The following is a 53,766-nucleotide window of genomic DNA, read 5'->3' on the forward strand; positions in this document are numbered from 1 at the left end:
TTTGTCGGCGGGTACGGCTTTCTCCGCGAAGCAATAGGTGGTCCGGGTTGTTTTGGCCCGGGTCCCTCCCCCCCCCCCCTCCTCCCCCGGGGGGGCGCCGGAACCACCTCCTGGTGTGCCGGGCCGCCGTGTCGTTCCCCCATACGGGTTACCGCGTACCGCGCAGGCGGCGCCACGGGGTGAAGGTGAAGACCGCGCCGCCGAGCAGGATCACCGTGCCGGCGACCAGGGCCAGGGCTTTGATGCCGCCCTCGTCCTCAGCGCCCGTCTCGGCGAGGCCGCCCGAGGCGGAGGTGGAGCCGGTGGTGGACGGCGAGCCGGAGCCGCCCGCCTGGGCGGTGGTGTCGAGCTCCAGCGAGACGCCGCTGCTGGCCGCCTTGCAGGGCACGTTGATCGGGGTGGCCCCCGGGGCCATCGTGACGTCGATCGTCAGCTGGTCCGGGCTCAGCGTGACCTTGCCGGTCTTTCCGGGCTTGTAGGTGCCGGTCATGTCGCTGAGACTGACCGGGGCCTTGTCCGGGATCGGCTCGGCGTTGGCCGGGCCGGAGACCTTGACCATGCCGCTGTCGGCGCCGCCGAGCTTGATGTTCATCGAGGGCTTGAGAGCCCCCGCAGGCAGGGCCATCGGGCTGGCCATCGCGCCCTTGGCGGTCTTGACGGTCAGGTCGTAGCTGCCGCCGTTCTTCTTGGCGTTGATCGTGACGGGCGTCTTGATGCCGCCGGGGACGACCGGCCCGCAGTCGAAGGCGACCTCCACGGGCTTGCCGGGGAAGTCGGTCTGGCCCCCGGCGCCGCCGCTGGTGGCACCGCCGTTCGTTGCGCCGCCGCTGGTGGCACCCCCATTGGTGGCACCGCCGTTCGTGGCACCGCCGTCGGTCGCTCCGCCGTTCGTGGCGCCGCCGTTCGTCGTGCCGCCGCTGGTGCCGGCCGCCACGTCGATGGTGGCCCCGGCTCCCACGTCACCCGTGGGTGCGCACTTGGTCACGAAGGTGCCGAAGGAGAAGGTGACCGCGACGTCGTACTTCCCGGGGGTCAGCGTGATCTTGCCCGCCTTGGTGAGCTTCAGCTTCCCCTTCATCGTGGACATCTGCATGGGGGCCTTCTTGGCGATCGGCGGATTCTTCTTCTCCCCGACGACCTTCAGCTCGCCGCCCCCGCCGCCGACCGTGATCCAGCCGGTGGGCTGGACCGAGTCCTGCGGGATGTCCATCAGGTCCGTGTTGTTCGAGGCCGGCTTCACCGTCTCCCACGACACGTCGACCTCGTCACCGACCTTCGCCGAAGCCGGGGCGCTGACCTTGGCGGTGGTCTCGCCCTGGACCGGGTCGCCGCCGCCCGCCGGCGGTACGCACTTGACGTTGAACTTGGTCTCGGCCGCCTGGGCGGGAGTGGCCCCGATGGCGATGCCGGCGCCGCCGAGCAGCAGCGCGATCACGGCCGCGCTCACCCTCCGTTGGGTCTTCACAAAGGTCCCTTCGTCGTCGGACTGTTCTCAGACGGTGCGGACGCCTGTGGTGCGTGTGGTGATCTCGGCCCCGGCGCGCTGTCCGGGGTGAACCACGGCAGGACCGCCGTGGTGGCTTGGGGGGACGCCGGCGCGGCCGCCGGGCCGGACTCCTGCTCCGGGACCGGCGCCTTCGCGCCCCGGTGGCGGCCGCCGCCCGGCGCCGCCGTACGCGGCCGGACCCTGTCCACGACGGCCATGCCGATACGGAAGACCGCGGCCGGGATCACCAGCAGGAGCAGGCCCCAGAACAGCAGCACCCCGTACGGGCGGTCCACGCCCCAGGGCTGGGTCGCCACGACCGTGTCCCCGTACTTGAGGGAGACGGTGTAGTCCCCGTGCGCCCCCGCCGCGAGGCTGACGTTCAGCCGGACCTCCGCCTTGCCGCCCGGCGGGATCGTGCCCTTCCACCGGACCTCGTCCCACAGCGGCGCGAACACCCCGTGGGCGGTCCCGAGCCGGAAGACCGGATCCTTGACGGGCGCCGAGCCGAGATTGCCGACGGTGACCGTGAACTTCCGGCTGGGCGGGGCGCCGAACCAGGTCAGCACCCCGTCCCCGCCCTCCAGCCGGACCCCGGTGAGCATCGCCAGGCGCGCCGTGCCGGACTCGGCCGGCAGCTCGGCCACCGGATGGTCCGTGATCTTCAGCGGGGCGGCGACGGTGGACTGGTCCCCGTTGACGGAGGTCACGTTGACCACGCAGGGGCAGGGCTTGGGCGGTGCCGCCACGGCCAGCTGCGCGGCGAAGCGCCCGTCGTCGCCGACGGAGACCGCGGCCCCGTCGGCGTTGGCGCAGCTGTTGGTGCCGCCGATCATGTTCTGCCCGCAGACCAGCAGCATCACCAGCGTCTTGGCGCGCCAGCCGGTGCCGGTGACGGTGATCTCGGTGCCCTTCGCGGCCTCCTGGAGCGAGAGCGCCACGGCGGGCCTGCCCTCGGCGGCGACGGCCGCCGGGGCCGGGAACAGGACCAGGGCGCACCACGCCAGCCCCGTCGCGATGCAGGCCATGGCCTTGCCGCCGACCGTCGCGCTCACCTGGATGCTCCCGTCAGCTCGTGTTCCGGTGCCCGGTTCCCCGCGGGTACGGGCTCCTCGTCCGCCGCCGGCGCCGCGCCCCGGGCCCGCCTGCTGCGTACGAGGAGCAGCGCGGCCGAGACGACCCCGCCGAGGCCGAGCAGCCCGGCGCCGAGCCGGGCCGCGGTCCCCCGGGGCACGAACCACGCGGAGGCGGTGGCGGTGGCCGGGGCCGCGCCGGGGGCGGTGACCGTGAGGGTGAGGTCGACTTCGTCGAGGACCGGGGCTCCGGGCCAGGGCTCGGTCAGCGACACCCGCTGGCCGGGGAGCAGCTCCACGGGCAGGGCGCGGGCGGTGCGCCCCGGGACCTCGCCGAAGAGCCCCTCGGCGCGCAGGGCCAGATCGGGGGCGAGGGCCACGTTGCCCCGGTTGACCAGGGTGTACGCGACGATCGCGCGGGCGCCCCGGCCGCGTACGGAGACGTCCTCGACCGTGAGGGCGGCCAGCGTCGGGCCGCCGACGCGCAGGTGGACCCGTACGCCCACCTCGCGGCCGTCCGCGGCGGCGATCACGGCGGCCGGGTGGTCGCCCGGGAGGGAGCCGGGCGGCAGGGTGACGGTGAAGGGGACCACCGCGCGGGTGCGGGGCGGGACCTTCACGGTGGTGGCGGCCCCGAAGCTGAACCAGGAACCGGCGCCCGGGTCCGCGCCGCTCCGGAGGCCTGCGGCCGCGGGGTCGGCCGGGCGTACGGCGAGGGCGCCGGCGGCCGTGTTGTAGGCGTCGGCCCCGCGCAGGGTGACGGTGCGCTCCCGGTCGGAGGTGTTGGTCAGGGCCAGCCGGTCCTCCAGGACGGTTCCGGCGGGGCCCGCGAGGTAGAAGTACGGGCGCGCCGGCGCGGCGCCTGCCGCAGCGGGCTCGGCGGTCCAGCCGGCCTCGTCGGCGGTGGCCGCGGCGGTGGCGGTGGCGCCGCCCGCGGCCCCGAGCAGCAGGGCCGCGGCAAGCAGCACGGTGCACAGGCGTCGGCCGGTGGCGGAGGTGTGGGTGTGGAGCAAGGGGGTGGGGAGCACGGGCATGGCCGGGGGTGCTCCGTTCAGGACCGGGGGGCCCGCTGGCCGCGCCGGGTCAGCCAGAGCACTCCCGCGGCGCCGGTCAGCAGCACGGTGGCGCCGAGGGTGCCGAGGGCGAGGGCGGAGTCGGTGGGGCCGGTCTGCGGGAGGGTGTCCTGCGCGGCGCCCGTCACGTCCAGCTCCAGGGAGGGCTTGGGGCTGTTGCCCGGGGTGCAGGTGGTGGTGGTCCCCAGCGCCTTGATGGTGAGCACGCCCGCGGTGAAGGTGACCTTGCCGCTCTTCTTGGGGGTATAGGTGCCCGAGAGGTCGGTGATCTTGATGGGGGTGTTGGCGGGCACGGCCTCGGGGTTGGACGCTCCCGAGACCGGCACCGACGCCGTCTCGGCGCCGCCGACGAGGACGACCGCGCTCGGGCTCATGGCGCCCTTGCCGAGTTCGACGGGGCTGGACGAGACGCCCTTCTGGAAGGACATCGTCAGCTTGTACCCGTCGCCCTCCTTCACGGCCTTGATGTCGATCGGCGAGACCGCCGACTTGTCCCCGATGGGGGTCTTGCAGTCGTACGCGACGTCGACGACGTCCGCATGGGCTGCGGGGGCGGCCAGCAGGACCGCCGCTACGGCCAGCGCGGAGGCCGGCGCGAGCGCGGTGGAGCGTTTCCGGTCGGACACCTTCGTCTTCCCCTCGTGCCACAAGTTCCTGACGGGACATCAGATTGGTGGCTCAAGGTACGCCCGGGGCCCTACGGAGGGAAGACAAAGGACAGGCCGGGATTGACTGTTCGTCAGTGAGCGCGGACGCCCTTCTGCCAGACCGCCGAAACCAGCGGAACGCCAGGCCGGTAGGCCAGGTGGACGTGGCTCGGGGCTTCCAGGAGGGCCAGGTCGGCGCGGGCCCCGGGCGCGATCCGGCCGATGTCGCCGCGGCGCAGTGCGCGGGCGCCGCCGGCGGTGGCGGACCAGAGCGCCTCGTCCGGGGTCATCCCCATGTCGCGTACGGCGAGCGCGATGCAGAAGGGCATCGAGCTCGTGTACGAGGAGCCCGGGTTGCAGTCCGTGGACAGTGCCACGGTGGCGCCCGCGTCGATCAGGCGGCGGGCATCGGGCCACTGGGCGCGGGTGGAGAACTCGGCGCCCGGGAGGAGGGTGGCGACGGTGGTGTCCGCGGCCTGGACCAGGGCGTCGACGTCGGCGTCGGTGAGGTGGGTGCAGTGGTCGGCGGAGGCGGCCTCCAGCTCCACGGCGAGCTGCACGCCGGGGCCGTAGGAGAGCTGGTTGGCGTGGACGCGCGGGATCAGCCCGGCGGCGGCGCCCGCGGTGAGGATCGCGCGGGCCTGGTCTCCGTCGAAGGCGCCCTTCTCGCAGAACACGTCGACCCAGCGGGCGTACGGGGCGCAGGCCGTCAGCATCTCGCCGGTGACGAGGTCGACGTAGCCGGCCGGGTCCTCGGCGTAGTCGGGCGAGACGATGTGCGCGCCGAGGTAGGTGACCTCCTCGGTGTGCGCGGCGGCGATGCGCAGGGCGCGGGCCTCGTCGGCGACGGTGAGGCCGTAGCCGGACTTGGTCTCGAAGGTGGTGGTGCCCTGGCGGCGGGCCTCGTCGAGGTGGCGGACGAGGCCCGCTTCCAGCTCGGCGTCGGTGGCGGCCCGGGTGGCGGCGACGGTGGTGCGGATGCCGCCGGCGGAGTAGGCGCGGCCGGACATCCGGGCGTTGAACTCCTGGGTTCGGTCGCCGGCGAAGACGAGGTGCGAGTGCGAGTCGACGAAGCCGGGGATCAGGGCCCGACCCTGCGCGTCGAAGCTCTCCTCGGCGGCCGGGGCCTTGTCGGCGGGGCCGACCCACGCGACCTTGTCACCGTCGATGACGACGGCGGCGTTCTCGATCAGGCCGAGGGGGCTGCCGTCGCCGACGGACGGGTCGTTGGTGACGAGGCTGCCGATGTTGGTGACGAGGGTGGTGGTCACGGGTTCCTCTCAGAGCTTGTTTGTCCCCCACCCCGCCCCTCCCCGGAACCGGGCTGGGCGGGGCAGGGACGAGCAACGTCAGGCGCGGAGGGCCGCGATCGCTTGGGACAGGGCGGACGGGACGTCGGCGACGAGGGTGTGGGCGCCGTCGCGGACGATGTGGCGGCCGCCCACCACCGTGTGGCGGACGTCCGAGGCCGTGGCCGCGAAGACCGCCGTCTCGGCGCCGAGCCGCGGCAGCGGACCGGCCGTGCGTACGGAGTCCAGCGCGATCGTGGTGAAGTCCGCGAGCGCGCCCGCCTCCAGGCGGCCCGCGTCCGGCAGTCCCAGGGCGGCGTGGCCGTCCTGGGTGGCGGCCGTGAGCAGGGCGTTCGCCGTCCAGTGGCCCCGGGTGCGGCTGCGCAGGCGCTCGTTCAGCTCCATCGCGCGGGCCTCTTCGAGCAGGTCGATCACCGCGTGGCTGTCGCTGCCCAGGGACAGCGGACTGCCCGCGTGCTGGAGGCGGGGCGCCGGGCCGATGCCGTCCGCGAGGTCGCGTTCGGTGGTGGGGCACATGCAGGTGCCGGTGGAGGTCCCGCCCAGCAGGGCGATGTCCCCGTCCGTCAGGTGCGTGTTGTGGACACCGGTGGTGCGCGGGCCGAGCACCCCGTGGTCGGCCAGCAGCTGCGTCGGCGTGCGCCCGTGCGCGGCCTGGCAGGCCTCGTTCTCGGCGGTCTGCTCCGAGAGGTGCACGTGCAGCGGGGCCCGTCGCTCCTGCGCCCAGCGGGCGACGGTGCCCAGCTGGTTCGCCGGTACGGCGCGCACCGAGTGGATCGCCGCCCCGATCAGCGCGTGCTCGCGCGGCTTCAGGGCCGAGACCCGCTCCGCCCACGCCTCGGCCGTCCCGTCCGAGAACCGCAGCTGGTGGCGGTTGGGGGCCTCGCCGAAGCCCGACGAGAGGTACGCCGTGTCGAGCAGGGTGATCCGGATGCCCGCCGCCGCGGCCGCCTCGATCAGCGCCTCGCCCATCGCGTTGGGGTCGGCGTACGGGGCGCCGCCCGGCGCGTGGTGCACGTAGTGGAACTCGCCGACGTTGGTGATGCCGGCCAGCGCCATCTCCGCGTACACGGCCCGCGCGAGCGCGAAGTACGTGTCGGGGGTGAGGTTCTGGGCGACCTGGTACATGAACTCGCGCCAGGTCCAGAAGGTCCCGGAGCCCACCTGCACCAGCGAGCGCAGCGCCCGGTGGAAGGCGTGGGAGTGCGCGTTGGCCAGCCCGGGAACGGTCAGGCCCCGCAGCACCTCGGCGCCCGGCGGCGGGGTCTCGACCCCGGTCCGCAGGGCGGCGATCCGCCCGTCGGCGCCCCCCGCGGCGGAGCCGCTGATGGACACGGTCAGGGCCACGCCGGGCTCGACGTGCGTGCCGAGCCAGGCGTGTTCCAACCAGTACGTCTTCACCGGCAGGCCAGTCCTTCCAGTACGTCGGCCAGCGCGAGGACACCGGCCACGCAGTCGTCCTCGGGTGCGAACTCCTTCGGCGAGTGGGAGACGCCGGTCGGATTCCGTACGAACAGCATCGCGGTCGGGACGGCCGAGGAGAGAATTCCGGCGTCGTGTCCCGCCCCGGTGCCGAGGACGGGGACCGAGCCGCCGAGGATGCGGTTCATCTCGTCGCGCAGGGCGTGCTCGAACTCGACGACCGGCGTGAAGGACTCCCGTACGACGGCCAGATCGATGCCGTCCTGGTCGGCGCGCTCGCGGGCGGCCTTCTCGATGGCGGTGACCACGGTGTCCAGCGTCGCCTGGTCGGCGGCGCGGGAGTCGAGCCAGCCGCGCACCAGCGAGGGGATGGCGTTGACCCCGTTCGGCTCGACGGAGATCTTGCCGAAGGTCGCGACGGCGCCGGCGAGGGCCGCCTCCGTACGGGCGGCCAGGACGGTCGACGCGTACGTGAGCATCGGGTCGCGGCGGTCCACGAGACGGGTGGTGCCGGCGTGGTTGGCCTCGCCCCGGAAGTCGAACCGCCAGCGGCCGTGCGGCCAGATGGCGGACGCGATGCCGACGGCGTCGCCGGACAGGTCCAGGGCCCGGCCCTGCTCGACGTGGAGCTCGACGAACGCGCCGATACGGGAGAGCCGCTGCGGGTCGGCGCCGATCGCCGAGGGGTCGTACCCGGCGGCCTCCATGGCCTCGGGCAGGCTGATCCCGTCGGCGTCGCGGAGCTCGTACGCCTTCTCCTTGGTCAGCTGCCCGGCGGCGAGCCGGGAGCCGACGCAGGCGAGGCCGAAGCGGGCCCCTTCCTCGTCGCCGAAGTTGGTGATGGCCAGCGGCCTGGCGAACTCAGCGCCCCTCCTGCGGAGCTCGTCCAGGGCCGCGAAGGAGGACACCACGCCGAGGGGGCCGTCGAAGGCGCCGCCGTCGGGCACGGAGTCCAGGTGGGAGCCGGTGACGACGGCGTCACCGGCGAGGGGGTCGCCGAGCCAGGCCCACTGGTTGCCGTTGCGGTCGGTCTCGTACGCGAGACCGCGGGCCTCGGCCTGGGCCTGGAACCAGCTCCGGCAGTCGGCGTCGGCCCCGGTCCACGCGTAGCGGCGGTAGCCGCCGGATTCGGCGTTGCGGCCGATGGGGGCGAGCTCGTTCCACATGCCGTGGAACGAGGCCGCCCCGGCGGGGTTGTCGCTCACGCGTCGTCGCCCTCGCGCATGGGGACGCGGACGCCGCGCTCGTCCGCCACCGTCTCGGCGATGTCGTAGCCCGCGTCGACGTGGCGGATGACGCCCATGCCGGGGTCGTTGGTGAGCACGCGGCGGATCTTCTCGCCCGCGAGCTTGGTGCCGTCGGCGACGGTGACCTGGCCGGCGTGGATGGAGCGGCCCATGCCGACGCCGCCGCCGTGGTGGATCGAGACCCAGGAGGCACCGGAGGCGACGTTGACCATCGCGTTGAGCAGCGGCCAGTCGGCGATCGCGTCGGAGCCGTCGAGCATGGCCTCGGTCTCGCGGTACGGGGAGGCCACCGAACCGCAGTCGAGGTGGTCGCGGCCGATGGCCAGCGGGGCGGCGAGGGTGCCGTCGGCCACCATCTCGTTGAAGCGCTCGCCCGCCTTGTCGCGCTCGCCGTAGCCGAGCCAGCAGATGCGCGCCGGCAGGCCCTGGAAGTGGACTCGCTCGCCCGCCATCTTGATCCAGCGGTGGAGGGACTCGTTCTCGGGGAAGAGCTCCAGCATCGCCTTGTCGGTCTTGTGGATGTCCGAGGCCTCGCCGGACAGGGCCGCCCAGCGGAAGGGGCCCTTGCCCTCGCAGAAGAGGGGGCGGATGTACGCCGGGACGAAGCCGGGGAAGGCGAACGCGCGGTCGTAGCCGGCCAGCTGGGCCTCGCCGCGGATGGAGTTGCCGTAGTCGAAGACCTCGGCGCCCGCGTCCATGAAGCCGACCATGGCCTCGACGTGCTTCGCCATGGACTCGCGGGCGCGGGTGGTGAACCCGGCCGGGTCCTTGGCCGCGTAGGCCGCCATGTCGTCGAAGTCGACGCCGACGGGCAGGTACGCGAGCGGGTCGTGGGCGGAGGTCTGGTCCGTCACGATGTCGATCGGGGCGCCCTCGGCGAGCATCTGCGGGAGCAGCTCGGCGGCGTTGCCGAGGAGGCCGATGGAGAGCGGCTTGCGGGCGTCACGGGCCTCGACCGCCAGCTGGAGGGCGTGGCGCAGGTTGTCGGCCTTGACGTCCAGGTAGCGGTGCTCGATGCGGCGGTCGATGGCGCGCGGGTCGACGTCGATGCAGATCGCGACGCCGTCGTTCATCGTCACGGCCAGCGGCTGGGCGCCGCCCATGCCGCCGAGGCCGGCGGTGAGGGTGATGGTGCCGGCGAGGGTCCCGTCGAACTTCTTGGCGGCGACGGCCGCGAAGGTCTCGTACGTGCCCTGGAGGATGCCCTGGGTGCCGATGTAGATCCAGGAACCGGCGGTCATCTGGCCGTACATGGTCAGACCGAGGGACTCCAGGCGGCGGAACTCCTCCCAGTTGGCCCAGTCGCCGACCAGGTTGGAGTTGGCGAGCAGCACGCGCGGCGCCCACTCGTGGGTCTGCATCACGCCGACCGGGCGGCCGGACTGCACGAGCATCGTCTCGTCCTGCTTGAGGGTGCGCAGGGTGCGGACCATCGCGTCGTACGAGCGCCAGTCGCGGGCGGCCTTGCCGGTGCCTCCGTAGACGACGAGCTTGTCGGGGTGCTCGGCGACCTCGGGGTCGAGGTTGTTCTGCAGCATCCGGAGGGCGGCTTCCTGCTGCCATCCCAGGGTGCTGAGCTCGGTGCCGCGCGCAGCGCGTACGGGGCGGGGTCCTGACATGGCGGTGCCTCCTCCGATGTTGGGCAATCTATTCACATCCTGGCTCCCTGAATAGATTCAGTCAACAGCTGCGGGCCGGGCGACCGGATGATTGGCTGGCGGACATGGCTGCCGAGACGCACGCGATGGACGCTCCGGACGCGACGACACGCCGGGATCTGGCCGTACGGGCTGCGGTGGAGCAGGGCCTGGTGGGCGGGGCGGAGGGCACGCCGCCCCTGGTCTGCCTGCTGGACGTGGCCGGGATCCGCGCCTCCGCCGCCGCCCTGACCGGCGCCTTCGCGGCGGCGGTGGCGCCGGGTACGCCGGTCCTGCACGCCTTCGCGGTGAAGGCCTGCCCGCTCGTACCGGTGCTGCGGCTGCTGGCGGACCGCGGCCTGGGCTGCGAGGTGGCCGGCCCGGGCGAGCTGGCGCTGGCCCGGGCGGCGGGGGTGGTGCCGGAGCGCACGGTTCTGGACTCCCCGGCCAAGACGGTGGCCGAGCTGCGCGAGGCGCTGGCGCTCGGGATCGCGGTGAACGCGGACAACCGCCAGGAGCTGGACCGCCTGGACGCACTGGTCGCGGGCGCTCCCACGCGTTCACCGATCGGGGTCCGGATCAACCCCCAGACGGGCGCGGGCACCATCGACGCCCTGTCCACGGCGACGGCCACGTCGAAGTTCGGCATCGCGCTGCGGGACCCGGGCGCCCGCGAGTGGCTGGTGCGCGCCTACGCCGACCGCCCGTGGCTGACCCGGCTGCACATCCACTCGGGCTCCCAGGGCGTCCCCCTCTCCCTGATCGCGGAGGGGGTCCGGGACCTCCACGCCCTCGCCGAGGAGATCAACGCGGCGGCCGGACGCCGCCAGGTCGACACCCTCGACATCGGCGGGGGCCTGCCGGTGAACTTCGCCTCGGACGCCGAGGCGCCGACGTACGCGCAGTACGTGGCGGCCCTCCGGGAGGCGGTCCCGGCCCTGTTCGACGGCCGCTACGGCCTGGTGACGGAGTTCGGCAGGTCGCTGCTGGCCAAGCACGGGCTGGCACTTTCCCGGGTCGAGTACACGAAGACCACCGGGGGCCGCCGGATCGCGCTGACGCACGCGGGGGTCCAGCTGGCCACCCGTACGGTGTACGCCCCGGCGGCCTGGCCGCTGCGGATCCTGCCGTACGACGCGAAGGGCACCCCGAAGACGGGCCCGCCGGTCCCCCAGGACATCGCGGGCCCGGCCTGCTTCGCCGGCGACCTCCTGGCCACGGCCCGGGACCTCCCGGAACTGGCCCCGGGCGACCTGATCGCGGTCCCGGACACGGGCGCGTACTTCTTCACGGCCCACTACGGCTACAACAGCCTCCCCCGCCCCCCGGTCCACGGCTTCCGCACCACCCCGGCCGGCGAAACCCGCTTCACCCCGATCCGGCCGGTCCAACCCCCCGCCTCCCTGGTGGCGGAGGCGGGCGGCTGCTTCCGGGACGCGCTCCTGTGACGAAGCCCCGCTCCGCGGGCCGCTACTCCACGAACAGGCCGCGGGACGCCGCGCGGGCGTCGAAGGCCTCCAGGCGTGCCTGGGCATCGGGGAGGGCGTCGGCCATGGCCTCCAGGAGGACGCGGCCCAGCAGCATCGGCGCGCACGCCGTGTCGAAGGCCAGACCCGTGCCCACCGGCGCCGGGATCAGGAGGTCCGAGGAGCGGGCCACCGGCGCGAAGGCCGAGTCGGCGACCGTCACCACCTTGAGCCCCGCCTCCCGCGCGTGGTCCAGCGCCTCCGCCACCTCCCGCGGATACCGCGGCAGCGCGAAGCACAGCAGCGCCGAAGCACCCGCCCCCGCCGCCGCGTCGATCCGGTCGGCGAGCATCGAGCCGCCCTCGTCGAGGAGCCGTACGTCCGGATGCACCTTGGCGGCGAAGTACGCGAACCCGCGCGCCTGCGAGGACGCCGCCCGCAGCCCCAGTACGGGCAGCGGGCTGGAGGCGGCCAGCACCCGCCCGGCCTCCTCGACCGGCGAGGGGTCGGCGAGCATCGCCGACAGCTGCCGCAGGTTCTCGATCTCGCCCTGGACGGCCTGCTGGTACTCGTTGTACGCGTCGTCCTGCGCGGCCGCGGCCGCGCGCTCGGCCGGCGCCACCTCGCGCAGGTGCCGGCGCAGCGCCGGATACCCGTCGAAGCCGAGCGCCACCGCGAAACGGGTCACCGAGGGCTGGCTCACCCCGGCCAGCTCCGCGAGCTCCACGCTCGACAGGAACGGCACGTCGGCCGCCCCGCGCACCATGCAGTGGGCGATCCGGCGCTGGGTGGGTGTCAGCCGGTGCCCCTCGAAAAGCTTCTGCAGCCGCGCTGCCGGGCTGTCACTCATCCCGACCCCTCCGTCCCCGTGCCTATTCAGTCACGGAGCACTCTGCATGCGGTTATGCAGCACGGCAAGCCGCGGACCGCTCCGCGAGACGGTCGCGGGCGGGGAGGGCACGGAATACGGGGGCTAACCCCCGTGCCCCGGACCGACGGCCGTTCCTACGCTGGGCGCATGGAGTCCCAGGAGCTGAAGAAGGAACTCGACGCGACGTTGGACGCCCGGCGCGAGCTGGGGCCGGACTACGAGGCCGCGCTCGTGGACTCCTTCGTGGAGAAGGTCGACACCCAGGTCCGGCGCCGGCTGGCCGAGGAGCGGCTCGCGGCCGCCCGCGGCGGCCCCGGCCGCGGGCCGTCCCCGCTGGAGGGCGGCTTCGGCGAGCGCTTCGGCTTCGCCATCGTCACGCTGGTCCTGGCGATCCCGCTGTCTGCGATCGGTGCCGCGCAGGCGGGGCTCAGCGGCCTGCTCGTCGCGTGGGCGGGCGTACTCGGCGTGAACTTCGTCCACGCGACGAAGCGCCTGCGCCCCCGCGACCGGGCCGAGTAACACCGGACCGGAAGGAGTGTGCGCGGGGACCGCCGCACCCTCGCGTGAGCGAGGGGCGGGACGACGGCGGTCCCCGCGAAGGACACGGGCCGGGTCAGGGCCGTCCGCGTCCGTGGCGTTCACGCGGTCCGGGAGCCGCTCCGGAAGTACGCCAACGCCGTTCGGTGGTGCCGGCCGGAACGTTTGCGCTCCTGCCGACAACCACCACTGTGCCGGAGCCGTGTTAAGCCCGTGCTGCCGCCACATGACGGGCCCGTACCTTTTGTGCGACGGGCACTTCGGCCATTCCTTGCGGCAGTTCGGCTACTTCGCGCCCTTGGCGAGGAAAGCCAGCAGGTCCTGACGGCTCACCACACCGGTCGGCTTGCCCTCGACCAGCACGATCGCCGCGTCCGCCTCGCCCAGTACGGACATCAGCTCGGACACCGGCTCGCCCGAACCGACCTGCGGCAGCGGCCGGCTCATGTGCTTCTCCAGCGGGTCCGACAGCGAGGCCTGCTTCGCGAACAGCGCCGCCAGCAGCTCCTTCTCCACGACCGAGCCGATGACCTCGGCGGCCATCACGTCCGGGTGGCCGGCGCCGGGCTTGACGATCGGCATCTGCGAGACGCCGTACTCGCGCAGCACCTCGATGGCCTCGCCCACGGTCTCCTCGGGGTGCATGTGGACCAGGGAGGGGATGCCGCCCTCCTTGTCGTCCAGCACGTCGCCGATACGCGCGGCGGGGCCGGCCTCCTCCAGGAAGCCGTGTCCCGCCATCCACTCGTCGCTGAAGATCTTGCTGAGGTAGCCGCGTCCGCTGTCCGGCAGCAGGACGACGACCACGTCGTCCGGGCCGAGCCCCTCGGCGGCCTTCAGCGCCGCGACGACCGCCATGCCGCAGGAGCCGCCGACGAGCAGGCCCTCCTCTTTGGCGAGGCGGCGGGTCATCTGGAAGGAGTCCTTGTCGGACACCGCGATGATCTCGTCCGTCACGTTCGGGTCGTACGCGGTCGGCCAGAAGTCCTCGCCGACGCCCTCGACCAGGTACGGACGGCCCGAGCCGCCGGAGTAGACCGAGCCCTCGGGGTCGGCGCCGATGACCTTGACCTTGCCGCCGGACACCTCCTTGAGGTAGTTGCCCGTACCCGAAATCGTGCCGCCCGTGCCGACGCCCGCGACGAAGTGGGTGATCTTCCCGTCCGTCTGGTCCCACAGCTCGGGACCGGTGGTCTCGTAGTGCGAACGGGGGTTGTTCGGGTTGCTGTACTGGTCGGGCTTCCAGGCGCCGGGCTCGCGCGCGAGGCGGTCGGAGACGTTGTAGTACGAGTCCGGGTGCTCGGGGTCGACGGCGGTCGGGCAGACCACGACCTCGGCTCCGTACGCGCGCATCACGTTGATCTTGTCCATGGACACCTTGTCAGGGCAGACGAAGATGCACTTGTAGCCCTTCTGCTGGGCCACGATGGCGAGTCCTACACCGGTGTTGCCGCTGGTGGGCTCCACGATGGTGCCGCCGGGCTTGAGGGCACCGCTCTGCTCGGCGGCCTCGATCATCCGGACGGCGATCCGGTCCTTCACGGATCCACCGGGATTGAAGTACTCGACCTTGGCAAGGACGGTGGCCTGCAGGCCTTCGGTCACACGGTTGAGCTTCACCAGCGGGGTGTTGCCGACGAGGCTGATCATCGAGTCGTGGAATTGCACCATGTTCTCCAGGGAGGGGACTCCACGGGTTCTCCGGGAGGTCCCGCCAGACTAAGCGGAAAGGGATTGGCCGACCGGCACTACGGGGCAGGTAGGTCATCGAGACCCGACGGGAAAGGGAGGTGGCTCGAGGGGTGTCCAGAGCGAGGACGGCCCGCCGGATCGCGGCGGGCGCGGCGTACGGCGGAGGCGGGCTCGGGCTGGTCGGAGCCGCCGCCGTGGGGCTGGTGCTGGCGGAGGTGCAGTTCGCGAAGCGGACGGTGGGCACCGGGCTCGGCGATCCGCCGCGGGCGGACGGGCTGTACGGGAGCGAGTTCGCGGCGCTGGCCGCCGCCGGTCCGCAGCCGGGCCAGACCCCCCTGCGGCTCGGCATGATGGGCGACTCCACGGCGGCCGGGCTCGGCGTGCGCCGGGCCAGACAGACCCCGGCCGCGCTGCTGGCCTCGGGGCTGGCGTCGGTGGCCGAGCGGCCGGTGGAACTGCGGAACGTGGCCGTCTCCGGGGCCATGTCCGACGACCTCGACCGGCAGGCGGGGCTGCTCCTGGACGGGGAGCCGCCGCCGCCGGACGTGTGCGTGATCATGATCGGCGCGAACGACGTGACGCGGCGCATGCCGCCGACGCAGTCCGTGCGCCACCTGACCTCGGCCGTCCGGAGACTGCGGCTCGCGGGCTCCGAAGTGGTCGTCGGCACCTGCCCCGACCTGGGCACCATCGAGCCCGTGTACCAGCCGCTGCGGTGGCTGGCCCGGCGGGTCTCGCGCCAGCTGGCGGCCGCCCAGACGATAGGGGTCGTCGCCCTGGGGGCCCGTACGGTCTCCATGGGGGACCTGCTGGGTCCGGAGTTCGCGGCGAACCCGCGCGAGATGTTCGGCCCGGACTCGTACCACCCGTCGGCGGAGGGCTACGCGACGGCGGCCATGGCCGTCCTGCCCACGCTGTGCGCGGCGCTGTCGCTGTGGCCGGAGTCGGACCGGCTGGAGGTGGCGCGGAACGAGGACATGCTGCCGGTGGCCAAGGCCGCGTCGGCCGCCGCCGGGCAGGCGGGCACGGAGGTCACCCCGGCCCGCGGGCCGTGGGCCCTGCTGAAGCACCGCCGCCGCAGGCGGGTCCCGGCCGAGGACCTCACGGCTTCGGCCTCGCGGTCGGCGGGCCCGGCCCTGCCGCCCCGGGCCGACACCCCGTCGCCGAGCTGAGGCCCGGGGGGCCGGGTACGTACGGCCCCCCGCGGGCGCTCCAGGCGTCGGGGCGGGCCGAGGGGCCGGAACAGAAGCTCCGCCGGGCGCGTTGCACCGGCGGAGCGACCGGCATCACACGCCCAAGTCGGTGACCTCGACCGTACGGGCCGGTAACTTCGCTTGCGGTCCAGCAACGAGCCGCAACTCACCCCCCTTGGAGCCCCGATGCCCGAAGCAGTCATCGTTTCCGCCGCCCGCTCCCCCATCGGGCGCGCCTTCAAGGGGTCCCTCAAGGACGTGCGCCCGGACGACCTGACCGCCACGATCATCCAGGCCGCCCTCGCCAAGATCCCCGAGCTGGACCCGCGCCAGATCGACGACCTGATGCTCGGCTGCGGCCTCCCGGGCGGCGAGCAGGGCAACAACCTGGCCCGCATCGTGGCCGTGCAGATGGGCATGGACTTCCTGCCCGGCACCACGATCACCCGTTACTGCTCCTCCTCCCTGCAGACCTCCCGCATGGCGCTGCACGCCATCAAGGCGGGCGAGGGCGACGTGTTCATCTCGGCCGGTGTCGAGACGGTCTCGCGGTTCGCCAAGGGCAACTCCGACTCGTGGCCCGACACCCACAACCCGCTCTTCGCCGACGCGGAGGCCCGTACGGCCGCCGTCGCGCAGACCGAGGGCTCCTCGTGGCAGGACCCGCGCGCGGAGGGCCTCGCGCCCGACGCCTACATCTCGATGGGCCAGACCGCCGAGAACCTGGCCCGGCTCAAGGGCGTGACCCGCCAGGACATGGACGAGTTCGGCGTCCGCTCGCAGAACCTCGCCGAGGCCGCCATCAAGAACGGCTTCTGGGAGCGGGAGATCACCCCGGTCACCACCCCGGACGGCACGGTCGTCTCCACGGACGACGGCCCGCGCGCCGGCGTCACCCTGGAGGGCGTCCAGGGCCTCAAGCCCGTCTTCCGCCCCGACGGCCTGGTCACGGCCGCCAACTGCTGCCCGCTCAACGACGGCGCCGCCGCGCTGGTCATCATGAGCGACACCAAGGCGCGGGAGCTGGGCCTGACCCCGCTGGCCCGGATCGTCTCCACCGGTGTCACCGGCCTCTCCCCGGAGATCATGGGCCTCGGCCCGGTCGAGGCGTCGAAGCAGGCCCTCAAGCGCGCCGGACTGACCGTCGGCGACATCGACCTGTTCGAGATCAACGAGGCCTTCGCGGCCCAGGTCATCCCGTCGTACCGGGACCTGGAGATCCCGCTGGAGAAGCTCAACGTCAACGGCGGCGCCATCGCCGTCGGTCACCCCTTCGGGATGACCGGTGCCCGCATCACCGGCACCCTGATCAACAGCCTCCAGTTCCACGACAAGCAGTTCGGCCTCGAGACCATGTGCGTGGGCGGCGGACAGGGCATGGCGATGGTCATCGAGCGGCTGAGCTGAGCCGGAGCGGAGGGCAGGGGCCGTCGTGAGGAACGAACGGCGACACCTGCCCTCCGCGGTGGCGAAGATCGGCGCGACCGGAAGCGAGAGCGGCTCAGCCGAGGTTCACCCTCCAGGCGCCGCAAGGGATCCGCTTGATCCCTTGCGGCGTACTGACGCCGAATCTAATCCCGTCGCGGCCGACCTGTGACCGAATCTCCCCCAGGATGTGACCTTCGTCCTGGGGGTTTGGCATTTCCGCAGGTCAGGGCAGATTTGCAGGTCCTGAGTGTGACGAAAGCCCTGTCCAATTCGTGACGTAATGCACTGCACGCCATTCCCAGGTCAGGACACTCTGATGTAGGAAGTCGGGGGATCGAAACAATCGGGAGTTAGTCAGTGAGCGCCATGTCTCTTGCCCTGCTGCTGACCACGGCCGCCGCCGCGACCGTGGGCGCTGCTGCGCTGCACGCCGTACACGGCCTGCGCAAGCAGGTGACGGCCCTCCGCGGTGAGCTGGCGGCGCCCGCCCACACCCGCGGCACGACCGTCCCGCACGCCCGCAGTGCCGTGCAGTCCCCCGCCGCCGAGATACGAGCCGCCGTAGCCGAGGCCCTGGCCGAGGAGCGCGAGCGCGAGCTCGCCGAGGCGCGGGCCTTCTGGGCCGCGCAGGAGGCCCGTGACGCGGCCGACGCCCCCTCGCTGCTGGGCGGCCTGCCCGGCCTCGGCGAGGACGGCCCGGCCGTCTTCCTGCCCCGCCAGGCCGACCTGGTGGGCCTGGAGCCGCTCCTCGGCGACGAAGCCGCCGACGACTACCCCGAGGACTCGGCCGAGCTGGCCGCCGCCCGCCGGCGCCACCCCTCGCACCCCGACTTCGTACCGGTCCAGGCCCCGGCCCCCGGCGCCGACCACGAGCGCACCGTCTCGCGCCTGGAGGAGCTCGCGGAGGCCCGTACGGCCCTCGCGGACGTCCGCCCGGGCCCGCTGGGCACGCTCGACGTGTACGTCTTCACCGACGGCACCACGCTCTGCATGACCCCGGGCCACCGGGAGACGGCGGAGCGCCTCGCCGAGGCACTGCGCTCGGGCACCGCGCCGGTCCTGCTGGGCGGCTCCGGCATCTCGGGGGCCTACGCGCTGACCTTCTCCTGCGGTGACGCCCAGGACCCGGACAGCAACGTCTACATCCTCGCGGACCGCGTCATCGCGTCGCTCTGATCCACGGCGCCACCGCGATCACGGCTCCGCCCTGATCAGCGTGTCGCTCCGGCTTCCGCCTGCTCCACCAGCCGTACGGCCTCGTCCAGCATCTCGGACGGGGCCTTCGCTGTTTCCGGGGGCCCCAGCGGTCCTTCGGCGGCGGCGCGCAGCGCCTCCGCGAGGTCCAGTCCGGCCACCGCCACCTGATCCCCGACCACGAACACGCCCGCGTCGGGCATCTCCCGCGCCGGAGCCGCCCCCGCGTCCCGCCGCGGCGCCTCCAGCGCCTGGGCCCGTACGGAGAGCTCGCGGGCCAGCTCCAGCGCCTCGGCGGCGGCCCCCCGCCGGAGGCGGCTCTGCGGCATGGCCCGCAGCCGGTCGGCGAAACGTTCCACGGCGGCGGTCAGGGGCGAAGTATCAAGCACCCGGCCGACCTTACGCGCCGCGGCGGCGCCATTGCCAACGGGCGAACTCTCCGGCACGGTGGCGTGAAGAGAACAGCACAGCACGGCGATACCTCCGGAGGCGCCCATGTCCGTAGAGTTCTCCGAGCAGACCCACCGCAACATGATCGACAGAATCCCCCTGACCACCGGTCGTGAAGTGTCCGACTGGCTCCGCGCCGTGGACGACGGCCCCTCCCTCGTCCGGTTCGAGGAAAAGGTCAGCTGGCTGCGCGGCGCGCACGAACTCTCGTACGGCCAGGCCAAGGCGATCATCCACGAGTACGACCTGCGCAGGGCGGCCCGCAAATTCGGCTGATCCCTCCGCCGACCCGATCCCCCGACCCTCCGTCCCCGACCCCGTACCGACTCCGAGACGCGGGAAGGCCCCGCGAGCGGTGAGCTCGCGGGGCCTTCCCCTGTCCGTCCGCGCAGGCGCGACGGCCGGTGCGACTAGTCGTCGCCGGAGAGGATCTGGAACAGGCGCAGCAGCTCCAGGTAGATCCACACCAGGGTCAGCGTGAGGCCGAAGGCCGCCAGCCAGGCCTCGTCGCGCGGGGCGCCGTAGGTGATGCCGTCCTCGACCTGCTTGAAGTCCAGGGCGAGGAAGCAGGCGCCGAGGACGACGCCGACGATGCCGAACAGGATGCCGAGGCCGCCGCTGCGGAAGCCGAGGCCGTCACCGCCCGCGAAGACCGAGAACAGCAGGTTCGCGACCATGAGCAGCATGAAGCCCATGGCGGCCGCCATCACGAAGCCGTAGAAACGGCGGGTGACGCGGATCCAGCGCATCTTGTACGCGAACAGCACGGAGGCGAAGACGCACATCGTGCCGAGCACGGCCTGGATGACCACGCCGGCACCGAAGTAGGTGCTGGTGGCCGCGCTGAGGACGCCGAGGAAGAAGCCCTCGAAGGCCGCGTAGGCGAGGATGATCGGCGGCGAGGCCTTGCGCTTGAAGGACTGGACGAGCCCGAGGACCATCGCGACGAGCGCGGCGCCGACGGCGATGCCGTACGACTTGTTGACGTTCGCCGGGTCGACCGGCATGGCGATCCACGCGATCGTCGCCGTGAGGATGACCGTGCCGAGCGTCATGGCCGTACGGCTGACGACGTCGTCCATGGTCATCACGTCGGCGCGGGCGGGCGCCTGCGGCATGCCGGTGGTCGTGTCTGCGGCGTAGGGATTCGTCGCGTACGGGTTGGTCCCGGCCTGCTGGTGCTGCGCGTCAAAGCCTGCGTAGCCACCGTTGTCGCGGCTGAACCCCCGTCGCGAGAAGACCGGGTTACTGCTCCTCATCTCACTCCTCCGTGGCCACCGTGCGCGGCCTTGCAACAAGAGTAATGCGTTAGCAAAAATCTGACCCTACTGCTCAGGGAGGATCTTTGCCTCATGACCCGCTGCCGCATTTATGCAGACGGCACGACAGATTTCCAATGATTTCCGCACATCGGGCCCGTCGGAGCCGGAGGCCGCCCCCGGGGGGAACAGGACGGCGGGGGTGCCCCTGGGGCGCCCCCGCCGTTCGTGTGTTCCGGTGCGTGCGGAACGTTCTCGTGCCCGGAGCCGGACTTGAACCGGCACGGCCTAAGCCAGCGAGGTTTAAGCTCGCCGTGTCTGCATTCCACCATCCGGGCGGGGTCTCGCGGCTCCCGCACAAAAGCACTGAACGCTGTGCCGAGCCTATCCGGATCATCGTGGTCGGCAGCGGGCCATCTATCCGATGTTGTCTGATTTTATTGGCGCTTGAGGGGCCGTCAGGCGCCAGAACACGCGGTGGGCCCGTTACGGACGGCGATCACCCGCGATACGGGATTGACGGGATTTCGACGGCCTTCGCCACCCGCGCGCCACCCCGGGCCACCCCTGCCGCCGGAAGCCGTCCCGAAGCCGCCCCCTGACACCGCCCCGGGGCCGCCGTCATACCAGAGGAGGAGGCGGCCCGCCCCGTGATCAGACTCCAGTGGGCCAGGGAACGGGCACCCCGGCTGATCCCCTGCGGGGGTGCGCGCGGCGACGATGGGAGCGTCCCGCCGATCCGCAGACCGCACCCCGGTCCGCAGCCCGAGGAGTCGCTTCCGTGACCACCATGAACCACGCCCCGCACACCACCCAGGCCGTGGCCGCCCGGGCCACCGGCCTCTCCAAGGTGTACGGCCAGGGCGAGACCCAGGTGGTCGCCCTCGACAACGTCTCCGTGGACTTCGGCCAGGGCCGGTTCACCGCGATCATGGGCCCCTCGGGTTCCGGCAAGTCCACCCTGATGCACTGCGTCGCCGGTCTGGACACCTTCTCCGCAGGCTCCGTCCGCATCGGCGAGACCGAGCTCTCCACCCTCAAGGACAAGCAGCTGACCCAGCTGCGCCGCGACAAGATCGGCTTCATCTTCCAGGCGTTCAACCTGCTGCCGACGCTGACGGCGCTGGAGAACATCACCCTGCCGATGGACATCGCGGGCCGCAAGCCCGACCGGCAGTGGCTGGACAACGTCATCGAGATGGTCGGCCTCTCCGACCGCCTCGGCCACCGCCCCACCCAGCTCTCCGGCGGCCAGCAGCAGCGCGTTGCCGTCGCCCGCGCCCTGGCCTCCCGCCCCGAGATCATCTTCGGTGACGAGCCCACCGGAAACCTGGACTCCCGCTCCGGCGCCGAGGTCCTCGGCTTCCTGCGCAACTCCGTCCGCGAGCTCGGCCAGACCGTCGTCATGGTCACCCACGACCCGGTCGCCGCCTCCTACGCGGACCGCGTCATCTTCCTCGCCGACGGCCGCATAGTCGACGAGATGCACGGCCCCACCGCCGACGGGGTGCTCGACCGCATGAAGGCCTTCGACGCCAAGGGCCGCACCAGCTGAGGGACGTTCCCTCCCCGTCCCCGCTGACCCCTTACCACCTGGACTCCTCCACCATGTTCCGTACCGCGCTGCGCAACGTGCTCGCGCACAAGGCCAGGCTGCTGATGACGGTGCTCGCCGTCGTCCTCGGCGTCGCCTTCGTCTCCGGCACCCTCGTTTTCACCGACACCCTCAGCAAGGCCCTCTCCAGCCAGTCCGCCAAGAGCTACGACGGCGTCGCCGTCTCCGTGACCTCGTACGGCCAGGGCCGGGCCGATGACGGCCAGCGCGAGGGCGAGGTCGGCCTCAGCCAGCAGACCCTCGACAAGGTCAAGGCCGTCAAGGGCGTCGACTCCGTCTCCGGCCGCGTCTCCGGCTTCGCCGGCGTCGGTGACGAGAAGGGCGAGCTGATCGGCTCCGGCTGGTCCAACAAGGGCTCCAACTACGCCCCTGTCAAGGACGGCAAGGACCCGCGCTACACCTTCACCGAGGGCACCGGCCCGGCCAAGGCCGACCAGGTCGCCCTCGACAAGGCGACCGCCGCCACCGGCAAGTACAAGGTCGGCGACAAGGTCCGCGTCGCCACCAACGGCCCGGTGAAGGAGTACATCCTCTCCGGCGTCTTCACCACCGAGGACGGCGCGGTCAGCGCCGGCGGCAGCCTGGTCCTCTTCGACACCCCCGTCGCCCAGGAGCTGTACCTCAAGCCCGGCTACTACGAGGAACTGTCCGTCGCCGCCAAGGCCGGAACCTCCGCCGACCAGCTGCTGACCGACATCAAGCCGCTGCTGGACTCCAAGCACACCAAGGCCCAGACCGGCACCGCCCTCGCCGCCGAGCAGGCGAAGGACGTCGAGCGGGGCATGACCAACATGAACCAGATGCTGCTCGCGTTCGCCGGCATCGCGCTCTTCGTCGGCATCTTCCTGATCTACAACACCTTCACCATGCTGGTCACCCAGCGCACCAAGGAACTGGCCCTGCTGCGCGCCGTCGGCGCCAACCGCGGCCAGGTCATGCGCTCGGTCCTCACCGAGGCACTGGTCGTCGGCGTCGTCTCCGCCGTCGTCGGCCTGGTCACCGGCACCGGCCTGGCGGTCGCCATGCGCTCCGCGATCGAGGCCTTCGGCGCCAAGCTCCCGGCGGGCGACCTCGTGATCGCCCCGGGCACCGTCATCGCGGCCGTGGTCATCGGCGTCCTCGTCACCACCCTCGCCGCCCTCCTGCCCGCCTGGCGCACCGGCCGGATCGCCCCGGTCGCCGCCATGGGCAGCGCCCACCTCCCGGCCACCGCGAAGTCCCTGGTCGTACGGAACGTGCTTGGCTCGGTCATCAGCCTCGGCGGCATCGGCCTGGTCCTGCTCGGCGTGTCCATGGGCGGTGAGAACGGCCGCCTGACCCTCGGCGCCGGCGCGTTCTTCATGCTCATCGGCCTGATCGTGGTGCTGCCGCTGCTCTCCAAGCCGGTCATCGGGGCCGTGCGCCCCGCGCTGGAGAAGGTCTTCGGCATCCCCGGCAAGCTGGCCGCGCAGAACGCCGTGCGCAACCCGCGCCGCACCGCCGTCACCGCCGCCTCCCTGTCGATCGGCCTGACCCTGGTCACCACCCTGTCGGTGCTCGGCATCACCATGGGCACGGCCGTCGACAAGATGAGCACGGACAAGCTGAAGGCCGACTACAAGGTCTCCATGGCCGCCGAGGGCATGAGCCTGGACAAGTCGGTCGCCGAGACGCTGGCCAAGGCCCCCGGCATCAAGGCGGTCTCCCCCCAGGCCGACGGCTACCTGAGGATCGGCGGCCAGTTCCGCTCCGCCTCCGGCGTCACTCCCTCTGCCATCGGCCAGATGCTGAACATCGACACCCTCAGCGGCTCGATGGACAGCCTCGCCAAGGGCGAGGTGGCCGTCGCCGAGACGACCGCGAAGAAGCAGAACCTCTCCGTCGGGTCCGCGCTCGAAGTCCAGTACGACGACGGCCAGAAGGGCACGCTCAAGGTCGGCGCCGTCTACAAGGACCTCGAGGGCCTGCTCTCCCCGTACGTGCTCGACAACAAGATCCTCAGCTCGCACAGCGAGGAGCAGTACATCCGCGAGGTGTACGTCAACACCACCGACGGCGCCTCGAAGGCCGCGCAGCAGACGGTCGTCGACGCCCTGGGCAAGAACCCGGCGATCAAGGTCGCCACCCAGGAGGACATGCGCAACGAGATGGGCGGCATCATCAACACGATGCTGAACATCATGTACGGGCTGCTCGGCATGGCCCTGATCATCTCGGTGCTCGGCGTGGTCAACACCCTGGCGATGTCCGTCTTCGAGCGGACCCAGGAGATCGGCATGCTGCGGGCGATCGGCCTCGACCGCAGCCGGGTCAAGAACATGATCCGCCTGGAAGCCGTGGTCATCTCGCTCTTCGGCGCGGTGCTCGGTGTCGGGATCGGCATCTTCCTCGCCTGGGCGGTGGGCACCACCATCGCCAAGGGGGTCCCGAACTACGCCCTGGTCCTCCCGTGGGACCGGATCGGCATCTTCCTCCTGCTCGCCGGCGTGGTCGGCGTCCTGGCGGCCATGTGGCCCGCCCGCAGCGCGGCCCGGCTGAACATGCTCACCGCCATCAAGACCGAGTAGGCGCCGCGTTTCACGGCAGGGACACGGAAGGGCCCCGGGGCGTGTGCCCCGGGGCCCTTCCGTGTCGTACGGGCTCACGCCCCCCAGGTGCGCAGCCGCAGCGGCAGCCCCGAGCGCCCGGCCGCCGCGGACTTCACCGCGAGGACCTGGTTGACGCCGAGCCGGCCGTGCTCGAAGCCCAGCGCCGAGGCCGCCATGTACAGCCGCCAGACCCGGGCCCGCCCCGGCGAGGTCAGCCGTACGGCCTCCTCCCAGCGGTCCTCCAGCCGCGCCACCCAGGCCCGCAGGGTCAGCGCGTAGTGCTCGCGCAGCGCCTCCACGTCGCGGACCTCGAACCCGGCCCGCTCCAGCTCGCCCACCGTCGCGCCCAGCGGGAGGAGTTCGCCGTCGGGGAACACGTACGCGTCGATGAACTCGTCGATCCGGTGCGCCTCTTCGTCCGGCTCCGGCGGGCGCGCGATCTGGTGGTTCAGCAGGCGGCCGCCGGGCCCCAGCAGGGCGTGCAGGGTGCGGGCGTACTCGCGGTAGCGCTCCGCGCCGACGTGCTCGGCCATGCCGATGGACGAAACGGCGTCGTACGGACCGTCCTTGACGTCCCGGTAGTCCTGGATCCGGATGTCGAGCCGGTCGGCCAGTCCCTCCTCCGCGGCCCGCTTGCGGGCGTACACGGCCTGCTCCCGCGAGAGGGTGATGCCGGTGACGCGGACCCCGTACTCCCGGGCGGCGTGCAAGGCCATGGAGCCCCAGCCGCAGCCGACGTCGAGGAGGCGCTCGCCGGGCCGCAGGCCCAGCTTCCGGCAGACCAGGTCGAGTTTGTCCCGCTGGGCCTCCTCCAGGGTGGAGCCGGGACTCCAGTAGGCGCAGGAGTACACCATCGAGGGACCCAGGACGCGCTCGTAGAACTCGTTGCCGACGTCGTAGTGGTGACTGATCGCCTGGCGGTCCCGGGCCCTGGTGTGCGTCGGGCCGCCGCGGCGGGGGGCCTCCTCGGGCGGCGGTGCGGGCGCCGGCCACGGCCGGGCCAGGGCGACGAGGTCGCGCAGGGCGGCCCGGGCGGCCGGGTCGCGCAGCAGCGCGGCGGTCCCGGCGGCCGCCGCGGCCCGCTCCGGCAGCTGCGGAAGCTGGGCGCGCAGGGCGCCGAGCTTGCCGAGGCCCGCGCGGTGCAGGGCCGGCGGGGTCTCGGGGACGGTGGCGGGCCCGCGCTCCCAGAGCAGCCCGGCAACCCGGTCCAGCAGTTCGAAGAGGTCGCCCTCCACGGTCAGCTCCCCTGCGACCCAGGCCCGGGCCAGGCCCAGTTCACCCGGCCGCCACAGCACGCGGCGCAGGGCGCGCCGGTTGGCCAGCACCAGGGTGGGTCCGGCGGGCGGCCCGGCCTCGCTGCCGTCCCAGGCGCGAATCCGGACGGGCAGGGGGGCGCCCAGCAGGGTCTCGGCAAGAGCGGCCAGCCGCGGCGCGGCTTCGGTCATCGTAGGCACCTCCGGTAATGATCCGACCGATCGGCCTACCCATTTCGGGCGGGCCTCAATCGGACGACACTCCGAACAGGCCTACGACGAACCCGAACAGGGGCATGCCGACAGGACGGGGGCACGCCGAAGGGGCCGCCCGCACCACGGATGGCGGGCGGCCCCTTCGGGGACGTGCTGGAGGTGTTGCCGGTCAGGCCCGGGTCAGGAGGCCTTGGCCTTGGCGGCCGGGGCAGCGGCGGCGGCCGGAGCCGGCGCCGGCTTGGCGGCCTCGTAGAACTCCTCGCGCGGGGTCTCCAGCGCACCGAGGGAGACGACCTCGCGCTTGAGGAACATGGCGAGGGTCCAGTCGGCGAAGACGCGGATCTTGCGGTTCCAGGTCGGCATGGCCATGCCGTGGTAGCCACGGTGCATGTACCAGGCGAGCCGGCCCTTGAGCTTGATCTTCGTCTTGCCCATGACGATCATCGCGACGCCCTTGTGGAGGCCGAGGCCCGCCACCGCACCCTTGTTGGAGTGCGAGTACTCGGCCTGCGGGAAGCCCCGCATGCCCGAGATGACGTTGTCGCCGAGGACCTTGGCCTGGCGCAGCGCGTGCTGGGCGTTCGGCGGGCACCAGGCGTTCTCGACGCCGGCCTTGCGGGCGGCGACGTCCGGGACCTGGGCGTTGTCGCCCGCGGCCCAGATGTAGTCGGTGCCCTGGACCTGGAGGGTCGGGGCGGTGTCGACGTGGCCGCGCGGGCCCAGCGGCAGGCCGTAGCGGGCCAGCACCGGGTTGGGCTTGACGCCGGCGGTCCACACGAGGGTGTCGGAGTCGACCTCGAGGCCGTTCTTCAGCACCACGTGGCCGTCCACGCAGGAGTCCATCGAGGTGTTGAGGTAGATCTCGATGCCGCGGGACTCGAGGTGCTCCTTGCCCCAGGTGCCGAGCTTGGGCCCGACCTCGGGGAGGATCTTGTCGGCCGCGTCCACCAGGATGAAGCGCATGTCCTCGCGCTTGATGGTGGTGTAGTACTTCGCGGCGTCGCGGGCCATGTCCTCGACCTCGCCGATCGTCTCGGCACCGGCGAAGCCGCCGCCGACGAAGACGAAGGTGAGGGCCTTGCGGCGGACGTTCTCGTCCGTCGTGGACTCGGCCTTGTCGAGCTGCTCGAGGACGTGGTTGCGCAGGCCGATGCCCTCTTCGACGCCCTTCATACCGATGCCCTGTTCGGCGAGGCCGGGGATCGGGAAGGTGCGGGAGACGGCGCCGAGCGCGATCACCAGGTAGTCGAAGGGCAGCTCGTACGCCTCGCCGACGAGCGGCGTGACGACGGCGACCTTGCGGTCCTGGTCGATGCTGGTGACCCGGCCGGTGAGAACCTCTGCCTTGGGCAGCACGCGTCGCAGCGGGACGACGACGTGCCGAGGCGAGATGCTGCCTGCGGCCACTTCGGGGAGGAAGGGCTGGTAGGTCATGTACGACCGCGGGTCGACGACCGTGACGGTCGCCTCGCCATAGCGCATCTTCTTCATGATCCGCTTGGCCGCGTACAGGCCTACGTACCCACCTCCTACAACGAGGATCCTGGGACGCTCCGTGGTGCTCATGGAACGAGTATCCAGCACCCACAGGGGTGACGCTCGTGAGCCCCTTCACAAGGTGACGGAGGGCCTCTGCTACACTGCGCGGCCCACGTGACGGAGGTCATGGCGCGATACGGGAACCAGGGTGTAACAGGATTCGTTGTTCACCCGTCCCGAACTGGCCTCCAGGCCCGCAAGCGGAGTAGACCACCGGGTTGGTGGATACCTACCGGCGGGGTGGGACGGCGCCCCCGTTTCGCACGAACGCTCGGACAAAAAAGGCCCGATGGCCCGCGGAGCGCCCCCAAGGACCCTTCCCGCGGCCCATCGGGCCTCTTTTCCTTGTGAAGAACTTCACGAACTTTCTGTGGAGGAGGGGACCTAAGGCCCCCGTAAGGACCTCCGAAAGCCCTCCGAAGGCCCTCGACGACCTTCGAAACAGCCCTCCGTCAGGCGATGGACCAGGCGATGCCGTCCAGCATGTGCGGTGAACCCGCACCGATACGTGCCCGTACCGGCACGTGTACACGTGGACGCGTACACTGCTGTCATGAGTGAGAACGCTGTGACCGTGCGCGAAGCCCGTGCCCATCTCGCGGACCACATCAATCGGGCAGAGCAGGGCGCTCCGACCGTAATCACCCGTAACGGCGCCCCGGTGGCCGCCCTGGTTCCCATCGCGGACTTCAACGCGCTCGAAGATGCGGCCGACGAACTGCTCGCACGCGAGGCGCAGGCCGTGCTCGCCGAAGGCGGTCCGACCGTGACCATGGCCGAGCTGCTGGCCGACCTGTTCAGTGAACGGGGTGACGGCGCGGCGTGAAGTACGCGTTCCGGTTCACCGTCGCGGCGCAACGGCAGCTCCGGGCCATCGACAGGCCGGCCGCGATGCGCATCCTCGCCGCACTGACCGCACTGGGAGACGATCCGTACCGCGAGGACGCCGACATCAAGAAGCTCGCCGGACCGTCCGGCCTCTACAGACTCCGGGTGGGCAGTTACCGGATCGCCTATCAGGTCCTGGACGGCGAGCTGGTCATCCTCGTCGTCAAGGTCGGCGACCGGCGCGACGTCTACCGCAACATCTGAGTCCGGCACAGCGGTGGTGCTCCGGTCAGCCGACCGGAGCACCACCGTTCAGCGATTCGTCAGGCCAGAACCCTGGTTGTCGGCCTCGACCTCTTCTGCGGTCTTGATCGCGATCCCGTCGAGGATGTCGTGTTCCGAGACGACGACCTCCCGGGCTCCGGTGCGCTCCATGATGGCGAGGAGGACCAGGGTGCCCGCGCCGATCACGTCCACCCGGCCCGGGTGGAGGACCGGGATCGCCGCGCGCTCGGCGTGCACCGAGGTCAGCATGCGGTCGGTGATCTCGCGGACCTGCTCGTACGGGATCCGGGCGTGGTGGATCTCGGAGGAGATGTACTCCGGCAGCCCGAGGGCGATCCCGGCGACCGTGGTCACCGAGCCGGCCAGGCCCACCAGGGTGCGCGCCTCGGTCAGCGGGACCGTCTGCTCGACCAGGTCCAGCGCCGCCTCGATGTCGGCCCGTATGGCCGCGATCTGCTCCGCGGTGGGCGGGTCGGTGACCGTCCCGTCGACCACCAGGTGGCGCTCGGTCATCCGGACGCAGCCCACGTCGACCGAGCGGGCCGCCCGTACGTGCTCCTCGCCGACCACGAACTCGGTCGAGCCGCCGCCGATGTCCACCACCAGGAAGGGCTGCTCCATGTGGGTGGTGCCCGTCAGCTCCTTGGTGGCGCCGACGAAGGAGAACTCCGCCTCCTGGTCGCCGGAGATCACCTCGGGCTCGACGCCCAGGATTCCGAGGACACCCTGGACGAACTCCTCGCGGTTCTCGGCGTCGCGCGAGGCCGAGGTCGCCACGAAGCGCAGGCGCTCCGCGCCCAGCTCCTTGACGACCTCCGCGTACTCGCGGCAGGCCGCGAAGGTGCGCTCCAGCGCCTCCGGGGCCAGCCGGCCCGTCTTGTCCACGCCCTGGCCAAGGCGGACGATCGTCATCCGCCGGTCCAGCTCGACCAGCTCGCCGGTGGCCGGGTCGCAGTCGGCGACGAGCAGGCGGATGGAGTTCGTACCGCAGTCGACGGCCGCGACGCGGGTCACGCCTGCGACTCCTTCTGCTCCGCCTTCTGCGCGCACGGCGTGACGCAGGCGCCCTTGGCCCACCACTCCGGCAGCATCGCCAGCGCCTCGTCGCCGAACGGGTTCACGCCCGGGCCGGCGGCCAGAGAGTGGCCGACGAGCACGTGCAGGCACTTCACCCGGTCCGGCATCCCGCCGGCGCTCGGGAAGCCCTGGAGCACCTCGATGGAGTCGCGGCGCCGGATGTAGTCCTCGTGCGCTGCCTGGTACGCGGCGGCGAGCTCGGGGTCCTCGGCGAGCCGGGCCTGCATCTCCTTCATCACGCCGTTGGCCTCGAGCGTGCCGATCGCGGAGGCCGCGCGCGGGCAGGTGAGGTAGTACGTCGTCGGGAAGGGCGTGCCGTCGGGGAGGCGCGGGGCGGTCTCCACCACGTCCGGCTGACCGCAGGGGCAGCGGTGGGCGATGGCGCGCAGCCCGCGCGGCGGGCGGCCGAGCTGCTGCTCGAACGCCTCGATGTCCGCGTCGGTCGGCTCGGTCCGGTCGGTCTGGGGCGGGGGCGTCTGCATGCCTGGAGGAAGTCTCTTCGTTCTCGTGGATGGGTGCGGGTACTCGTCACTCGCCGGGGCGGTCGGCCTTGTCGACGCCGTCCCAGACGTTCGAGTACCAGGGCCGGTCGGATCCGGCCGTTCCGGTGCGGTGCCGCTCGGCGGCCCCGGCCCCGGGGTCGGTCATGATGTAGCTGATCTCGCCCGGGCGGACGAAGTGCAGGTGCTTGCGCGCCTGCTGCTCCGCGTACGCGTTGTCCTGCCAGCGGGCCTTCTCGTCGCGGAGGCGTTCGAGGCGCCGGCTCGCGGCCTCGGCGGCCTTCCGCTGCTCCGCGATCTCCGAGCGCTGTGAGACGTACTGGCGCATCGGATACGCGAGGGCGACGACCAGCGTACAGAGGACGAGCACCAGGAGCGCGGCGCGGCCGGTGAGCCGGCTGCGGCGGACCTGACGGCGTGTCTGCGAACGGTAGACGTGGGCGGCGGTCCGCTCGCCGAGCTGCTTGAGCCTGGTCGCGGTGGAGAAGGTGGAGAACCGATCCCGGTTCCCGGCCATTGATCCCGCCTCCCCTGTGTCCCTCTGTCCCTGGGTGCGTGGTGCGCGCTACGCAATACGTCCCCGCACACGGTACGGGACCGAGTGCGGGGACGTACGGAGGCCAGCCCCGGAGGGCCTGCCGTGATTAGCCCTTGAAGCGCGGGAAGGCGGAGCGGCCCGCGTACACGGCGGCGTCGTCGAGGATCTCCTCGATGCGCAGCAGCTGGTTGTACTTGGCGACGCGGTCCGAGCGGGCCGGGGCGCCGGTCTTGATCTGGCCGCAGTTCACGGCGACGGCGAGGTCGGCGATGGTGACGTCCTCGGTCTCGCCGGAGCGGTGCGACATCATGCACTTGAAGCCGTTGCGCTGGGCCATCTCGACGGCGTCGAGGGTCTCGGTCAGCGAACCGATCTGGTTCACCTTCACGAGCAGGGCGTTGGCGGAGCCCTCCTCGATGCCGCGGGCCAGGCGCTCCGGGTTGGTGACGAAGAGGTCGTCGCCGACGATCTGCACCTTGGAGCCGATGCGGTCGGTGATGGTCTTCCAGCCGGCCCAGTCGTCCTCGAACAGCGGGTCCTCGATGGAGACGAGCGGGTACGCGGAGACGAGCTCCTCGTAGTACTCGGTCATCTCGGCGGCCGAGCGGGACTGGCCCTCGAACTCGTACTTGCCGTCCTTGTAGAACTCGGACGCGGCGACGTCGAGCGCGAGCGCGATGTCCTTGCCCGGGACGTAGCCGGCCTGCTTGATGGCCTCGACGATGAGGTCGAGCGCGGCGCGGTTGGACTCCAGGTTCGGCGCGAAGCCGCCCTCGTCACCGAGACCGGTGGAGAGGCCCTTGGTGTGCAGGACCTTCTTGAGGGTGTGGTAGACCTCGGCACCCCAGCGAAGGGCCTCGGAGAAGGACTCCGCGCCGATCGGGGCGATCATGAACTCCTGGATGTCCACGTTGGAGTCTGCGTGCGACCCGCCGTTGAGGATGTTCATCATCGGAACGGGCAGCAGGTGCGCGTTCGGGCCGCCGAGGTAGCGGAAGAGCGGGAGGTCCGAGGCCTCGGACGCGGCGTGCGCGACGGCCAGGGAGACGCCGAGGATGGCGTTGGCGCCGAGGGAGCCCTTGTTCTCGGTGGCGTCCAGGTCGATCATGGCCTGGTCGATCAGGCGCTGCTCGGTGGCGTCGTAGCCGACGAGCTCCGGGCCGAGCTGCTCGATGACGGCGAGGACGGCCTTCTCGACACCCTTGCCCATGTAACGGTTGGGGTCACCGTCGCGGAGCTCAACGGCCTCGAAGGCACCGGTGGAGGCGCCGGACGGAACTGCAGCACGGCCGGTGCTGCCATCGTCGAGGCCCACCTCGACCTCGACCGTGGGGTTGCCTCGGGAGTCCAGGATTTCCCGGGCTACGACGACGTCGATGGACGGCACGAGCATCTCCTTCTGGGATGTGACGCTGGGTGTGCGGTGGCATGTCGGGCCGTGGGATGGCCCCGCCGCCTAGAGCCTAACCGGCTCCGGGCACTGGGCCGGCCGACCGCCCGCCCCCTGGGACGAAAAAGGGCCCGAATACCCGTCTTCCGGTACATAGGGATCTCGACCACCGGCACAAACGCCGCCGCCCGGCGCGTGAGGGGAAGACGCGCCGGGCGGTCGGGCTGCCGCGGCGCCGCTCGGGCGGCCGCGGTTGTCACTGCAGGATTCAGCTGAGCTTCAGCTTCTGACCCGGGAAGATCAGGTCGGCGTCCGAGACGATGTCCTTGTTGAGCTCGAAGAGCTTCTCCCAGCCACCCTTGACGCCGTTGGCCTCGGCGATGGTGCCCAGGGTGTCGCCGGGCTTGACCTCGTACGAGCCGTTGCCGGTCTTCACGGCCGGGGCGGCCTCGGCGCGCTCGGAGCGGGTGACCGGCGCGGGGGTCTCGCGCTTGGTCTCCTTCTTCGGCTCGGTCTTCTTCGGCTGGGTCTTCTTGGTCTCGGTCTTCGTCTCCGTCTTCTTCGGGGTGTCGGTCGTACCACCGCCGGTGTAAGAGGAGTTGGAGAGGCCGACGCCGCAGGACGGCCACGCGCCCTTGCCCTGGCCCTTGAGGACCTTCTCGGCGATGGCTATCTGCTGCGACTTGGAGGCCTGGTTGGCCTGCGCGGCGTACGCCTTGCCGCCGTACGCGGCCCACGTCGAGGACGAGAACTGCAGGCCGCCGTAGTAGCCGTTGCCCGTGTTGATGGACCAGTTGCCGCCGGACTCGCACTGCGCGACGCGGTCCCACTCGCCCGCGGTGGCGGCGGAGGCCGAGCCGGCCGCCATCAGGGGGGCGGCGACGACGACACCGGTGACACCGGCGAGCGTGACGATGCGAACGGCCTTGGAGGCGCGGCGGTGCTTGCCCTTGCCGGAATTCAGCATGGAGTTCTCCTCACCGACGCCTACGAGGTGAGCTGTCGGGTTCGGGCTGATGAGTGCCCGGCCGTGCGACGTGGCGCACGACTTAACCCCTAGCCGTTTCCTTGCCGTCTCTCAACGGCCGGTCCCGGCACCTACCTTGGTTCCCCCGCTCCTGCCTTCGGCGCTTGACGCGACGACTGTTCCCTCCGTCCGCCGGCAGGATTCGGCGATGCGGTCGAAGGAGCCCGCGGTGGCGGGCGACTCAGAAGGTAGACAGGTCTCTCCCCGATGTTCAACGAGGAACACCGGGGAGAAACGGCCCCTACTTGCGCCCTCCTTACGTGCATTTGCGCAGGTGAGGGCGGGGTTTGCAGAAGGCTCCAGGCGGGACACGCCAGTTGACCGGAAGAGACACATGTCTCACTTGCAGATAACGGACATTCAGCCCTTTCCGGGTGTCCGAAGTGCCGCTGTTTTTAACTTAGATCCAGATTTTGACCAGGCGTGATCAGATTGGCGTCCTTGCCGATGACCTGCTCGTTGGCCTGGTAGAGCGCGTTCCAGCCGCCCTTGACCCCCTTGGCGGAGGCGATGGTCGCCAGACTGTCGCCCGCCTGGACCGTGTACGAGGGATCCGACGCCGCGCGAGAGGTGACGGGCGCCTCAAGAGCGGCCGTACCGCGGTGCTTACCGGTGCCGGAGGGGTCCGGGATGCCCGCCGGGTCGGTGGTGGCACCCGGGGTGCCCGGGGCCGCGGGGGCGGTGGGAGCGGTCGGGTCCGTCGGGGTGCCGGGCGCGGTCGGGTTCCCCGGGGCCGTCGGGTCGGCGGGCGCGGTCGGGGTGCCCGGGGTCGTCGGGTCGCCGGGGGTGCCCGGGAGCACCGGGGCGGTCGGCGAGGTGGACGGCACGTCCGGGTCGGGCATGACGGGCAGTCCGCTGCTGGGCGCGAGCGGCGCCGGCGGAAGCGTGAAGACCGGGGCCGGAGCCGGGGTGGGGGCGCCGAAGTCGTGCGCCTTCGCGCCGGAACCGCCGGCCGGGACCGAGTCGTCGGGGCGCGAGGCGCTCGGAGCGATCGGGGCGAGCGTGCCGGGCAGGCCCGGGTCCACGGTCGCCGCGGGGCCCTGCTGGGTCAGTCCGGCCGACTCCGAGCAGTGCCCGAACGCCTGGGCGCCCCGGGTGCCCAGCACGCGCTCGGCGACGGCGATCTGCTGCGAACGGCTGGCGAGGTCGGGGCGCTCGGCGAACTCCAGGCCGCCCGAGGCCTTCCACTCCTCCTGCGTGAACGAAAGTCCGCCGTAGGACCCGCTGCCGGAGTTGGCGCTCCAGGAGCCGCCGCTCTCGCACTCGGCGACCTTGTCCCACGTGGAGGTCTCGGCTGCGCTCGCGCCGGTGGCGGCGAGCAGCGGCAGGGCCAACGCGGAACCGGTGACTCCGGCGGTGACGACTATCGCGGGTACCTGGCGGGGGCGTCTGTGGCGGCCGTTCCCGGAACGCATGAGCTGCACCTTTCGCATAACGACTGGGTAACGGCAGAACCTAGCCTTCTTAGCACGCGAGTAACAACTCTTGACGGGGGCTGACTTGCGGTCAGCTGACGTTCAGGGGTTTCGGGCTGTGAACTTCACGGGAAGGGTGCGCAGGCCACGCATGATCAGACCCCCGCGCCAGCGAAGCTCGTTGGGCGGAACAGCGAGTTCCAGATCCGGCAGACGCGTCAGCAAAGTCGCAAGCGCCGTCTGTCCCTCAAGTCGTGCGAGCGGAGCACCCAGGCAGTAGTGGATTCCGTGCCCGTATCCGAGGTGCTGGTTGTCGGTACGGGAGAGGTCGAGGGTGTCCGGATCGGCGAACCGCTCGGGGTCCCGGTCGGCCGCGGCGAGGACGACGAGCACGGGATCGCCGGCCGCGACGTCCTGGCCGCCGAGGGTCAGCGGCTCGGTGGCGAACCGCCAGGTGGCCAGCTCGACGGGCCCGTCGTAGCGCAGCAGCTCCTCGATGCCGGTCTCCAGCAGGCCGCTCTCGCCGGCGGCGAGGGAGTCCTGGAGGCGGGTGCGCTGATCGGGGTTCATGAAGAGGGAGTGGACGCCGTTGCCGATGAGGTTGACCGTCGTCTCGAATCCGGCGAACAGCAGGATGAAGGCCATCGCGGTGGCCTCGGCCTCCGTCAGGTGGTCACCGTGGTCGCTCGCGCGGATCAGGTCCGAAATCAGGTCATTGCCCAGATCATCCCGTTTGCGGTGGATGAGTTCGCCGAGATAGGTCCGCATCTGCTTCACGGAGCGGGCGACCCCGCCGCGCGGACCGCCGCCGTGCCGGATCATCATCCCGGCCCAGTCGCGGAAGTCGTCCTGGTCCTCGCGCGGTACGCCGAGCATCTCGCAGATGGCGTAGATGGGGAGCGGGAAGGCGAATTCGTGGATGAGGTCCGCTTCCCCCCGGCTCGCGAACTGCTCGATGAGGTGGTCGGTCAGTTCCTGCACCCGCGGGGTGAACTCGGCCACTCTGCGCGGGGTGAACGCCTTCGACACCAGCCGCCGCAGCCGCGTGTGGTCCGGCGGGTCGATGTTGAGCAGATGCGTCATCAGCTCCGCCTTGCGCTCCCCCGGGATGCCGGTCTTGCCCTTGGCGTGCGCCGGCTCCGCGTGGTGCGCCGGATTCTTGCTGAGCCGCTGGTCGGCGAGGGCCTGGCGGGCGTCCGCGTACCGGGTGACCAGCCAGGCCTCGACCCCGCTCGGCAGCTTGGTGCGGTGCACCGGGGAGTGCTCGCGCAGCCAGGCGTACGCCGGGTACGGATCGGTGGCGAACTCCCAGTCGAACAGGGTCGGGCCCTGGGGAGGGGTGCCGTCTTCGGGGGCTGCGGGGGCTGCGGGGGTCGGCTCATGCACCCGCTGACCGTATCCCGCGCGCCCGCCGCCATCCCATATGGGTGGTTCGCCGCGGCTGTCCGCAGATCCGCCATCCCTTGACCTCACGTTCCCCGGCGTTCCTACTTTCGGTCTTGTGGATGTGAGGATCTTGAAGAGCAGCTTCGCGGTGGTCGAGAGAAGGGCCGAGCACGCGGTCAAGTACTTCTACTCCCACCTCTTCTGGCACAACCCCGGGATCCGCGAGCTCTTCCCGGCCTCCGCCGAGGACATGGAACGCCAGCGAGACCGGCTCTTCGCCGCGCTGACCCACGTGGTCGCCCGCCTCGACGACGACGAGAGCCTGCTCCCCTATCTCCACGACCTCGGCCGCGACCACCGCAAGTTCCTCGCCGGCCCCGAGCACTACGCGGCCCTCGGCGCCAGCCTCCTCGCCGCGCTCGCCCGGACCTGCGGCGAGACCTGGACCCCGACCGTGGAGAAGGCCTGGTCCGAGGCGTACCAGATGATCGCCGACGCCATGACGGCCGGGGCCGCCGCGAGCGAGGACCCGCCGTGGTGGGACGCCGAGATCGTGCGCCACCTCCAGTACGGGGAGGACATAGCGGTGCTGACCCTGCGCCCGCACGCCCCCTTCCCCCATCTCCCCGGCCAGTACGCGAGCGTGAGCTGCGAGCGGGTCCCGAGGGTCTGGCGCACGTACTCCATCGGGAACGCCCCGCGCCCGGACGGCACCCTCGACCTGCACGTCAGCCGTATCGAGGGCGGCCGGCTCAGCACCGCCCTGGTCCGCGAGGCCCGGCCCGGCGAGGTGCTGCGGCTCGGCGCGGCCGGCGGGCAGCTGACGCTGCGCCGCGCCGACCGGCCCGTCAGCCTCATCGCGGCGGGCACCGGCTGGGCGCCGATCCGGGCCATGGTGGAGGAGCTCGCCGGGGAGCCTCCCGATCGGGACGTACGGCTCTTCGTCGTCGCCCGGGACCCGGCGCACCTGTACGACCGCCCGCTGATCGACGAGTACGCCGCCTCCTTCGGCCGGCTCGGCGTCACCTACATCACGCCCGCCCCCGGGCTCCACCGCGACCAGGCCACCGGGCGGCTCGCGACCGCTCTCGGCCACCGGGCCATGTGGCCCGAGCAGGACGTCTATCTCAGCGGGCCGCCGCCGTTCGTCGAGCAGACCGTGCGGGTGCTGAAGGAGCTGGGCGCCCTGCCGGGCAGGATCTTCCACGACTCGCTGCCCGCCGCGGGCACCGGCCACGGCCCGGGCGGCCGGCCCCTCGGCTTCGGCGAGTGGTTCCTCGGCCGCCCCGAGCCGCACTGGCACAACCCGTCGGGCCGCGCGCCCCGGTAGGACCGCCGGAGGTCAGTGGGTGTCCGCCGCGCCGACGCCCTCGGCGGCTCGGATCGCGTCCCGGTAGACGCGGGCCGCCGCGCGCAGCGCGGTCTCGGGGTCGATGCCCGCCGCCTCGGCACGCGCCGCCAGTTCCAGCAGCTCGTACCCGATGCCCTCGCCGCGGGGCAGCCCCACGGCCACGCCGCCCGTACGGACCCGGCCGGCGAGCTTGGCCGCGAGCGCGAGTCCGGGCTGGCCCAGCGGGATCCCGTCGGTGACCGACTCCCGCTGCTTCTCGACCGCCTTGGTGCGCTGCCAGTGCTCGTTGACGTCCTCCGGGGTCTGCGCGTCCGCGTCCCCGAAGACGTGCGGGTGCCGGTGGATCAGCTTCTCGACGAGGCCGCCGGCCACGTCGTCGATGGAGAACGGCTCTTCCGGATGCTCCTCGGCGATCCGTGCGTGGAAGACCACCTGCAGGAGTACGTCGCCGAGCTCCTCGCGCAACGCCTCCCGGTCCCCCTCCTCGATGGCCTCGACGAGTTCGTACGACTCCTCGATGGCGTACTTGACCAGTCCCTCGTGGGTCTGGCGCGAGGTCCAGGGGCATTCGCGGCGGACCCGGTCCATCACCTGGACGAGATCGAGCAGGCGGGCGCCGGGCAGATCGTACGAGCCGGGCAGCAGTTCGAGGTCGGGCATGTCGACACGGCCGGAGCCGGCGAGCCGGGCCAGTCCGTCGGTGAGCCGCCGGTCGCCCTCGCCGGACGGGACCACCACGACCGTGCGGCCGCCGGCGCAAGCCTCGACCAGCGCCTGCGCGTCCGGGCTCTCGTGCGCGACCTCGACTCCCGCCTCGCGCAGGTACGGCAGCTGCGGATGGCCCGGGTCGGCGCACAGCACCCGGTCCGCGGCGTGCAGGACCTGCCAGGCCGGCCAGGACAGCAGGCCGGGGGCGACCCGGTGGCTCGCGGTCAGCAGGACGATCCGGCCGGCGGCCGTGGCGTCGGGGCCGGCCAGGGGGGCCGGGGCCGGGACGGGCACGGCGGGGGCGGGTTCGGCGGCGTGGTCGTTCACCCTCCGAACCTACCCCCGGACGGGTGGCTCAGGCTCCGGCGGGGGCCTGCTCGGGCCGGGTCCGCTGGACGATCCAGGGGGTGTCCTGGTCGCCGAGCACGATCTGCTGCGCGTCCCAGACGCCGTAGCGCGGGTTCACCTCGATGTGCAGGGTCTTCGCGGCGGACGCCAGCTTCTCGACGGCCTTGTCCTGGCTGCCGTAGTGGTCGAAGAGCTTGTCGCGCAGCAGCTTGAACCGGGCGTCGGCGTCGAGCTGCCCGGGCGCCAGCTGGGCCTGCTCCAGGGCCGCCGCGGTCAGCTTCTCAGCTCCGCCCGCCTTCTCCAGCTGCGCCTTGCGGAAGTCCTGGACCTCCTTCTCGCTGACGCTCACGCCGGCGTCCTTCGCGGCGCGCTCCAGCACGACGGTCTGGATCATCTTGTTGAGCTTGACGCGCTCCAGGCCGGGCGAGGACTGGATCAGCTGGGCCGCGGTGGAGCCGGTCTCGTTCTGTGCCGCGCGGACGTCGTTGACCTGGGCCTGGAGCGCGGAGGTGGTGATGCGTTCGCCGCCCACGACGGCCGCGGTGCCGGGCCGGGCCTGGCCCGAGCAGGCGGACAGCAGGGGGGCCGCCACGAGCAGGGCGGCGGAGACGGAGAGCGCAGTGCGACGGTGCAAAGGAGCCTCCAGGGCCGGGAGATTGTGCGTCGGTGCACAAGGGCCGTGCGGTGATCGATGGTATGCAGTCAAGCTGATCCGAGCCACCGGTTCGACCAACGATTCCCGGGGTGTTGGGGTACGTGTCTGTTGATGTCACAGCCACTCGGCGGCCACCCTCCCGTCCACCGGCGGTGCCAGAGTCGGCCCACCATGTCGACACCGCACCGCTCGCCGCGCCGCCTGAGCCTGCGCGGCTCGGCCCTCGCCGCCCTGATCGCGGTGGTGGCCGTCTGCGCCGGGGACGCGGTCGCCCGCGTGTTCCCGTACGGACACCGCCACCGCAGCATCAACGACCTCGGCAACCAGTTCGTCCCCTTCCACGCCCACCTGTGGGACCTCCTGCACGGGCGGGCGGAGGGCGGGCTGCTGTTCAACTGGCAGTCCGGCTTCGGCACGAGCTTCCTGCCCGACTTCGGCACCTACCTCTCCAGCCCTTTCGCCGTGCTCGTCGCCCTCTTCCCGCGCGAGGACATCGACCTCGCGGTGTACGTGGTGACGGTGGTCAAGATGGCGGCGGCCGCGGCGGCGACGGCCTGGCTGCTGCGCACGCAGCGCCGCGGGCCGTGGTGGGGGGCGGGCCTGCTGGGGGCCTCGTACGCACTGTGCGGCTGGTCGGTGATCGAGGCCTCCTACAACCCGATGTGGCTGGACGGGCTGATCGCGTTCCCGCTCCTGTGTCTGACGGGTGAATGGGCGCTGCGGAGCCGCCGGCTCGGCGCCGCCGTCCTCGTGGTGGCGCTCTGCTGGACGGCGAACTTCTACACCGCCTACATGGCGACGCTGGGCGCGGCGCTCGTGCTCCTGGTACGGGTGGTGCTGACGCGCGAGGGCGTACGGGAACGGCTGACCGTGCTCGTCCGGTGCGCCGGAACGACCCTGCTGGGCATCGCGGTGTCCGCGCCGGTGCTGCTCCCGCTGTTCCTGAGCTCGAAGCAGGCGTACCCGGGGTGGACACGGCGGTTCGACCCGGTGTCCTGGCCGGACCTGTTCGCGCGGCTCCTGCCCGCGACGTACTCCTTCTCCTCACCGGCGCTGTTCGTGGGCACGGGGACGCTGCTGCTGGTGGCGGCCCTGCCGTTCCACGGTGCGCTGCCGGTGCGCACCCGCCTGTGGTGGACGGGGCTGACGGCGGCCGTGCTGATCTCCTTCCAGTGGACGCCGACCCACCTGGCCTGGCACGTCTTCGCAACCCCGAACGGGAGCCCGTACCGGCAGACGTTCGTGCTGGCCGGGGTCGCCGTGATCGCCGCGTGGACCGGGCTGGCGGCCGGGCTGCCGAAGCCGCGGGCGCTGGCGGCGGGGGCCGCGGTGCTGGCCGCGGCGGCCGCGGCGGCCAGCGGCAGCCCGCTGGCCACGGCCTGGGGCCTCGCGCTGTTCTGCGGCGGGTCGGCCGTGGCTGCGGTGGCCTGGTGGTCCCTGCGCCACCGCAGGCCGGCGCTCCCGGCGGTCGGGGTGCTGGCGCTCGTACTCATCGGGCAGGCGGCCGCGACGACGGCGTTCGGGCACCAGGGCAAGCTCGGCGGGCTGGACGACTACCCCTCGTGGGGCGCGGCGCACACGGCGCGCTCCGAGGCGCTGGCGGGCGCCGAGGGCTGGCCCGCGTACCGCACGGACCCGAGCCGCCCGGCACTGACGGGCAACGATCCGCTGCTGCTGGGCGGGGAGGGCGGCGCGTACTACAGCAGCCACACCCCGGACGTGTTCACGCGCACGATGGTGGCCCTCGGCGCCGGCTGGACCTCACGCGGGCGCAACGTGCAGAGCATCGACAACCCGGTGACGGACGCGGTCTTCGCGGTCGGCGCCCGCCTGCGGCCCGACGGCACGGTCGGCCGCGCGCGGGTCGTCCCGCCGCTGCTCACGGTCCGCCCGCCGGGGCCCGCGCCCTCGTACGGGGCGTTCGACGGGCCCCCGTTCGCCAACCAGGAGCTGCTGCTGGGCGCCAGGGTGTACGAGGACCCCGTCGCGCCCGGGGTGTGCCGCGCGGGCACGGAGGCCTATCTGTGGGCCCCGGAGTACAACGCGACGGCCCGCCTCGCGGACGGCCGCGCCTTCCGCCTGAACGGCAACGCCCCCCGCAACCGGGCGGCCCTCCAGCCGCTCGGTGCCTCCCGGGGCGGCTCCTCGGCGCTGGTCTTCGACGCACCGGCGCCGCCGCGCTGGGCCCTGTCCTGCCTGGACCGGGCCCGTCTGGACCCGGCGGTCGCCGCCCTGCGGGCGACCGCGCCGACGGGGCTGCGCGTAGGCTCCTCGACCGTCAGCGCCGGGGTCCCGGCGGGCACCGCGGGCACGGCGGTCCTCTCCTCCCCGGCGATCGCGGGCTGGACCTGCAACGGCCGGCCGGCCACGCCCTACCTGGGCCTGGTCTCCGTCCCGCTGACCCCCGCCACCACCGGCATCACCTGCTCCTTCCGGCCCCCGGGCCTCGTCCCGGGGACGGCGGCCGCGGGGACGTCCCTGCTCGTCCTGGCCGGGCTGCTCCTGGCGGAGCGCCGCCGCAGGCCCCGGACCGGCAGGACCGCGCCTCCGGGCGGCCCGGAGGCCGGCGCGCCCGCGGAGCTCGTCCCGGCCGGGGCCTGAGGCCGGGGCGCCCCGGCGGACCCGGCCCGGCCCACCTGGCCGGCGGATCTGGCTCGGCGGACCTGGCTCAGCGGACCTGGCTGAGCCATTGGAGCGTGCGGCGAACCTCCGCCGAGAAGGGGTGGTTCGGGCCGTGGACGCGATCCGCGTCGAACAGCAGGCGGGCCAGGGTCTCGTGGGCCGCCGGCCGGTCGCCCAGGGAGAGCAGCAGGTGCGCTATCCGGCGCCGGACCTCCAGCGGGAGCCCCGGGTCCGGGTTCGCGTAGTGGTTCTCGAACAGCGGGAGCAGTGTGCGGTATTCGGCCAGGGCCGCCCCCGGCGCGTCGAGCTGTTCCAGGCACTGCGCCGCGTCGTAGCGAAAGCGCAGGGACTGGGGGTCGCCCGCCGGGAACTCGTCCGCGAGGCGGCGCAGTTCGGGCAGGGCGCGCCGGTACTGGCCGTCGTCCATCAGTGTGGCCGCGTACTGCTTGCGCAGGGAGCGGACCACCGTGGAGTGCTCGCCGTGCTCGGCCGCCGCGGCCGGCAGGATCCCGCCGAGGATGTCCACGGCCTGGGTGAGGCGGCCCTGCTCCAGGAGGCTGCGGGCCTCGTCCACCGCGGCCGGGATGTCCGGCTTGGGCGGCGTCGGCGTGGGCGGGGAGGTCGGCTGCGGCGGGATGGTGGCGGCGCGGTCAGGCCAGGGGGCCTGCGGGCGCAGGAAGGGGCGGGTCGGGTCGAGCGCGCCGGCCGGGGTGCCCTGCTTGGGCAGCAGCGAGGTCAGGGACTCGTACACGTGCTGTGCGGAGGCCGGGCGGTCCTGCGGGTCCTTCGCCAGGAGGTGCAGCAGGACCGCCTCCAGCTGGTGCGGGACCTCCGGACGCAGCCGGCGCACCGGGACCGGCGGCTCGTACAGGTGGCGGTGCAGGACGCCGAGGGCGGTGGACCCGGCGAAGGGGACGTTGCCGCTGAGGAGTTCGTACAGCAGCACGCCGAGGGCGTAGAGGTCGGTGTACGGGCCGACGGCGCCGCCCATCGCCTGCTCGGGCGCCATGTACGCCGGGCTGCCGATCGGGGTGCCGGTGCTGGTGAGGCGGGTGGTGTCGGTGTCCATCACCGAGGCGACGCCGAGGTCTAGGACCAGCACGGTGCCGTCCGGGCGGATCATGACGTTGCGCGGCTTCAGGTCGCGGTGCACGATCGGCACCGCGTGCACCGCCGACAGCACCCCGCACAGCTGCGCGACCACGGCGACCGCCCACGGCCAGGGGTACGGGGCGTGCTGCGCGAGGTGGTCGGCGAGGTCGGTGCCCTCGACGTAGCCCATGACGAGGAACAGCTCGTCGCCGTCGCTGCCCGCGTCGTGGACCGTGACCAGGCCCGGGTGGTCCACCTGCGCCGTGACCCGGCACTCGCGCACGAAGCGGCGGCGCAGCTCGTCGGCGACGGAGCCGGGGCCGGCCACCTTGTCGGGGCGCAGCAGCTTGACGGCGACGCGGCGGTCCAGCCGCTGGTCGTACGCCGTCCAGACCTGGCCCATGCCGCCCTGTCCCAGGATGGAGGCCAGCCGGTAGCGCTCGCCGATGATCCGGTCGTCGTCCGTCACCGGGCCGGGCCCTCACCGTCGTTGCCGGGGGCTCGCGGGTGGGGATGGGGGTTCGGGTGCGGCGTCTGCTTGCGCAGCAGTTCGCTCAGCTCGTCGAGCTCGGCGCGCACCTGCCCGATGCGCGGCGGGGTGGCCGGGCCGGGGGCCGGAGCCGGGGTCGGTGTGGGGGTGGGCGTGGGCGTCTGCTGCTGATGCTGCTGCTGATGCGCCGGCGGATACCCGTACGCCGGGCGCTGCGGGTGCTGCTGCGGCGGTACGTACGGTGCGGGCTGCGCCGGGTACCAGGAGGCCGTCGGGGCCGCCGCCCGGGCCGCGTGGTGCTGGATGTCGGCGACGAGGAAGTACACGCAGGTCAGGAACCCGGTGATGATGACACCGAAGGCGCCCGTATTGCCCTGCCAGCCGTCGGTCCGGGGCGTCGGGTCGGCGCCGATCAGCGCGACCCAGGCGACGGTGAGCACGCAGTTGACGGCCAGCAGCCACCAGTCCCGGGGTTTGCGGGTGACGACCGCGAGCCGCAGCATCGTGCCCCAGCCCAGGAAGCCGCAGCTCAGGACGGGCAGCAGGGCGAACAGCACGCGCAGTGCCACGACTCCCCCGGTACTGGGCTGGGGGCCTTGCTGCGGCGGGAGGCCGGGGCCGTGCATCGCTGCTCCTGACGGACCGTGTCGACGAAGTTTCGGGTCTGAGCGTATACAGCGTTTCCGGCCGCCAGTGAGGGGATGTGCGCAACCGTTGCAGGGTCGCCGCACACCTCCCGGCGGACGGGGGCCGCGAGGGGCGCACGGAAATCGAGGATGCCCCCTGACCGGCGGCGACTACCCTCGGCAGTCGAGTTGTTGTTCCAGGGGGGAATCCACATGCGAAGCCGGACCATCGGCGTGTCGGTGCTGACCACGACGGCCTTGTTCGGACTGACGACGGCCTGCGCGCCGGTCGGCGGGAGCAAGGCCGCCGACATCGGCCGGGCGGCCCGCGCCGCCGCGTCGGCGTCGGCCGGGGCCACGCCCGCACCGGCCGCGAAGGGCAAGGGGGCGGGCAAGGGCACCGGCATGCTCGCGGACCTGTCGGGCGCCGAGATCCTGAGCCAGTCGCACGAGGCGATGCGCAAGGTCGAATCGGCCCGTGTCGTCGCGAAGATGCGCGACGACGGCAGCCCGGTCGAGTTCGAGCTCTCCCTCGACAAGAAGGGCAGCTGCAACGGCGCGATCCGGTACGACGGGATGGGCAAGGTGGACCTCATCAAGTCCCCCGAGCTGATCCACTTCAAGGGCGACGCCGCCTACTGGCGCGGCACGGCCGCGAAGGAGCACGCGCCCAAGAGGCAGACGGACGCGATGGTCACGATGCTCGCCGACCGCTGGCTGAAGATGCCGGTCTCGGACCCCAAGGCCGCCGCGATGGGCCACATCTGCGATCTGGACAAGCTGACGGGCGGCGGTGACCGGCCCAACCCGCTGGCCCGCAAGGGCGAAACGGTCACCATCGACGGCAAGCAGGCGCTGGCGGTCGTCACGGCGGCCAAGGAGGGCACGGAGACCGACTACATAGCCACCCAGGGCACTCCGTACGTCCTCAAGTCCACCGTCACGGGGGACGAGAACGGGGAGGTCCTCTTCTCCGCCTTCGGCACCCCCGTCGACACGGCCCTGCCGGAGGGCGCGGACGTCCTGGACCTGTCCAAGCTGGGGGACCGCGGCCCGGCCGAATCGGTCTGAGCCCGCACGGCCGGGGCGCTCCGGCGAGGAGCGGTCCCCGGCCGCACGCGTCTCACGACCCGAGGATCGTGGTGAGGAACTCCCCGGTCCAGGCCAGCAGCTCCCGCCCGACCAGCGGCTTCCCGCCCACCCGGGCCGTCTTCGGCCGCGGGACCAGCACCTGCGAAGTGGCGGGCTTGAGCACCGTGCCCGGGTAGAGCCGCTTGAGGCGCAGCTCCTGCGACTCGCGCAACTCCACCGGGCCGAAGCGGATGTTGGGCCCCTGGAGGGTGATGTCGCCGACCCCGCAGGCCCGCGCCAGCATCCGCAGCCCCGCCACCAGCAGCAGGTTCTCCACGGGCTCCGGCAGCTTGCCGTAGCGGTCGTGCAGCTCCTCCCGTACGGCCTTGACGTCCGCCTCGGAGTTCGCCGACGCGATGGACCGGTACGCCTGCAGGCGCAGCCGCTCACCCGGCGCGTAGTCGTGCGGGACGTGCGCGTCGACCGGCAGCTCGATCTTGACCTCCAGCGGCGGCTCCTCCTCCACCCCGCCCTCGACGGCGGCCCGGTAGTCCGCCACCGCCTCGCCGACCATGCGGATGTAGAGGTCGAAGCCGACGCCCGCGATGTGGCCCGACTGCTCTCCGCCGAGCAGGTTGCCCGCGCCGCGGATCTCCAGGTCCTTCATCGCCACGTACATGCCCGCGCCCATCTCGGTGTGCTGGGCGATCGTCGCGAGCCGCTCGTGCGCGGTCTCGGTCAGCGGCTTCTCCGGCGGGTAGAGGAAGTACGCGTACCCGCGCTCGCGGCCTCGGCCGACGCGGCCGCGCAGCTGGTGGAGCTGGGAGAGGCCGAAGTTGTCGCCGCGCTCCACGATGAGGGTGTTGGCGTTGGAGATGTCGATGCCGGACTCGACGATCGTGGTCGAGACGAGCACGTCGAACTTCTTCTCCCAGAAGTCCACCACGACCTGCTCCAGAGCCTGTTCGGACATCTGCCCGTGCGCCGTCGCGATCCGCGCCTCGGGCACGATCTCGCGCAGCTTGGCGGCCGCCCGGTCGATGGACTCGACCCGGTTGTGGATGTAGAAGCACTGTCCCTCGCGCAGCAGCTCTCGCCGGATGGCCGCGCCGATCTGCTTCTCCTCGTACGGGCCGACGAAGGTGAGCACCGGGTGGCGCTCCTCCGGCGGGGTGGTGATGGTCGACATCTCGCGGATGCCGGTCACCGCCATCTCCAGGGTGCGCGGGATCGGGGTCGCGGACATCGTCAGTACGTCGACGTTGGCGCGCAGCTTCTTCAGCTGCTCCTTGTGCTCGACGCCGAAGCGCTGCTCCTCGTCGACGATGACCAGGCCCAGGTCCTTGAACTTGGTCTCCTGCGAGAACAGCCGGTGCGTGCCGATGACGATGTCGACCGAGCCTTCCTTCAGCCCCTCCAGGGTGGCCTTGGACTCGGTGTCGCTCTGGAAGCGGGACAGCGCCTTCACCTTGACCGGGAACTGGCTGTAGCGCTCGGAGAAGGTCCCGAAGTGCTGCTGCACGAGCAGCGTGGTCGGGACGAGCACGGCGACCTGCTTGCCGTCCTGGACCGCCTTGAAGGCGGCTCGCACAGCGATCTCGGTTTTGCCGTAGCCGACGTCGCCGCAGATCAGTCGGTCCATGGGGACGGACTTCTCCATGTCCTCCTTGACCTCGGCGATGGTGGTGAGCTGGTCGGGCGTCTCCGCGTACGGGAAGGCGTCCTCCAGCTCGCGCTGCCAGGGGGTGTCCGGGCCGAAGGTGTGGCCGGGGGCCGCCATGCGGGCGCTGTAGAGCTTGATGAGGTCGGCGGCGATCTCCTTGACCGCCTTCTTGGCGCGCGCCTTGGTCTTGGTCCAGTCGGCGCCGCCGAGCCGGTGCAGGGTCGGGGCCTCGCCGCCGACGTACTTGGTGACCTGCTCCAGCTGGTCGGTGGGGATGTAGAGCCGGTCGCCGGGCTGGCCGCGCTTGGCGGGGGCGTACTCGACGAGGAGGTACTCGCGGGTGGCGCCCTGGACGGTGCGCTGCACCATCTCGATGTAGCGGCCGACGCCGTGCTGTTCGTGGACGATGTAGTCGCCGACCTCCAGGGTGAGGGGATCGACGGACTTGCGGCGCCGGGTCGGCATCCGGCCGAGGTCCTTGGTGGCGGTGCGCTGGCCGGTCAGGTCGGTCTCGGTGAGGACGGCCAGCTTCAGCGCCGCGTCGACGAACCCGTTGTCGAGGGAGCCGCACGCCACGTGGACGATCGACGGCTCCAGGGTGCGCAGGTCGGCCTCCAGGCGGGCCGCGATGCCCTCGCCGCCGAGCACCTCGACGGTGCGGGCGGCCGGGCCGTGGCCCTCGGTGAGGTAGACGGTGTGCCAGCCGTCGGCGATCCAGCCCTTGGTGTCGGCGAGGGCCCGGGCGGTGTCGCCGCGGTAGGCCTCGGGGGCGTGCATGCCGAGCTTGAGGGTGTCCCCGCCGCCTTCGGCCTCGTCGGCGGCGAAGGGGGAGACCGACCACCACATCATGCCGAGCTCGCGCGCGTGCTCGCGTACGTCCGCGATCCCGCGCAGCGAGGCCGCGCCGACGTCGATCGGGGCCTGGCCGCCGCCGGCGGTCGCGGCCCAGGAGGCCATCAGGAACTCCTGGGAGGTCGCGACGAGGTCGGCGGCGCGGGTGCGGACCCGCTCGGGGTCGCACACGACGGCCATGGACCCGGCCGGCAGGACGTCGATCAGCAGTTCCATGTCGTCGACGAGGACCGGCGCGAGGGATTCCATACCCTCGACCGCGATCCCCTCGGCGATCTTGTTCAGGAGTTCGCCGAGCTCGGGGTGGGCCTCTGCAAGGGCCGCAGCCCGCTCCCGCACCTCGTCGGTCAGCAGCAGCTCCCGGCAGGGCGGGGCCCACAGCCCGTGCTCGGCGACCTCCAGGGAGCGCTGGTCGGCGACCTTGAAGTAGCGGATCTCCTCGACCTCGTCACCCCAGAACTCCACGCGCAGCGGGTGCTCCTCGGTGGGCGGGAACACGTCGAGGATGCCGCCGCGCACGGCGAACTCCCCGCGCTTCTCGACGAGCTCGACACGGGCGTAGGCGGCCGCGGCCAGCGCCTCGGTCACCTCTCCCAGATCGGCGCTCTCGCCGTGCCGCAGGCTGACCGGGACCAGCTCCCCGAGCCCCTGGACCTGCGGCTGGAGCACGGACCGGATCGGCGCGACGACGACGGAGACGGGCCCCGCCGCCGGGTCGTCCTTGCTCGGGTGCACGAGCCGGCGCAGTACGGCGAGCCGCCGGCCCACGGTGTCGCTGCGCGGGGAGAGCCGCTCGTGCGGAAGGGTCTCCCAGGACGGGTACTCGGCCACCTCGTCGGGCGGCAGGAAGGACCGCAGCGCGGCGGCCAGGTCCTCGGCCTCCCGGCCGGTGGCGGTGACCGCGAGCACGGTCCGCCCGCTCCTGGCCGCCAGCGCGGCGATGGCGAAGGGCCGCGCGGCCGGAGGCCCGACGAGGTCCACGTGCATGCGGTTGCCGTCCCCGGCCGCGGTGACCGCCTCGGCGAGGGCCGGGTCCCGGGTGACGGCGTCGAGCAGTCCGTGCAGGCTCATGAAAGGAGGCTTCCGTCCGGTGAAGGGGCAACGCGAAGGACCCGACACGTCTCACGGGCCGGGGCTTCCCACCCTACGGCGCGCCCCGGTCCCCCGCGCGGGGGATTGCGGCCACCGCGGGGCGCGGGGGCGGCCGGGGACGGCCGTCGGCCCCGGACGGCCCCGAAGGGCCGGCCGGGGCCGGCGGTCCCCCGAACGAACGCCGAGCCGGTTACTCGCTCGCGATCGCGTTCAGTACGTTCATCCGCCCTGCCCGGAAGGCCGGGACCAGTGCGGCGAACAGGCCCACGAAGGCCGACCCGGCGAAGACGCCGATGATCGTCGACCAGGGGATCTCCAGCACCTTCAGGCCCTCCAGGGCGAGCAGCTGCTGCGCGGTGGCTCCCCAGCCCATGCCCAGGCCCAGGCCCAGCAGGGCGCCGAAGAGGGCGATGACCACCGACTCCAGGCGGATCATGCGGCGCAGCTGGCGTCGGGAGAGGCCGATGGCGCGCATCAGGCCGATCTCGCGGGTCCGCTCGACCACCGAGAGGGCCAGGGTGTTCACGACGCCCAGGACCGCGACGATGATCGCGAGGCCGAGGAGCCCGTAGACCATGTTCAGCAGCTGGCCGACCTGGTCCTTGAGGGACTTCTTGTAGTCGGTCTGGTTCTGCACCTGGTACTGGGGGTACTGCGCGAGCGCACCCTTGACGGCGGTGTACGCGGCGTCCGCCTTGCCGTCGGCCGCCTTGGCCAGCAGCATGAACGGCCGCGGCATCCGGTCGGCCGGCAGGAACTGCTCGGCGGTCGCGGTGCTGATGTACTTCACGCCCTTGTCGAGGTTGCCCTCGTCGGAGGTGATCGCGGCGACCTTCAGCTTGGCGGTCTGGCCGCCGGTGAAGGCGACCGTCAGCTCGTCGCCGACCTTGACGTGGTGCTCGTCCGCGTAGATCGAGCCGACCGACATCGCGTCCTTGCCGTACGCCGCCGCGTGCTCGCCGGCGATCATCTTGCGCCGGACGTCCTGGGCGTACGTGGGGTCGTTGACGCTGATGCCGTCTTCCTTGACGGATCCGTCGGGGGCGGTGATCTTCGCCTCCACCTCCCGGTACGCGGTGACGTGGTCCAGGCCCTTGGTGGCGCGCAGCGCCTGCTCGGCCTGCGGCATGATCGGCTGGCCGGTCTGGGACTGGACGATGTAGTCCGCGCCGACCGACTTGTCGAGCTCGTCGGTGGCGGAGGCCACCATCGAGGAGCCGACCACCGACAGGCAGGCGACCAGCGCCAGTCCGATCATCAGGGCTGCTGCGGTGGCGCCGGTGCGGCGCGGGTTGCGCAGCGCGTTGCGCTCGGCGAGGCGGCCGACGGACCCGAAGGGCCGCAGGACGATGCCGGAGAGCAGCCGGACCACGAGGCCGGCGAGCAGCGGGCCGATCACGATGAAGCCGATGAGGGTGAACAGCACACCCAGGGAGAGCCAGAGCGAGCCGGCGGCGGCCTTGTCGGCGGCCGCGGCGAGGAACAGGCCCGCGCCGCCGATGCCGGTGAGGACCAGGCCCACGGCGGCCCGGATGCGGCCGGCCTTCTTGTCGCCGGGGGTGCCGGCTTCGCGCAGGGCCGCCATCGGGGAGACCTTGCCGGCCCGGCGGGCCGGGATGAAGGCCGAGACGACGGTGACGATGATCCCGAGCACCAGGCCGACGACCGGGGTGGTCCAGGCGATGGTCAGGTCGTCGGTGGACAGGTGCATGCCCATCTGGCCCATGAGCTGCATCAGGCCGACGGCCAGGCCCACGCCGGCGCCGACCCCGAGGACCGAGCCGACGAGGCCGAGCAGGAAGGCCTCGACGATCACGGACTTGAGTATCTGGCCGCTGTCGGCGCCGATGGCCCGCATCAGGCCGATCTCGCGGGTGCGCTGGGCGACCAGCATCGAGAAGGTGTTGAAGATGAGGAAGATGCCGACGAGGAAGGCGATCCCGGCGAAGCCGAGCATCACGTACTTCATGACGTCGAGGAAGGAGCCGACGTCCTTGCGGTTGGCGTCCGCGGACTCCTTCGCGGTCTGGAGCTTGTACGTGTCCGCGCCGACGGCCGTCGCGACGTTCGTCTTCAGCTGCTCGTCGCTGACCCCGTCCTTGGCGGTGACGTTGACGTGCGTGAAGAGGCCGGGGCCGCCGAGCAGCTTCTCCTGCGCGGTCGCGGTGTCGAAGTAGACGATCGCCGCACCCGGGTTGGTCACCGTGAAGGTGGCGATGCCGCTGATCTTCGCGCGGATGTCACCGGTGATGGCGATGGTGCGCAGCTCGTCGCCGAGCCGCAGGTGGTGCTTCTTCGCGGTGTCGGCGTCGACCATCATCTCGGTCGGACCGCGCGGGGCCTGGCCGGAGGTGATCTTCATCGACTTGAGCTCGTTGTCGTTCCAGTTGCCCGCGATGGTCGGGGCGCCGGTGGTCGAGCCCATGTTCTCGTTCTTGGCGTCGACCACCGTGACCGACATCGAGACGACGGCGCCCTCGGCGCCCTTGACGCCCTCGGCCTTGCGCACCTGCTCGACGGCGGAGGCCGGCAGCATCTCGGGCTTGCCGCGGTTCGGGTTGTCCTCGCCGCCCTTGGCCCCCTTCGGGCTGACCGTGACGTTGGCGGTGGTGACGCCGAACAGCTTGTCGAAGGTGGTGTTCATGGTGTCGGTGAACACCAGGGTGCCGCAGACGAAGGCCACGGAGAGCAGGACGGCGACGGCCGAGAGCGCCATCCGCCCCTTGTGCGCGACGAAGTTGCGCCGCGAGGTCTTCAGTACGGTGCCCGCGCTCACGAGGTCCGCCCGCGCGCGTCGAAGTCCTTCATCCGGTCGAGCACCTGGTCGGCGGTGGGCGCGTACATCTCGTCCACGATCCGGCCGTCGGCCAGGAAGATCACTCGGTCCGCGTACGAGGCGGCCACCGGGTCGTGCGTGACCATCACGATGGTCTGGCCGAGCTCGTCCACCGAGCGGCGCAGGAAGCCGAGCACCTCGGCGCCGGCCCGGGAGTCCAGGTTTCCGGTGGGCTCGTCGCCGAAGATGATCTGCGGGCGGGCCGCGAGGGCGCGGGCCACGGCCACGCGCTGCTGCTGGCCGCCGGAGAGCTCGGTCGGGCGGTGCTTGAGGCGCCCGGCGAGGCCGACGGTCTCGACGACCCGGTTCAGCCACTCCGCGTCCGGCTTGCGGCCCGCGATGTCCATGGGGAGCGTGATGTTCTCCAGGGCGTTGAGCGTGGGCAGCAGGTTGAAGGCCTGGAAGATGAAGCCGATCCGGTCGCGGCGCAGCTGCGTGAGCTTCTTGTCCTTCAGCCCGGTGATCTCGGTGTCGTCCAGGTGGATCTGCCCGCTGGTCACCGTGTCGAGGCCGGCGAGGCAGTGCATCAGCGTGGACTTGCCGGAGCCGGAAGGGCCCATGATCGCCGTGAACTGGCCGCGCTTGATGTCCACGTCGACCTCGTCGAGGGCGACCACGCGGGTCTCCCCGGCGCCGTAGGCCTTGACGACCTTGCGCGCCCGGGCCGCGACGGCTTCATGCCCTCCAGTACCCCCGTGCCTGGTTTCGGTCATAGCCGTTGTCACGGTGCTTCCCCTCGTTGGTTCGCCGCTCGCGCTGCCGCGCGCATGGCCGGATTCCGCTGCCTTGCCGTCGTGAAGTCTGCGGTGCGGAGGCGGCCGGCGCGCTGGTGCCCATCGCCGTATCCACCGGGGGGTTAACCCCACCCCTGCCCGTAGGAACCAGTTAAGGACCTCGCCGGGCGGTCCTCCTCCTCCGCCGGGACGAATGACCCCTGGACCCTTGTGAGGAGCAACCCCTAGGGGTTCTGCATCCTTTGGCGGATCACCTCTGGGGGATACCGGGGGGATACCGCCGGATACCCCGCGATGAGATGGTGTTCCCCGCAGATACGTGCACGGTGAAAGGATCTTGGTGGGCGCAGAGGAGAGCACGGGCGAACGCACCGGGACCGGACCGGAGACCGGCGCGGCGGCGCCGAGCGCGCGGACGCCCCGTACCGCCCTGGTCAGTGCCCTCATGCTGGCGATGGCACTCGTCGCCCTCGACAGCTCCGTCGTCTCCACCGCCGTCCCGCAGATCGTCGGCGACCTCGGCGGCTTCTCCGTCTTCTCCTGGCTCTTCGCGGGCTACCTGCTCGCCGTCACCGTCACGCTCCCCGTCTACGGCAAGCTCTCCGACACCTTCGGCCGCAAGCCCGTACTCCTCTTCGGCATAGCCCTGTTCGTCGTCGGCTCACTGCTGTGCGCGCTCGCCTGGAACATGGCCGCCCTCATAGCCTTCCGCCTCGTCCAGGGGCTGGGCGGCGGCGCCCTGCAGGGCACGGTGCAGACCCTGGCCGCCGACCTCTATCCGCTCAAGGACCGCCCGAGGATCCAGGCCCGGATGTCCTCCGTCTGGGCCGCCTCCGCGGTGGCCGGCCCGGCGCTCGGCGGGCTCATCGCCTCGTACGCCGACTGGCGCTGGATCTTCCTGATCAACCTGCCGCTCGGCGGCCTGGCCCTGTGGATGCTGGCCCGCCACCTCGTGGAGCCCGTACGGTCCCCGGGCCGCCGCGGCCCGATCGACTGGGCGGGCGCCCTCGGCGTCTTCGCCTGTGGCGGCCTGCTGCTCTTCGCCCTCGTGCAGGGAGGGGTCGCCTGGCCCTGGCTGTCCGCGCCCTCCCTCGGGCTGCTGGGCGCGAGCGCGCTGCTGGCGGCCGTGGTCGTCCGGATCGAACGCCGGGCCGCAGAACCGGTCATTCCGGGGTGGGTCTGGCGCCGGCGCACCATCGCCGCCGTGAACCTGGCCCTCGGCGCACTCGGGGTGCTCATGATCGCCCCGATGGTCTTCGTCCCCACCTACGCCCAGTCCGTGCTGGGTCTCGGGGCCGTCAGCGCCGGGCTCGCCATGTCCGCGATGACCCTCACCTGGCCGGTGTCCGCCGCCTTCAGCCAGCACGTCTACCGGCGCATCGGCTTCCGCAACTCCGCCGCCGTCGGGATCTCGCTGGCCGCCGTGATCCTTTTCTCGTTCACGCTGCTCCCGTACCCCGCCCGGCCCTGGCAGCCCACACTGATCATGCTGTTGCTGGGCGCGGCCCTCGGCCTGTTCCAACTGCCGCTGATCGTCGGGGTCCAGTCCACCGTGGGCTGGTCCGAGCGGGGTACGACGACGGCCTCCGTGCTGTTCTGCCGCCAGGTCGGCCAGAGCCTCGGGGCCGCGCTGCTCGGCGCCGTCGCCAACGCGACGATCGCCGCCCGGCTGGCGCACGCCCCGATGTCCGGGCTGCCGGACCACCTCGACGACGTGTCCAAGGCCCTCGACCGGCCGGACCTGCTCCCCGAGGCCGCCGCCGACTACCTGCGCCGGTCGGTGGCCGCCGCCGTGGACCACATCTTCCTCGGCGCGACCGCCGCGGCCGTCGCCGCGCTGCTCGTCCTGCTCTTCGTGGCACCGCGGCGGTTCCCGATCCTGGAGGAGCACCAGGAGCGGGCGCGGACCGACTCCTAGTAGGGCTTGGTCAGGTCAGCTGTGGTTGAGCGTGTCCTTCTGGTTCGGTGTCGCGTTGGGAGAGTGTGACTCCGGACGAGATTGCGGCTG

The 53,766-nt window shown here is 72.1% G+C and carries 42 protein-coding genes, 1 tRNA gene and 1 riboswitch; of the genes, 14 read left to right on the forward strand and 29 right to left on the reverse strand.

What is annotated here, in order from left to right; all coding sequences use genetic code 11:
* Nucleotides 1-148: 148 nt before the first annotated feature.
* The 8 genes from ACFXGI_RS29120 to hutU form a co-directional block, all read right to left on the reverse strand.
* Nucleotides 149-1,447, reverse strand: coding sequence for a hypothetical protein (locus ACFXGI_RS29120; RefSeq protein ID WP_384712784.1), 1,299 nt, complete (start codon nucleotides 1,445-1,447; stop codon nucleotides 149-151).
* A gap of 14 nt (nucleotides 1,448-1,461) precedes the next feature.
* Nucleotides 1,462-2,541 (reverse strand): hypothetical protein, encoded by a 1,080-nt coding sequence (locus ACFXGI_RS29125; protein WP_384712787.1) that lies wholly within the window; start codon nucleotides 2,539-2,541, stop codon nucleotides 1,462-1,464.
* Nucleotides 2,538-3,593 carry a hypothetical protein gene (locus ACFXGI_RS29130; protein ID WP_384712790.1) on the reverse strand — a complete coding sequence of 352 codons (1,056 nt, stop codon included), beginning with the start codon at nucleotides 3,591-3,593 and terminating at the stop codon, nucleotides 2,538-2,540. The genes ACFXGI_RS29125 and ACFXGI_RS29130 overlap by 4 nt, the downstream gene beginning before the upstream one ends.
* 17 nt (nucleotides 3,594-3,610) lie before the next feature.
* Complete coding sequence (locus ACFXGI_RS29135) at nucleotides 3,611-4,258, reverse strand: LPXTG cell wall anchor domain-containing protein (protein WP_384712793.1); 648 nt, start codon at nucleotides 4,256-4,258, stop codon at nucleotides 3,611-3,613.
* A gap of 113 nt (nucleotides 4,259-4,371) precedes the next feature.
* The gene (hutI, locus tag ACFXGI_RS29140) at nucleotides 4,372-5,550 is read right to left on the reverse strand and encodes an imidazolonepropionase (RefSeq protein ID WP_384712796.1); all 1,179 of its coding nucleotides are present in this window, start codon (nucleotides 5,548-5,550) and stop codon (nucleotides 4,372-4,374) included.
* Between the two features lie 78 nt (nucleotides 5,551-5,628).
* Nucleotides 5,629-6,993 carry a formimidoylglutamate deiminase gene (locus tag ACFXGI_RS29145; protein ID WP_384712893.1) on the reverse strand — a complete coding sequence of 455 codons (1,365 nt, stop codon included), beginning with the start codon at nucleotides 6,991-6,993 and terminating at the stop codon, nucleotides 5,629-5,631.
* Complete coding sequence (locus tag ACFXGI_RS29150) at nucleotides 6,984-8,174, reverse strand: allantoate amidohydrolase (RefSeq protein ID WP_384712896.1); 1,191 nt, start codon at nucleotides 8,172-8,174, stop codon at nucleotides 6,984-6,986. The genes ACFXGI_RS29145 and ACFXGI_RS29150 overlap by 10 nt, the downstream gene beginning before the upstream one ends.
* Before the next feature lie 35 nt (nucleotides 8,175-8,209).
* A complete protein-coding gene (gene hutU / locus ACFXGI_RS29155) occupies nucleotides 8,210-9,874 on the reverse strand; it encodes a urocanate hydratase (protein WP_384712799.1) in 1,665 nt (554 codons plus the stop codon).
* Nucleotides 9,875-9,978: 104 nt separating this feature from the next.
* Here hutU and ACFXGI_RS29160 point away from each other — a divergent pair, with 104 nt between their 5' ends.
* A complete protein-coding gene (locus ACFXGI_RS29160) occupies nucleotides 9,979-11,340 on the forward strand; it encodes a diaminopimelate decarboxylase (protein WP_384712802.1) in 1,362 nt (453 codons plus the stop codon).
* A gap of 22 nt (nucleotides 11,341-11,362) precedes the next feature.
* On the opposite strand, the gene ACFXGI_RS29165 is transcribed toward ACFXGI_RS29160, so the two are convergent.
* Nucleotides 11,363-12,208 carry a MurR/RpiR family transcriptional regulator gene (locus tag ACFXGI_RS29165; protein ID WP_384712805.1) on the reverse strand — a complete coding sequence of 282 codons (846 nt, stop codon included), beginning with the start codon at nucleotides 12,206-12,208 and terminating at the stop codon, nucleotides 11,363-11,365.
* 168 nt (nucleotides 12,209-12,376) lie between these two features.
* Here ACFXGI_RS29165 and ACFXGI_RS29170 point away from each other — a divergent pair, with 168 nt between their 5' ends.
* Complete coding sequence (locus ACFXGI_RS29170) at nucleotides 12,377-12,748, forward strand: hypothetical protein (protein ID WP_384712808.1); 372 nt, start codon at nucleotides 12,377-12,379, stop codon at nucleotides 12,746-12,748.
* Nucleotides 12,749-13,051: 303 nt separating this feature from the next.
* Here the strand turns inward: ACFXGI_RS29170 and ACFXGI_RS29175 are convergent, their stop codons facing one another.
* Nucleotides 13,052-14,434, reverse strand: coding sequence for a cystathionine beta-synthase (locus ACFXGI_RS29175; protein ID WP_384712899.1), 1,383 nt, complete (start codon nucleotides 14,432-14,434; stop codon nucleotides 13,052-13,054).
* A 122-nt stretch (nucleotides 14,435-14,556) separates the two neighbouring features.
* Here ACFXGI_RS29175 and ACFXGI_RS29180 point away from each other — a divergent pair, with 122 nt between their 5' ends.
* The 3 genes from ACFXGI_RS29180 to ACFXGI_RS29190 all read left to right on the forward strand — a co-directional run bounded on the left by ACFXGI_RS29180 (nucleotide 14,557) and on the right by ACFXGI_RS29190 (nucleotide 18,255).
* Nucleotides 14,557-15,630 carry an SGNH/GDSL hydrolase family protein gene (locus tag ACFXGI_RS29180; RefSeq protein WP_384712811.1) on the forward strand — a complete coding sequence of 358 codons (1,074 nt, stop codon included), beginning with the start codon at nucleotides 14,557-14,559 and terminating at the stop codon, nucleotides 15,628-15,630.
* 207 nt (nucleotides 15,631-15,837) lie between these two features.
* The gene (locus ACFXGI_RS29185) at nucleotides 15,838-17,058 is read left to right on the forward strand and encodes an acetyl-CoA C-acetyltransferase (RefSeq protein ID WP_384712814.1); all 1,221 of its coding nucleotides are present in this window, start codon (nucleotides 15,838-15,840) and stop codon (nucleotides 17,056-17,058) included.
* A 387-nt stretch (nucleotides 17,059-17,445) separates the two neighbouring features.
* Entirely contained in the window at nucleotides 17,446-18,255 is an 810-nt protein-coding gene (locus ACFXGI_RS29190) for a hypothetical protein (RefSeq protein ID WP_384712817.1), read from the forward strand.
* Nucleotides 18,256-18,290: 35 nt separating this feature from the next.
* Here ACFXGI_RS29190 and ACFXGI_RS29195 read toward each other — a convergent pair whose 3' ends face one another.
* Nucleotides 18,291-18,662: a hypothetical protein gene (locus tag ACFXGI_RS29195; protein ID WP_384712820.1), complete on the reverse strand. Its 372-nt coding sequence runs from the start codon at nucleotides 18,660-18,662 to the stop codon at nucleotides 18,291-18,293.
* A 106-nt stretch (nucleotides 18,663-18,768) separates the two neighbouring features.
* On the opposite strand from ACFXGI_RS29195, the gene ACFXGI_RS29200 reads away from it, so the two are divergent.
* Nucleotides 18,769-18,999, forward strand: a complete 231-nt coding sequence (locus ACFXGI_RS29200) for a DUF4287 domain-containing protein (protein WP_030865915.1) — start codon at nucleotides 18,769-18,771, stop codon at nucleotides 18,997-18,999.
* A 134-nt stretch (nucleotides 19,000-19,133) separates the two neighbouring features.
* Here the strand turns inward: ACFXGI_RS29200 and ACFXGI_RS29205 are convergent, their stop codons facing one another.
* Together ACFXGI_RS29205 and ACFXGI_RS29210 are read right to left on the reverse strand one after the other, a co-directional pair.
* Nucleotides 19,134-19,982 (reverse strand): Bax inhibitor-1/YccA family protein, encoded by an 849-nt coding sequence (locus tag ACFXGI_RS29205; RefSeq protein WP_384712823.1) that lies wholly within the window; start codon nucleotides 19,980-19,982, stop codon nucleotides 19,134-19,136.
* A gap of 258 nt (nucleotides 19,983-20,240) precedes the next feature.
* Nucleotides 20,241-20,320 (reverse strand) — tRNA-Leu (locus ACFXGI_RS29210).
* Nucleotides 20,321-20,772: 452 nt separating this feature from the next.
* On the opposite strand from ACFXGI_RS29210, the gene ACFXGI_RS29215 reads away from it, so the two are divergent.
* Together ACFXGI_RS29215 and ACFXGI_RS29220 are read left to right on the forward strand one after the other, a co-directional pair.
* Entirely contained in the window at nucleotides 20,773-21,537 is a 765-nt protein-coding gene (locus ACFXGI_RS29215; RefSeq protein ID WP_384712902.1) for an ABC transporter ATP-binding protein, read from the forward strand.
* Between the two features lie 53 nt (nucleotides 21,538-21,590).
* On the forward strand, nucleotides 21,591-24,143 hold the full coding sequence (locus ACFXGI_RS29220) for an ABC transporter permease (RefSeq protein WP_384712826.1): 2,553 nt from the start codon (nucleotides 21,591-21,593) through the stop codon (nucleotides 24,141-24,143).
* A gap of 74 nt (nucleotides 24,144-24,217) precedes the next feature.
* Here ACFXGI_RS29220 and ACFXGI_RS29225 read toward each other — a convergent pair whose 3' ends face one another.
* Both ACFXGI_RS29225 and ACFXGI_RS29230 read right to left on the reverse strand, forming a co-directional pair.
* Nucleotides 24,218-25,609, reverse strand: a complete 1,392-nt coding sequence (locus ACFXGI_RS29225) for a class I SAM-dependent methyltransferase (protein WP_384712829.1) — start codon at nucleotides 25,607-25,609, stop codon at nucleotides 24,218-24,220.
* A gap of 204 nt (nucleotides 25,610-25,813) precedes the next feature.
* On the reverse strand, nucleotides 25,814-27,199 hold the full coding sequence (locus tag ACFXGI_RS29230) for an NAD(P)/FAD-dependent oxidoreductase (RefSeq protein WP_030865901.1): 1,386 nt from the start codon (nucleotides 27,197-27,199) through the stop codon (nucleotides 25,814-25,816).
* 526 nt (nucleotides 27,200-27,725) lie between these two features.
* Here ACFXGI_RS29230 and ACFXGI_RS29235 point away from each other — a divergent pair.
* Together ACFXGI_RS29235 and ACFXGI_RS29240 are read left to right on the forward strand one after the other, a co-directional pair.
* Complete coding sequence (locus tag ACFXGI_RS29235; protein WP_384712832.1) at nucleotides 27,726-27,998, forward strand: type II toxin-antitoxin system Phd/YefM family antitoxin; 273 nt, start codon at nucleotides 27,726-27,728, stop codon at nucleotides 27,996-27,998.
* On the forward strand, nucleotides 27,995-28,264 hold the full coding sequence (locus ACFXGI_RS29240; RefSeq protein WP_384712835.1) for a type II toxin-antitoxin system RelE/ParE family toxin: 270 nt from the start codon (nucleotides 27,995-27,997) through the stop codon (nucleotides 28,262-28,264). Before ACFXGI_RS29235 ends, ACFXGI_RS29240 begins: the two co-directional genes overlap by 4 nt.
* A 48-nt stretch (nucleotides 28,265-28,312) precedes the next feature.
* On the opposite strand, the gene ACFXGI_RS29245 is transcribed toward ACFXGI_RS29240, so the two are convergent.
* The 7 genes from ACFXGI_RS29245 to ACFXGI_RS29275 all read right to left on the reverse strand — a co-directional run bounded on the left by ACFXGI_RS29245 (nucleotide 28,313) and on the right by ACFXGI_RS29275 (nucleotide 35,618).
* Nucleotides 28,313-29,299, reverse strand: coding sequence for an exopolyphosphatase (locus ACFXGI_RS29245; protein ID WP_384712838.1), 987 nt, complete (start codon nucleotides 29,297-29,299; stop codon nucleotides 28,313-28,315).
* Entirely contained in the window at nucleotides 29,296-29,844 is a 549-nt protein-coding gene (locus ACFXGI_RS29250) for a DUF501 domain-containing protein (RefSeq protein WP_384712841.1), read from the reverse strand. Before ACFXGI_RS29250 ends, ACFXGI_RS29245 begins: the two co-directional genes overlap by 4 nt.
* Before the next feature lie 46 nt (nucleotides 29,845-29,890).
* The gene (locus tag ACFXGI_RS29255) at nucleotides 29,891-30,379 is read right to left on the reverse strand and encodes a septum formation initiator family protein (protein ID WP_384712844.1); all 489 of its coding nucleotides are present in this window, start codon (nucleotides 30,377-30,379) and stop codon (nucleotides 29,891-29,893) included.
* A gap of 127 nt (nucleotides 30,380-30,506) precedes the next feature.
* A complete protein-coding gene (eno, locus tag ACFXGI_RS29260; RefSeq protein WP_384712847.1) occupies nucleotides 30,507-31,793 on the reverse strand; it encodes a phosphopyruvate hydratase in 1,287 nt (428 codons plus the stop codon).
* Nucleotides 31,794-32,058: 265 nt separating this feature from the next.
* Nucleotides 32,059-32,757 carry a transglycosylase family protein gene (locus ACFXGI_RS29265; protein WP_384712850.1) on the reverse strand — a complete coding sequence of 233 codons (699 nt, stop codon included), beginning with the start codon at nucleotides 32,755-32,757 and terminating at the stop codon, nucleotides 32,059-32,061.
* A 2-nt stretch (nucleotides 32,758-32,759) separates the two neighbouring features.
* Nucleotides 32,760-32,930: riboswitch (cyclic di-AMP (ydaO/yuaA leader) on the reverse strand.
* Nucleotides 32,931-33,212: 282 nt separating this feature from the next.
* Nucleotides 33,213-34,232: a transglycosylase family protein gene (locus ACFXGI_RS29270; protein WP_384712853.1), complete on the reverse strand. Its 1,020-nt coding sequence runs from the start codon at nucleotides 34,230-34,232 to the stop codon at nucleotides 33,213-33,215.
* A 102-nt stretch (nucleotides 34,233-34,334) separates the two neighbouring features.
* Complete coding sequence (locus ACFXGI_RS29275) at nucleotides 34,335-35,618, reverse strand: cytochrome P450 (protein ID WP_384712856.1); 1,284 nt, start codon at nucleotides 35,616-35,618, stop codon at nucleotides 34,335-34,337.
* 121 nt (nucleotides 35,619-35,739) lie between these two features.
* Between ACFXGI_RS29275 and ACFXGI_RS29280 the strand changes: the two genes are divergently transcribed.
* Nucleotides 35,740-36,948: a globin domain-containing protein gene (locus ACFXGI_RS29280; protein WP_384712859.1), complete on the forward strand. Its 1,209-nt coding sequence runs from the start codon at nucleotides 35,740-35,742 to the stop codon at nucleotides 36,946-36,948.
* Between the two features lie 12 nt (nucleotides 36,949-36,960).
* Here ACFXGI_RS29280 and ACFXGI_RS29285 read toward each other — a convergent pair whose 3' ends face one another.
* Together ACFXGI_RS29285 and ACFXGI_RS29290 are read right to left on the reverse strand one after the other, a co-directional pair.
* Nucleotides 36,961-37,971 (reverse strand): nucleoside triphosphate pyrophosphohydrolase, encoded by a 1,011-nt coding sequence (locus tag ACFXGI_RS29285; protein WP_384712905.1) that lies wholly within the window; start codon nucleotides 37,969-37,971, stop codon nucleotides 36,961-36,963.
* Nucleotides 37,972-38,032: 61 nt separating this feature from the next.
* Entirely contained in the window at nucleotides 38,033-38,659 is a 627-nt protein-coding gene (locus ACFXGI_RS29290; protein ID WP_030865876.1) for a SurA N-terminal domain-containing protein, read from the reverse strand.
* 192 nt (nucleotides 38,660-38,851) lie between these two features.
* On the opposite strand from ACFXGI_RS29290, the gene ACFXGI_RS29295 reads away from it, so the two are divergent.
* Nucleotides 38,852-41,281 carry a YfhO family protein gene (locus ACFXGI_RS29295; RefSeq protein WP_384712863.1) on the forward strand — a complete coding sequence of 810 codons (2,430 nt, stop codon included), beginning with the start codon at nucleotides 38,852-38,854 and terminating at the stop codon, nucleotides 41,279-41,281.
* 67 nt (nucleotides 41,282-41,348) lie between these two features.
* Here the strand turns inward: ACFXGI_RS29295 and ACFXGI_RS29300 are convergent, their stop codons facing one another.
* Nucleotides 41,349-42,863, reverse strand: coding sequence for a protein kinase (locus tag ACFXGI_RS29300; RefSeq protein ID WP_384712866.1), 1,515 nt, complete (start codon nucleotides 42,861-42,863; stop codon nucleotides 41,349-41,351).
* Nucleotides 42,860-43,453 carry a hypothetical protein gene (locus tag ACFXGI_RS29305; RefSeq protein WP_384712869.1) on the reverse strand — a complete coding sequence of 198 codons (594 nt, stop codon included), beginning with the start codon at nucleotides 43,451-43,453 and terminating at the stop codon, nucleotides 42,860-42,862. Before ACFXGI_RS29305 ends, ACFXGI_RS29300 begins: the two co-directional genes overlap by 4 nt.
* Before the next feature lie 270 nt (nucleotides 43,454-43,723).
* Between ACFXGI_RS29305 and ACFXGI_RS29310 the strand changes: the two genes are divergently transcribed.
* Entirely contained in the window at nucleotides 43,724-44,581 is an 858-nt protein-coding gene (locus ACFXGI_RS29310) for a hypothetical protein (protein WP_384712872.1), read from the forward strand.
* Between the two features lie 52 nt (nucleotides 44,582-44,633).
* On the opposite strand, the gene mfd is transcribed toward ACFXGI_RS29310, so the two are convergent.
* The 3 genes from mfd to ACFXGI_RS29325 form a co-directional block, all read right to left on the reverse strand.
* A complete protein-coding gene (gene mfd / locus ACFXGI_RS29315) occupies nucleotides 44,634-48,167 on the reverse strand; it encodes a transcription-repair coupling factor (RefSeq protein ID WP_384712875.1) in 3,534 nt (1,177 codons plus the stop codon).
* Nucleotides 48,168-48,378: 211 nt separating this feature from the next.
* On the reverse strand, nucleotides 48,379-50,904 hold the full coding sequence (locus tag ACFXGI_RS29320) for an ABC transporter permease (protein ID WP_384712908.1): 2,526 nt from the start codon (nucleotides 50,902-50,904) through the stop codon (nucleotides 48,379-48,381).
* A 56-nt stretch (nucleotides 50,905-50,960) separates the two neighbouring features.
* A complete protein-coding gene (locus ACFXGI_RS29325; protein ID WP_384712878.1) occupies nucleotides 50,961-51,737 on the reverse strand; it encodes an ABC transporter ATP-binding protein in 777 nt (258 codons plus the stop codon).
* A gap of 361 nt (nucleotides 51,738-52,098) precedes the next feature.
* Between ACFXGI_RS29325 and ACFXGI_RS29330 the strand changes: the two genes are divergently transcribed.
* Nucleotides 52,099-53,676: an MFS transporter gene (locus ACFXGI_RS29330; protein WP_384712881.1), complete on the forward strand. Its 1,578-nt coding sequence runs from the start codon at nucleotides 52,099-52,101 to the stop codon at nucleotides 53,674-53,676.
* Nucleotides 53,677-53,766 lie beyond the last annotated feature (90 nt).

It is taken from the genome of Streptomyces sp. NPDC059355, assembly GCF_042752335.1.
Taxonomy (GTDB): Bacteria; Actinomycetota; Actinomycetes; order Streptomycetales; family Streptomycetaceae; genus Streptomyces.

Bases quoted from the DNA above. Each gene is read 5' to 3' on its own strand.
- ACFXGI_RS29215 (WP_384712902.1), top strand. From the start codon at position 20,773: ATGAACCACGCCCCGCACACCACCCAGGCCGTGGCCGCCCGGGCCACC.
- ACFXGI_RS29310 (WP_384712872.1), top strand. From the start codon at position 43,724: ATGCGAAGCCGGACCATCGGCGTGTCGGTGCTGACCACGACGGCCTTG.
- ACFXGI_RS29255 (WP_384712844.1), bottom strand. From the start codon at position 30,379: ATGGCCGGGAACCGGGATCGGTTCTCCACCTTCTCCACCGCGACCAGG.
- ACFXGI_RS29265 (WP_384712850.1), bottom strand. From the start codon at position 32,757: ATGCTGAATTCCGGCAAGGGCAAGCACCGCCGCGCCTCCAAGGCCGTT.
- ACFXGI_RS29320 (WP_384712908.1), bottom strand. From the start codon at position 50,904: ATGGCGCTCTCGGCCGTCGCCGTCCTGCTCTCCGTGGCCTTCGTCTGC.
- ACFXGI_RS29150 (WP_384712896.1), bottom strand. From the start codon at position 8,174: ATGTGGAACGAGCTCGCCCCCATCGGCCGCAACGCCGAATCCGGCGGC.
- eno (WP_384712847.1), bottom strand. From the start codon at position 31,793: ATGCTCGTGCCGTCCATCGACGTCGTCGTAGCCCGGGAAATCCTGGAC.
- ACFXGI_RS29130 (WP_384712790.1), bottom strand. From the start codon at position 3,593: ATGCCCGTGCTCCCCACCCCCTTGCTCCACACCCACACCTCCGCCACC.
- ACFXGI_RS29250 (WP_384712841.1), bottom strand. From the start codon at position 29,844: ATGCAGACGCCCCCGCCCCAGACCGACCGGACCGAGCCGACCGACGCG.
- ACFXGI_RS29190 (WP_384712817.1), top strand. From the start codon at position 17,446: ATGTCTCTTGCCCTGCTGCTGACCACGGCCGCCGCCGCGACCGTGGGC.
- ACFXGI_RS29235 (WP_384712832.1), top strand. From the start codon at position 27,726: ATGAGTGAGAACGCTGTGACCGTGCGCGAAGCCCGTGCCCATCTCGCG.
- ACFXGI_RS29220 (WP_384712826.1), top strand. From the start codon at position 21,591: ATGTTCCGTACCGCGCTGCGCAACGTGCTCGCGCACAAGGCCAGGCTG.
- ACFXGI_RS29170 (WP_384712808.1), top strand. From the start codon at position 12,377: ATGGAGTCCCAGGAGCTGAAGAAGGAACTCGACGCGACGTTGGACGCC.
- ACFXGI_RS29185 (WP_384712814.1), top strand. From the start codon at position 15,838: ATGCCCGAAGCAGTCATCGTTTCCGCCGCCCGCTCCCCCATCGGGCGC.
- ACFXGI_RS29325 (WP_384712878.1), bottom strand. From the start codon at position 51,737: ATGACCGAAACCAGGCACGGGGGTACTGGAGGGCATGAAGCCGTCGCG.
- ACFXGI_RS29205 (WP_384712823.1), bottom strand. From the start codon at position 19,982: ATGAGGAGCAGTAACCCGGTCTTCTCGCGACGGGGGTTCAGCCGCGAC.
- ACFXGI_RS29165 (WP_384712805.1), bottom strand. From the start codon at position 12,208: ATGAGTGACAGCCCGGCAGCGCGGCTGCAGAAGCTTTTCGAGGGGCAC.
- ACFXGI_RS29225 (WP_384712829.1), bottom strand. From the start codon at position 25,609: ATGACCGAAGCCGCGCCGCGGCTGGCCGCTCTTGCCGAGACCCTGCTG.
- ACFXGI_RS29200 (WP_030865915.1), top strand. From the start codon at position 18,769: ATGTCCGTAGAGTTCTCCGAGCAGACCCACCGCAACATGATCGACAGA.
- ACFXGI_RS29160 (WP_384712802.1), top strand. From the start codon at position 9,979: ATGGCTGCCGAGACGCACGCGATGGACGCTCCGGACGCGACGACACGC.
- ACFXGI_RS29295 (WP_384712863.1), top strand. From the start codon at position 38,852: ATGTCGACACCGCACCGCTCGCCGCGCCGCCTGAGCCTGCGCGGCTCG.
- ACFXGI_RS29230 (WP_030865901.1), bottom strand. From the start codon at position 27,199: ATGAGCACCACGGAGCGTCCCAGGATCCTCGTTGTAGGAGGTGGGTAC.
- ACFXGI_RS29270 (WP_384712853.1), bottom strand. From the start codon at position 34,232: ATGCGTTCCGGGAACGGCCGCCACAGACGCCCCCGCCAGGTACCCGCG.
- hutU (WP_384712799.1), bottom strand. From the start codon at position 9,874: ATGTCAGGACCCCGCCCCGTACGCGCTGCGCGCGGCACCGAGCTCAGC.
- mfd (WP_384712875.1), bottom strand. From the start codon at position 48,167: ATGAGCCTGCACGGACTGCTCGACGCCGTCACCCGGGACCCGGCCCTC.